A 55,935-nucleotide genomic window follows, 5' to 3' on the forward strand; every position below is an offset into this window, starting at 1 on the left:
GTGCGCAATCTGCTCAAGGAGAGCGGCTTTCCCGAAGCCGATGAAGCCGAAGACGGCGTCGTGGCACTGCACAAGCTGCGCAACAGCAAGTTTGATTTCGTGGTGACGGACATCAACATGCCCAACATGAACGGCTTCCAGCTGCTCACCGAAATCAAGCAGGACGACAAACTCAAGCACCTTCCCGTGCTGATGGTGACGGCCGAGGCACGCAAGGAGGACATCGTGGCAGCGGCCCAGGGCGGCGCGGCAGGCTACATCGTCAAGCCCTTCACCAAGGCCACGCTGGAAGAGAAAGTCAACCTGATCCTCAAAAAGCTGGGCCTGTAGGGCACGCGCCATGAGCAACCCGGATGTCCCCGACAGCGTCCACTACAAGGTGGGCGTTCTCACGCGCCAGCTGCATGACTCGCTCAACGAGCTGGGCTATGCGGACCGATTGCGCGGCAGCATGGGAGAGCTGCCGGACGCGCAAAGCCGCCTTTCCTACATTGCGCGGCTGACCGGAGAAGCCGCCGAGAAGGTTCTGAACCGCGTCGAATTGGCCAAGGTCCAGCAGGACCGGCTGGCCGAGCGTGTACGCGCCATGCGGGCACAGATGGTCGAGGACCCCGTGGCGGCCGTGGCCAAGGGCCGGGTGATGAACTTCCTGGAGGAAGTCGAGCAGGGCACGCAGCAGGCCGACGAGCACCTTACCGAGATCATGATGTCCCAGGACTTCCACGATCTCACGGGCCAGGTCATTGCCCGCGTGGTCTCGCTGGCCGCCGATCTGGAGGACCAGCTGGTGCAGTTGCTCATCCAGACCTCGCCCAACCCGCAGCAGACGGCGCTGGAGCCCCTGGAAAAGCCCAAGGAGCACCTCGCCGGCCCCGTGGTCGATCCCGAAAAGACGCCCGACGTGGTGACTTCGCAGTCCCAGGTGGACGATCTCCTGGCCAGCCTGGGATTCTGATCACCCCGGGGGGCGCCCGGCGCCTCCCCTCTCATTGCAGGGCAGCCTCTTTCGCTTGGGCGCAAGGGGCTGACTGCCATCTTCGCGGCGCCCTTGCACCATGCGGCTGCCGTTCCTCCCCTTGTGCAGACAGCACATAAGCGCCGCTTGAGCCCCGCTTATCGGGGCTTCGCCTGCCTGGCTTGTTCCGACAATGACGCAAATCCTTCCGTCATTGCGCCATGGACTCCAGCCAAGACAAAAGCCTTCCCGCCACCGAACGCAAACTGCAGAAAACGCGTTCTGACGGCCAGGGTGCGCGCTCTCGGGACCTGTCGCACCTGGCCATCCTGGGCACGGGCGCGCTGATGATGCTGATGGGCGCCGAGCCCCTGATCCAGCACCTGCGAATGGCACTGGCCCAGCAGTTGGCCTTCGACGCGCACACGGCCAAGACGCCGGCCCTGATGATGGAGCGCATGCTGTCCATGGGCAGCCTGGGTCTGAAGATTTCCCTGATCGTTGCCGCCGTGACCACGGGTGCGGCCCTGGTGTCGGGCATGCTGGCCGGCGGCTGGATCCTGAGCCTCAAGCCCATCCAACCCCAGTTCAACCGCCTCAATCCGCTGTCGGGCCTGACCAACCTGTTTTCCAAGCAGCAGATGGTGACCGTGGTGAAGATGGTGGTGATGACGGCCATCCTCTCCTTCGTGGCCTGGAAGTTCCTGAGCGGCCATCTCGCCGAGATCGCCGCCATCTCCTCCCAGCCCTCGGCCATGGCGCTGTCCATGACGGGGCAATGGCTGGCCAGCGGCGTGGCCCTGCTGCTGCTGGTGGTATTCCTGATGGCCGTGATCGACGTGCCGCTGCAGGCCTACCTGTTCAAGTCGCGCCTGAAGATGAGCCACGAGGAAGTCAAGCAGGAGCACAAGGAATCCGACGGCAACCCGCAGATCAAGAGCAAGATCCGCCAGAAGCAGCGCGAGATCGCCGACCGCGCCAGCGTCAACGCCGTGCCGCGCGCCGACTTCGTGGTCACCAACCCGACGCACTATGCCGTGGCCCTGCGCTACGACGAAAAGACCATGGCCGCCCCGCAGGTCATCTCCAAGGGCACGGACCTGGTGGCGCTGAAGATCCGCGAAGTCGCGGGCGCCCACAAGATCCCGGTGCTCGAATCCCCCATGCTGGCGCGTGCCCTGTACGCACACGCCGATCTGGACCAGGCCATTCCCGCCGCGCTGTACACGGCCGTGGCCCAGGTCCTGGCCTATGTCTACCGCCTGAAGGCCGCGCTGCGCGGCGAAGGCCCCATGCCTGGCGATCTCGGCGAACCCGTCGTGCCCGCCGAACTCGATCCGCACCAGGGCCGCCGCGCGCCAGGCGCCGCCGCGACCACTGAAGGTACTGCTCCATGACGACGAATCCGCTCCAATCCCTGCAATCGATGTGGTCGAGCGAGAACGCCAAGTTCGCTCAGGGCCTGATGGCGCCGCTGCTGGTGGTGGCCATCCTGGCGCTGATGGTGCTGCCCATTCCGCCGTGGCTGCTGGACACCTTCTTCACGCTGAACATCGCCGTGGCGCTGATGGTGATGATGGTGGCGGCCTACATGATCCGGCCGCTGGACTTCGCGGCCTTCCCGTCGGTGCTGCTGCTGACCACGCTGATGCGCCTGTCGCTGAACGTGGCCTCCACCCGCGTGGTGCTGCTGGAGGGCCACACAGGCCCGGGCGCGGCCGGCGCGGTGATCGAGGCCTTCGGCCACTTTCTGATCGGCGGCAACTTCGCCGTCGGCCTGATCGTGTTCGCCATCCTGGTGGTGATCAACTTCGTGGTGATCACCAAGGGTGCCGAGCGTATCGCCGAAGTCTCGGCCCGCTTCACCCTGGACGCCATGCCCGGCAAGCAGATGGCCGTGGACGCCGACCTGAACGCCGGCCTGATCGACGAAAAGGAAGCCAAGCGCCGCCGCGCCGAGGTGCAGGAAGAGGCCAACTTCTTCGGCTCCATGGACGGTGCCAGCAAGTTCGTGCGCGGCGACGCGGTCGCCGGCATTCTGATCCTGGTGATCAACATCATCGGCGGCTTCGCCATCGGCATGATCCAGCACGGCCTGTCGGCCGGCCAGGCCGCCGACAGCTACATCCTGCTGGCCGTGGGCGATGCGCTGGTCGCGCAGATCCCCGGCCTGCTGATCTCGGTGGCCGCGGCCATGGTGATCTCGCGCGTGGGCAAGGAAACCGACATGGGCCAGCAGATCGCGCAACAGCTGTTCATGTCGCCCAAGGTGCTGGGCATCACGGCCGGCGTGCTGGGCCTGCTGGGCGTCATTCCGGGCATGCCCCACGTCGTGTTCCTGTGCACGGGCGCGCTGCTGGGCTGGCTGGCCTGGATGCTCTCGCGCCGCCAGCAGGAACGCGCCTCCCAGCAGACCCAGGCGCCCGCACCCGTGGCCGCGCCCAGCGACGGCGAAGCCACCTGGGACGACCTGCAGCCCGTGGACCTGCTCGGCCTGGAACTGGGCTACCGCCTGATCACCCTGGTGGACAAGGGCCGCCAGGGCGACCTGCTGACCCGCATCAAGGGCGTGCGCCGCAAGTTCGCCCAGGAAGTGGGCTTTCTGCCCCCGGCCGTGCATGTGCGCGACAACCTGGAGCTCAAGCCCAGCGCCTACCGCATCACCCTGCGCGGCGTGATGGTGGGCGAGGGCGAGGCCTTCCCCGGCATGTTCCTGGCCATCAATCCGGGCGGCATCAGCACCCCGCTGATCGGCACCCAGACCACCGACCCGGCCTTCGGCCTGCCCGCCCACTGGATCGACGAACGCCAGAAGGAAGCGGCACAAATGGCAGGCTTTACCGTGGTTGATTCGGAAACCGTGATGGCCACCCATTTGTCACACTTGATGCAAGTGCATGCCGCCAAGCTGATCAGCCGTACCGAGACGCAGCAGTTGGTGGAGCATGTGGCCAAACTGGCTCCCAAGCTGATCGAAGAAGTCATTCCGAAAATGGTGTCCATCACGACGTTCCAGAAAGTGCTCCAGCTGCTGCTGGAAGACTCGGTGCACGTGCGTGACATCCGCACCATCATCGAGACGCTGGCCGAGCACTCCTCGACCACGCAGGACCCTGTCGAGCTGGCCCGCCGCGTGCGCATTGCGCTGTCGCCGTCCATCGTCCAGCAGATCTACGGCCCGACCCGTGAGCTGAACGTCATCGCCATCGAGCCCGGACTCGAACGCCTGCTGGTGCAGGCCCTGTCCAACCCCGGCTCCCCCTCACTGGATCCCGGCGTGGCCGAGATCCTCACCCAGAAGGCGGCCGACATGGCCAACCAGCAAGAAGAGCTGGGCCTGCCTGCCTGCCTGCTGGTTCCCGATTCCATCCGCAATTCCATTGCCCGCCTGGTGCGTCGCGTGGCGCCGCGTCTGCAGGTTCTCGCCCACAGCGAGATCCCCGAAACGCACACCATCCGCATCGGCTCGATTCTTAAAGGTGCATCCGCATGAACATCAAACGCTTCTACGCCCCCACCTCCCGCGAGGCCCTGGCCAAGGCGCGCATGGCTTTCGGAGCGGGCACCCTGATCCTGTCCAACCGCAACACGCCCGATGGCGTCGAGGTCATGGCCACGGCCGAGGACACGCTGGAACACAGCAAGGCCGCTGCCAGCAGCACGCCGCTGCAGCAGGCCATCGAGCGCCGCTCTGCAGAGGAAACCACGGGCCTGCGCCCGCAGGTGCAGGCCAAGCTGATCCAGGCGCAGACCCAGCCGCGCACGGCGCAGCCGGCACTGCAGGCCGCTCAGGCGGCTCCATCGCGTGCTTCCCAGGCAACGTCGTCGGCGATTGCGCAGGCCATCTCGCAGGCAGCCTCGCTGTCGGCAGACGGTGCCGAGCCGGCCGGCCTGCGCCAAAGCGTGCAGGAAGACACCGAACAGCTGGCCATGAGCACCCTGTCCTTCCAGGACTATGTGCGCGAACGCATGCTGCGCCGCCGCCACGAGGCCGGCGTTGACGAGCCGCTGCCCAGCTTTGCCCAGCGCCGCAGCCTGGGCGACGCCCTGCGCGAAGCACCGGCCGCCGCGCCCACGGCTGCACAGCAGCCGTTCAAGGCACAGCCCGCGCCTTCCGTGGCCCGCCACAACCCGCTGCGCGCCAGCGCCGAAGCCCCGCTGCGCGAGACCCTGCGCAGCGAGCCCGCACCGACCATGGCCTCCCAGGCACTGCGCGATGAGCTGCAGTCCGTGCGCGACCTGATCGAAGAGCGCTTCAACACCCTGACCTGGCTGGGCCAGACGCGCCAGAACCCCATCCACGCCAACCTCACGCACAAGCTGATCCGTGCGGGCTACTCCCCCGTGCTGGCCCGCGCCCTGGTCGAGCACATGCCCCAGGACCTGTCCGCCGGCGACGCCGTGCGCTGGCTGATGCAGGTGCTGGAACGCAATCTGCGCACCGACGCCGACCAGGCCCCGCTGTACGAGCAAGGCGGCGTCTTCGCCCTGGTGGGCTCCACCGGCGTGGGCAAGACCACGACCACGGCCAAGCTGGCTGCCCTGTGCGCCGCCAAGTACGGCGCCGCCAGCGTCGGCCTGATCACGCTGGACACCTACCGCGTCGGTGCCCACGACCAGTTGCGCTCCTACGGCCGCATGCTGGGCGTGGTGGCCCATCTGGCCCATGACCGCGCCGCACTGCAGGACCTGCTGGGCCTGCTGGCCAACAAGCAGCTGGTGCTGATCGACACCACGGGCGTGGCCCCGCGCGATCCGCGCAAGGACGAGATCCTCGACCTGCTGGACCTGCCCGGCATCCAGAAACTGCTGGCCGTGAACGCGGCCGGCCAGGGCGATGCGCTGGACGATGTGATGCAGGCCTTCAAGGCGCGCGGCTCCAGCCAGGCCATCCTCACCAAGGTGGACGAGGCCGTGAAGCTGGGCCCTTCGGTGGACACGCTGATCCGCCACCAGATGCAGCTGCGCGGCGTGACCAACGGCCAGCGCGTGCCCGAAGACTGGGAACGCGCCGATGCGCAGCAACTGGTGTCCGCCTCCATGCGCGCCGCCACCCGCTCGGCCTTCGATCCCAAGGCGCTGGACCTGGACTTCTTCTTCACCCCGTCCAGCCCCAGCACGGAAGGCGAGATCCACCATGCTTGAAACCTTCCCCCAGCTGCACCAGGGCCTGGGCCTGCACGGCCAGCCCGGCGCCGCCGCGCCCATGGGCCTGCGTGTGCTGGCCATGCTGCGCGACACGGCCAACGACCCGCAGGGCCAGGCCGAACAATCCCTGCTGTGGCCGGTCTGTGCCAGCCTGCAGCGCCTGGGCCTGCCCGTTCTGGTGCTGGACGCCAGCCAGGGCGAGTCCCCGGATGCACCGGGCCTGGCGCAGCTGCTGCAGCAAAGCGCCTGGCAGGCCCGTACCGGCCTGCACCCCGATCCCCGCCACAGCTCGGTGGCCGTGCTGCCGGCCCGCCAGGGCCTGGATCTGCTGCCCCAACAGGCGCGCCAGGCCGGCATGACGCCCATGCAATGGCTGCAGCGTCACGTGCGCGGCTACGCCATCGTCATGCTGTATGCCAATGCCGACACGCTGGCCAGCAACCTGGCCGGCCAGGCCGTGCACCCGCTGATGGTGCTGCCCGAACAAGGCACCCGCGTGCTGGGCTGCTACCGCCAGCTCAAGCAGTTGGCGGTGCATGCCGGCCTGCGCTGCCTGCTGGCGCCGCTGCTGCCCAGCGCTGATGACCTGGGCGTGACCAGCTACGATTGGCGCCGTGGACAGACCGGCGCCCGCAGCCAGGCCGAGGATGCGCAGCAGCTGCAATCCCAGATCGACGCGCTGATGCGCTGCGCGCAACGCCACTTGGGCCATGCGCCGGGACTGCTGCCCGTGCGCCTGCACCATGCACCGGACTTGCAGCGCCTGGCGCTGCAACTGCTCAACCATGCGGGCAGCGTGTTGCCACATGGCGGCCAGGATCTGGCCGCCGGCTTCGCGCCGCTGCCCGCATCCCATGCCTGGAGCCACTGACTGCCATGTACACCGCCAAAGGCCAACTCGACCGCGATGCACTGATCCGTCGGCATGTACCTCTGGTACGCCGGATCGCGCTGCACATGATCGCCAAGCTGCCTCCCAATGTGGAGCTTGATGATCTGATACAGGTCGGAATGATCGGCCTGGCCGAAGCCCTGTCCCGCTTCGAGAGCGAGCAGGGCGTGCAATTCGAGACCTTCGCCAGCCAGCGCATCCGTGGCGCCATGCTCGATGAGCTGCGCGAAGGCGACTGGATGAGCCGCAGCTCGCGCAAGAGCCAAAAGGACATCGAGCACGCGCTGCACCGCCTGGAGCAGCGCCTGGGGCGCACGCCGCTGGAATCCGAGATCGCCGACGAACTGGGCATGGACCTGGACGACTACCAGTCGCTGCTGGGCAAGGTGCGCGGCACGCAGCTGGTGTATCTGGAGGACATGTCGGGCGGCGACGAGGGCGAGGACTTCCTCGAACGCCACGTGGCCGACAGCGGCGCCGACCCCTTTGCGCTGCTGCGCGACCACCGCCTGCGCGTGGCCCTGGTCGAAGCCATCAAGGCCCTGCCCGAGCGCGAGCAGTACATCATGGGCATGTACTACGAGCACGACATGAACCTCAAGGAAATCGCCGCCGTGCTCGGCGTGACCGAATCGCGCGTGTGCCAGCTGCACAGCCAGGCGATTGCGCGTCTGCGTACGAAGATGCGGGCGCACTGAAAGCTCCCCCTGAGCCGCTGCGCGGCTTCCCCCTCTCTACCCGCTTCGCGGGGGAGGGGGACGACACCCTCGCGGCGGGGCGGCCCTTGCTCGGTGTCCCTCGCTTTGGGGCGCGCCGGTTTTTGGCGCTGCACATCTGATCAGCGCTCGCGGGTCGATGCTGCTTCAGCCCCCTTCCCCTTCCCTCTTCCTCTCCCACTCCCTTTTCTATGCGCTGCCGCGCATGGCTTGGACTTCGCGTTCGAAGATGCGCCAGAAGGCGGGTTCCTGCGTGGTGGCGAAGTTGATGCGCATGCAGGTGCTGGGCTGGCGGCCGGCGTGGAACATGGCGCCGGGGGCGATGAAGTAACCGGCGTCCAGCAGGCGCTGGGCCAAGGTTTCGGTGTCCACGCCGGTGTCCACCCAGCCGAACATGCCGGCCGGCTCGGCCGCGAAGCGCGCGCCGGCCTGCTGGGCCAGTGCCACGCTGCGCATGCGGGCCTGGGCCAGGTGCTGGCGCAGGCGCTCGGCATGGCGGCGCAGCTGGCCCTGGTCCATGCAGTGGGCCAGGGCGCGTTCCATCAGCGAGGGGGTGGTGAGCGTGGACAGCAGCTTGGTGTCCACCAGGCGCTCCACCAGGGCGGGCGGGGGCGCCAGGTAGCCCACGCGCCAGTTGGGCGCCAGCAGTTTGGCGAAGCCGCTCACATAGATGCTGTGGCTGAGGCGGTCCAGCACGGTCATGCGCGCGGCGTGGTCGGGCGCGATCTCGCCATAGGTATCGTCCTCCACCACGTAGAAGCCGAATCGCCGCGCCAGCTGCAGCACCTCGTGGGCGCTGGCCGGTGACAGGCTGTAGCCGGTGGGGTTGTGCAGCACGCTCACGCTGACGTAGAGCTTGGGTGCGCAGCTTTCGCAGTAGCGCTGCATCACGGCCAGGTCCGGCCCGTCGGGGCCGCGCGGCACGGGCAGCACGCGCATGCCCAGCGATGCCAGGCGCGCGAATTCCACGGCCCAGCCGGGCTCCTCCACCATCACCGGGTCGCCCGGCTGCAGCAGGGCGCGGCTGACCACGTCCAGCCCATGTGTGGCACCCATGGTGGTGATGATGTGCTGCGGCGCCGCCGCAATGCCCAGGCGCGCCAGGCGCCGCGACAGTGCCTCGCGCAGGCCGATGTCGCCCAGCGGGTCGCCGTAGCCCACGCAGGAGTCGTGCAGGGACTTGCCCGAGCAGGCCTTGCGCATGGCCGCCGCCAGGAAGCCGGCCTCCAGCCACTCGGCCGGCAGCACGCCCGCCCCGGGCTGCGGCCTGCCGCCCACGCTCTGGTGGAACATGCCGCGCACCAGCATGGAGGCATTGATGCGCGTGCCCTTGGGCACGCCAGGGGCCTCCTCGGCGGGGACGGCACGGGCCTGTTCGGGCTGCAGCAGCGGCGCATCCTGCACGAAGTCGCGCACGAAGAAGCCGCTTTGCGGCCGCGCCTCGACCAGGCCCTGGGCCTGCAGCAGGTCATAGGCGGCCACCACCGTGTGCGTGCTCACGCCCTGCTGGCGCGCGCATTCGCGCACCGAAGGCAGGCGTGCCCCCGCAGGCAGCAGGCGCATGCGGATGCGCTCGCCCAGGCGCTCGGCCAGCTGGGTGCTCAGGGTCTGCGGCGCCAGCCGCGAGAGGGGAACGGTCATACGGAAACGGGTGTGAACGGGTGCGAACGGCTGCAAACGGCTGTGAATGGGTCACCAGAAAGTCACTGTATCGGGATAGGCACCAATACAGAACATGCAATTGAGGGTCCAACTGTATTGGCACTGTACAGGTCTTGCACCTATATTTCATGCATTCGTGCTGCGGAGAAGGCCTGCCGTGCCCTCCTCCCCAACAGCCCCTGCCGCCTGTATGGAGACCTTCGGGGCCACCGCCTCATGCCACCGTCCGAACTCACCGCCTTGCTGCTGCTCGCCGCTTCCATGAGCTTCAGCCCCGGTCCCAACACCACGCTGTCCACGGCCCTGGCCGCCAACCACGGCCTGCGCCCGGCGCTGCGCTTCGTCCTGGCCGTGCCCGTGGGCTGGTGCGTGCTGCTGGTGCTGAGCACGGCCGGCGTGGGCGCGGCCATTGTCGCGGCGCCGCTGCTGCTGTGGCTGGTCAAGGCCGCCGGCATCGGCTACCTGCTGTGGATGGCCTGGCGCCTGAGCCGCAGCGCGCAGATGGCTTCGCTGCAATCGCCGCAGCAGCTGCAGGTGGGCTTCTGGCAGGGCGTGGGACTGCAATTCGTGAACATCAAGGCCTGGCTGCTGGCCCTGGCCATCGTGGCCGGCTGGCTGGCCGGGCGCGACGACCTGACCGAGCGCCTGACCGTGGTGCTGCCCGTCATGGCCGCCTATGCCTTTTTCAGCAATCTGCTGTATGCCTGCGTGGGCGCACTGCTGCGCCACTGGCTGGCCCAGGGACGCAGGCTGCTGTGGTTCAACCGTGCCATGGCGACCATGCTGGCGCTGACGGCGATGTGGATGGTGGCCGCATGAGGGTCCTCCACCCACGCCCAGGCAAAGGCCGTACTGGCCTGCCCAGCTATTGAAGGGAGGATGCGCAGACCCTTCACGCCCGCGACAAAATACCCTCATTGCCGGCGCAAGAGCGAGCGCACTATCCGCACTCCGCTCTTCACATGCGGCCGGCCCGTGCCCCACGACGGCATGGCAATCCATACCAGCCCGCCCGCATGGCGGGCACCGCAAAGACCTGGAACTGCTTTTTTTATGACGACCTGGACGCTGGCAGACCGTGCTGCCAAGATGAACCCCTCCGCCATCCGCGAAATCCTCAAGCTCACCGACCGTCCCGGCATCATCAGCATGGCGGGCGGCCTGCCCTCGCCGCTGGCCTTCCCGCTGGACGAGTTCACCCAGGCCTGCCAGACCGTGATGCAGCGCGATGGCGCCTCGGCCCTGCAGTACGCCACCAGCGAGGGCTTCGCCCCCCTGCGCCAGGCCGTGGCCGACTTCCTGCCCTGGGAAGTGGACCCCGACCAGGTGCTGATCACCACGGGCTCGCAGCAGGCGCTGGACCTGATCGGCAAGGTCTTCCTGGACCGTGGCAGCCGCATGCTGGTCGAAAAGCCCACCTACCTGGGCGCGCTGCAGGCCTTTGCACCGCAGGAACCGATTCCCGTGGGCGTGGACAGCGATGACGACGGCATCCTCGTCGAGGACTTCGCCGCCAAGGCCGGCACCGGCGCCGACAAGGCACGCCTGGCCTACGTGCTGCCCAACTTCCAGAACCCCACCGGCCGCACCATGGCCGAGGCACGCCGCCAGGCCCTGGTGGACAAGGCGCGCGAACTCAACATCCCGCTGATCGAGGACAACCCCTACGGCGACCTGTGGTTCGAGCAGGCCCCCGCCCTGCCGCTGGCCGCGCGCAACCCCGAAGGCGTGATCTACCTGGGCTCGTTTTCCAAGGTGCTGGCCCCCGGCCTGCGCATCGGCTTCCTGGTGGCGCCCAAGTCCGTCTACAACAAGCTGCTGCAGGCCAAGCAGGCGGCCGACCTGCACACGCCGGGCTTCAACCAGCGCGTGGTCTCCGAGGTCATCAAGGACGGCTTCCTGGACCGCCATGTGCCCACCATCCGCGCCATGTACAAGCGCCAGCGCGATGCCATGCTGGCCGCGCTGGAACGCGAAATGGCCGGCCTGGACGTTCAGTGGACCCGCCCCGTGGGCGGCATGTTCCTGTGGGTTCGCCTGCCCAAGGGCATGGATGCGCAAAAGCTGCTGCCCGCCGCCGTGGAACGCGGCACGGCCTTCGTGCCCGGCGCGCCGTTCTATGCGGACGAGCCCCAGGCCAACACGCTGCGCCTGTCCTACGTGACGGTGTCGGCCGAGCAGATCGACAAGGGCATCGCCGCCCTGGCCGACGCCATCCGCTCCACGATGTAAACCACCCCCTGAGCGGCTAGCGCCGCTTCCCCCTCTCTACCCGCTTCGCGGGGGAGGGGGACGACGCCCTCGGCTAGGCGCCCCCGCCGCGAGGCGGCTCTTGCTCGGCGTCCCTGGTGTTTGGGCCAGTTACCTGCTTGGGCCAGAGGGAAGCCGACACGCAGTCGAACCAAAGTCCGGCTTGCTGTCGGCTTTTCCATCCTCCCTTCCATCTGCCCATTGCCATGACACCTGCATACGTCTCCCGCCAGCGCCCCTTCATGACCGTGGATGTGTTCACGGCACGGCCCTACCTGGGCAATCCGCTGGCCGTCGTGCTCGACGCCACCGGGTTGACCGATGCGCAGATGCAGTCCTTCGCGGCCTGGACCAATCTGTCCGAGACCACCTTCGTGCTGCCTCCCACCGAGGCCGGTCGCGCCGCAGGCGCCGACTACCGCGTGCGCATCTTCACGCCGGGCGGCGAGCTGCCCTTTGCCGGCCATCCCACGCTGGGCAGCTGCCATGCCTGGCTGGCGCAGGGCGGCGTGCCACAGCAGGCCCAGCGCATCGTGCAGGAATGCGCCAAGGGGCTGATCGGCATCGAGCGCCAGGACGGGCGCCTGGCCTTTCAGGCACCGTCCACCGACATCAGCGACGTGGAGCCTGGCCTGCTGGAGGACGTGGCGGCCGCGCTGGGCGCAGAACGCGGCCAGATCCTGCGTGCGGCCTGGCTGGACAACGGCCCGCGCTGGATGGGCGTGCTCTTCGAACACCCCGACCAGGTGCTGTCGCTGGAGCCCGACCATGCAAGGCTCAAGGCGCTGAACACCAAGGTGGGCGCCTGCGCGTTGTACGAAAGCGCGCAAGATGCACCGGCACTGATCGGCCGCAGCAGCCGCGAGGCCCGCGCCTTTGCCACAGGACAGCGGCCAGCCGCAGCCGAGGCGGATGCCGCCCCCAGCCTGGAAGTGCGCGGCTTCGCCAGCCCCGTCGGCGTCACTGAAGACCCCGTCACCGGCAGCCTCAACGCCAGTCTGGCCCTGTGGCTGCGCGGCGAAGGCCTGCTGCGCGCGCCCTACATCGCCAGCCAGGGCTGCTGCGTGGGGCGCGACGGCCGCGTCCACGTCAGCGAGGACGCGCAGGGCGCGCTGTGGATAGGCGGCCATGTCGTGGAATGCGTGAGCGGCCAGGTACTGCTGTAGGGCCCGGCACGGCAGGCCTGTCGCCAAGGCGGCAGCCAGTCGCCCGCAGGACAAACGCCAGCGCCAGCGCTGGCCACAATCCGCGCCATGGGAACCCTCTATCTTGTGCGCCATGGCCAGGCCTCGTTTGGTGCCGAAGACTACGACCAGCTCAGCGAGCGCGGCACGGCGCAGTCGCAAAGGCTGGGTGCCTACTGGCGCGAACGCGGCCTGCGCTTCGACGCGGTCTACACGGGCACGCTGCGCCGCCATGCGCAGACGCTGGCCGGCATCGCCGACGGTCTGGGCAGCCTGCCTGCCGAGCAGCACCGCACCCAGGCGCTTGCAGGCCTCGATGAATACGACAGCGGCGCGCTGCTGCAGGCCATTCATCCGGCGCCCCTGCCCAAGCCCGACACACCCGAGCTGTACCGCCACCACTTCCGCCTGCTGTGCGATGCCCTGGCCCAGTGGATGGCCGGCACCATCAGCCCCAAAGGCATGCCCAGCTGGGATGATTTCTCGGGCGGCGTGCGCCAGGTGCTGGAGCGCGTGCGCCACGAGCATGCCGACGAAAACGTGCTGCTGGTCAGCAGTGGCGGCCCCATCTCCACGGCCGTGGGCCATGTGCTGGGCACCTCGCCCGAGGTCACCATTGCGCTGAACATGCGCATCCGCAACAGCGCCGTGACCGAGTTCACCACCAGCCCCAAGCGCCTGATGCTGCAGACCTTCAACACGCTCAACCACCTGGACACGGACGAGCACCGCAGCTGGATCACGCACGCCTGATACGGCACCGGCAAGGCTGTCACACAGCTATCGCGCCAAGGCATAGCAGCCAGAACACGGGCGCTCTGGGCCGGCCTGCGCTTTTGCGCCAAACTCGCCGGCCAGGAGACAAAAGACCCATGAACAAACGCCATTTCACGCGCAGCGCCCTGGCCTGCGCGGCCCTGCTGCTGGCCGCCATCACCAGCCAGGCCCAGCCCCTGTCGAACAAGCCCATCCGCATCGTCGTGCCCTTCGGCGCAGGCGGCGTGGCCGACGTCACCTCGCGCGTCGTCGCGCAAAAACTGGCCTCGCAACTGGGCCAGCCCGTCATCATCGACAACAAGCCCAGCGCAGGCGGTATCGTCGCGGCCGACACCGTGGCCAAGTCCGCGCCCGACGGGCACACGCTGTTCCTCATGTCCAACGGCAGTGCCGTCACCGTGGGGCTGTTCAACCAGCTGCCCTTCGACATGGTCAAGGACTTCACGCCGATATCCACTCTGGGCTACTTCGACATCGGCGTGCTCACCGCCAGCGACTCGCGCTTCAAGAACCTGGGCGAGCTGGTGGCCTGGGCCAAGGCCAACCCCGGCAAGCTCAACATCGGCAGCATCGCCATCGGCAGCACCCAGCATCTGGCAGCCGAACTGTTCAAGACCACCGCCGGCATCGACGCCCAGATCGTGCCCTTCAACGGCACCCCTGCCGTGGTCACGGCCCTGCGCGGAAAGCAGATCGACGCGGCCGTCGAAATCCTCACGCCCATCATGGGCCAGATCAACTCCAAGGCCGTCAACCTGCTGGCCATCACCGGCGACAAGCGCTCGGCCCTGCTGCCCGGCGTGCCCACGGCCCAGGAGTCAGGCGTCAAGGGCTTCGTCGCCTCCTCCTGGAACGCCCTGGCCGCCCCCGCCAAGACGCCCCCGGAAATCATCGCCCGCCTGAACAAGGAAATCGCCGCCGCCGTGAACTCCCCCGAAGTCACGCAGAAACTGCGCGAGATGAACGTGCAGGCCCAATCCAGCACGCCCGAGCAGACCGCGCAATTGCTGCAGTCGGAAATCAAGCGCTGGGGCGACGTGATCGTCCAGGCCAAGATCCCGAAACAGTAAAAAAGGCCGAGCGCAGCGAAGGCCCGCAACCACTCCCCGTATGTCAGCGCAGGTGGCCCCGCAGCGCAGCGAAGGGGTCGCGGACATTTGGGCGCATTTCTTTGCCTACTTTCTTGCTGCGCGGCAAGAAAGTAGGTCGGCCGCCGGGCCGAATCCCGGCCTCGAAAAACCACCACCCGGCAGGGTCCAAAAACGACCCCGCAACAAACCTACAACGGCTCCGGCGCCCGCCCCACAGTATCCGCAGGCAGCGCAACCATCTCGGACAACAACCGCACCAGCCCCCGAGCCGAAGCCTCCACCATCAAAGCCCCCCGCTCGGCCGTAGCCCCCGCAGCATTCCCCACCGCCCCGCAAACGTTGTAGTCCTCGATGGCCCAGCCCATCTTGGCGCTTCGCCCATTGCCCAGCAAGGCATGCAGCTGCGCCCTATCCTCCGAAGTGGAATGAAAGTCCCGCGCATGCTCCATGCGCACGGTCTCCGGCGCCAGGTGCAGCATCATCGACGTCTCGACCTCGCCGCCATGGATGCCGAAGCGGTGTTCATGCGCGCTGAACTGCGCATTGGCCGCATCGTCCACCAGTCCGAACCAGCTGCTGCTGTAGACCAGCAGGCCATGGCGCATGCGCAGCTCGCGCGCCACGATGTCCATCACGCTGACCTGTCCGCCATGACCGTTGAGCAGCAGCAGCCGGCGCACGCCGGCCCGCGCCACGCAGGCGCCCAGCTCGGTCCACAGCGCGATCACCGTGGCGGGCGACAGCGTCAGCGTGCCGGCAAAGGATTGGTGCTCCACGCTGAAGCCGATGTTCTGCGGGGGAAGGAACAGCGCGGGCAGCTCGGCCGGCAGCAGCGGCAGGGCCGCATCGATCACGCCCTGCAGCAGGCGGGCGTCGACGGACATCGGCAGGTGCGGGCCGTGCTGCTCCACGGCAGCCACGGGCAGCACCGCCACGGTGCGGGCAGCCAGGCCGCTGGCCTGGGCCTGCGCAAAGTCGCGTGCAGAGGCCTCGGCCCACCAGCGGGAAGGCCAGGCGCCGGGGGATATCTGTTCGGGCGGGGAGTCTTGCATGGCCCGATATTAGGGCCATCCATGGGCTGCCGGAGCCCTCCTCACTCGGCCTTGAAGTTGGATTCCTTGACGATGCGTTTCCAGCGCTCGTTGTCCGACTCGATCAGCCGCGCGAACTCCTCGGGCGTTCCCCGGCGCGGCACATAGCTGTAGCTGCGCAGCTTGGCCAGCACGTCGGGCATCTGCATGACCTTGTCCATCTGCTGCGCGAGCTGGGCCACGATGTCGCGGGGCGTGCCCTTGGGCGCGAGCAGGCCCGACCAGGAGCTGAAGCCCATGCCGTCCACGCCGGCCTCCTTGATGGTGGGCACCTGGGGAAAGACTTCGGCGCGCTGGGGCAGCAGCACGGCCAGGGCCTTGACCTTGCCCGTGCGGATCATCTCCACCGAGGTGAAGGAGTCGAACGAGAAATCCACCTCGCCCGCCACCACGGCCTGCATCTGCGGCGCCGTGCCCTTGTACTGGGCGTTGACGATGCCCGGCGCGCCAATCACCTTCTTGAACTGCTCGGTGATCAGCGAAATCATGCTGCTGCCCGAGGACACGCTCAACGGCTTGCCCTGTTTGGCCATGGCGACCAGCTCCTGTAGGCTGTTCACGGGCAGGTCCTTGCGTGCGATGAGGACGAAGCCCACGTCGCACAGATGGCTGATGGGCTCGAAGCTGGACAGCGCCTCGTAGCTGGTCTTGTAGAGCACGGGACTCAGGGTCTGCGCGCCGGCCGTGTTCATCAGCAGGGTGTAGCCGTCGGGCGTGGCGCGCGCGGCCAGTTCCGTGCCGATGACGCCGTTGGCACCGCCCTTGTTGTCCACCACGAAGGACTGGCCGGTCAGCTCCCCGAGCTTTTGCATGGCCAGCCGCGCCACCACGTCGGTGGTGCCACCGGCGGGAAAGGGCACGATCACGCGCACGGACTTGTCGGGATAGGCGGCTGCCGCGCGCGCGTGCTGCGGCAGTCCCCAGGCTGCGGCCGCTGCCGCGCCAGCGGCCAGGAAGTGGCGGCGAGATGTCTCCTGCATGGCTTGTCTCCTTGTGTTGCTCTATCCCGGATGGGTGGCTGGTCCATGATGGGCAACGGACATATCGCCTGTCCAATACCAAGCGCCTATGCAACGATATCTTTTGCCAATCGTCCTGCAGCCGGCCACAGGCGATCTCTCTGGACGGCCCGCTACCATCGCAGCCTGCAGCCGGGGGAACCAAAGACCATGCCCCTGGCTCCCACAGTCCGCCATGCCGCACCAACCACCTCTTCGCCACACTGCCCCCCAGCACCTCGCCTTCTGGCTCCTCGCCTTTTTCCTTGCCGCCGCCAGCCTGCTTGCCACCCCTGCCAGCGCGCAGTTGCGCCTGAAGACCGGCAGCGGGGCGGCCGCGGCCGTGGACACGCCACGCGTGCGGGCCGAGCTCGTGGCCCAGGCACCCGAAGGCGTTCAGCCCGGCCAGACGCTGTGGCTGGGCCTGCTGATCACCCACCAGCCCGAATGGCATACCTATTGGAAGAACGCCGGTGACTCCGGCCTGGCCACCGAGTTGAACTGGCAGCTGCCTGCAGGCCTGACGGCTGGCGAGATCCAGTGGCCCGTGCCCGAGGCGCTGCGCGTGGGCCCGCTGCTCAACTACGGCTATGAAGGCCAGGTGCTGCTGCCCGTGCCCGTGCAGGTGGCCGCCGACTTCAAGCCGCCCGCGTCCGGCATGCTGGACCTGCGCCTGCATGCGAATTGGCTGGTCTGCCGCGTGGAGTGCATTCCCGAGGAAGGCGATTTCCAGCTGCAGCTGCCCGTGCAGGGCAGCACGGCAGGCCAGGGACAGGCCTTCACCCAGGCCTGGGCGCTCAAGCCCCAGGCACTGTCTGCGCCAGCCCAGGCCAAGGTGGTGCCGGCCAGCCAGCCTGCCGCACAAGGCAGGACGCCCGACGAGCGCGTGCAGCTGCGCATCGAGGGTCTGCCGGAATCCCTGCAGGGCCGCACGCTGGACTTCTATCCCGAATCTTCCGACACCTTCCACCACGCGGCAGAACTGGGCAAGGACTGGCAGCAGCATTGGGACGGCGCGGCCTGGGTGGCCGAGCTGCCCCTGTCCGACATGCGCGGCGAGACCCCGGCAAAGCTGCCCGTGGTCCTGGCCCTGCCGCCCGCCGAGCGCGCCGCAGCGCTGGAGCAGGGCCAGCCCGTGGCCTGGCGCGCCGAGGCCCCGGTCGAGGGCCGCTGGACGGCTGCCGCCATGGCCAGCGTTTCCCCCGCACTGGCCGCTGCCCTGGCGGCCAACCAGGCCGCTGCGCCTGCTGCCAGCGCCACCAGCCTGTGGATGGCCCTGCTCGGTGGCCTGGTGGGTGGACTGATCCTGAACCTCATGCCCTGCGTCTTCCCGGTGCTGGCCATCAAGATCCTGGGCTTTGCACGCCATGGACAGGACCGCCGCGCCCAGCGCCTGGGCGGGCTGGCCTATACGGCGGGCGTGGTCCTGTCCTTCCTGGCCCTGGGTGGCCTGCTGCTGGCCCTGCGCGCGGCAGGCGAGCAGCTGGGCTGGGGCTTTCAGCTGCAGTCGCCGGCCATCGTGGCCCTGCTGGCAGCCCTGTTCACGCTGCTGGGGCTGAACCTGGCAGGCCTGTTCGAGTTCGGCTCCATGCTGCCCGGCCGCTGGGCTGCGGCCCATGCGCGTCATCCGGTGGCCGATGCGTTTCTGTCCGGCGTGCTGGCCGTGGCCATTGCCTCGCCCTGCACGGCGCCGTTCATGGGCGCCTCGCTGGGCTTTGCCATCGACATGCCGGCCCTGCAGGCGCTGACGGTGTTTGCCGCCCTGGGCCTGGGCATGGCCCTGCCCTATCTGCTGGCCAGCTTCGTTCCGGCCGTGGTGCGCTGGCTGCCGCGCCCGGGCGCCTGGATGGATACCTTCCGCCGCGCCATGGCCTTCCCCATGTTCGCCACCGTGGTCTGGCTGGTCTGGGTGCTGGGGCACCAGAGCGGCATCGACGCCGCCACCGCGCTGCTGGCCCTGCTGCTGGCCTTCAGCGCCCTGGTCTGGACGCTGACGCTCAAGGGCCGCACCCGGGCCGTGCTGGCCACGCTGGCCGTGGTGCTGGCAGGTGCGCTGCTGGCCACCACCGCGCCCCTGATCACCACGCCTGCCCAGGCGGAGGGCACGGGCACGGCGTCCGCTGCAGGCGAGCGCTGGCAGCCCTGGTCGGCCGCCCGCGTGGCCGAGCTGCAGGCGGCGGGCAAGCCCGTGTTCGTGGACTACACGGCCGCCTGGTGCGTGACCTGCCAGGTCAACAAGCGCACCACGCTCAACCATGAGGAGGTGCTGGCCGCCTTCGACAAGCACGGCGTGACCCTGCTGCGCGCCGACTGGACGCGGCGCGACCCGGCCATCACCGCTGCGCTGCAGCAACTGGGCCGCAGCGGCGTGCCCGTCTATGTGCTGCATGCGCCGGGCAAGCCCCCGGTGGTGCTCAGCGAGCTGCTATCGAAGAGCGAGGTACTGGGGGCGTTGGCCGCGCTTTGACGGCACGCCCTCCTGGGACAAACCCCGATTTTGGGTAGGTCCCAGGCCTACATTTGTTGCAGCGCACGCCGTCCTAGACTGGATGCATCCGGGGAATACCGCAATCCGAACGCTAGGCGCCGCGGCTGCCGCCCGACTCCGGAGACCCGCCCGCGCGGCAACTGCCCGCCCTGCACGACACAGGAGGTGGGCCATGCATGCACTGATCACCCATTCGCACCCTTCGGGGGTGCACCATCGTTCACGCGGCAAGGGATTGCTGCTGGCGCTGGGACTTGCCAGCCTGGCCGTGGCGGGGATCGTCCTGCCCTTTGTGTGGGACCTGCTGGGCTTCGTCAACGGATTGCCCAAGATGGGATGGCTGCAGTCCATCCTGGCGGTCTCGCCGGTGTTCAGCTGGCTGATGATGTTCGCCTGGGGCCTGGCCGTTCCCGTGGCGCTGATCTATGCGCTCTACCACCCGCAGACCCATCCCTGGGGCAATGCCGCCATGGTGGCGGGCGCCATGTTCATCGCCGTCACCTGGTACGTGCACATGCCCGCCGCATCGCAATGCACGGCGATGTATCCGCAGACCGGCATGGCCTGCTCGGTGCTGCAATGGGGCTTCAGCATGAGCCTGGGCGTGGCAACGGCGGCCTATGTGTTCCTGGTCTTCATGATTGCGCTGTCCTCGCTGGGGCTGCTGGCCGAATGCGTTGCGCGCAATGAGCCGCCCAGGCCCTGAATCCGCAGGGTTTTGGGCAAGGGTCCCGGCCGCCGATTTTTTGCCGCCGGGCCGCCCCAAGGCAAAAAGCGGCCCCCTCGGGGGGCAGCGGACCTTGCGCAGCAAAGGGAGCGTGGGGGCTTCTTTTATAATGGCGGTTGGGTGTCCAGACCGCATGGGGCGGCAGGACAGGTGTTGATAGCGCAGGTCGGGCCGCCTGCGCACCGGGGCCGCAAGGCCCCTTTGCTGCTTTGCACATGAACACCTACACGACCCCGCGGCCGTCCGGCCCGCGCACGCCCCTTTTCCTGTCTTTCGCCGATCGCGTCGGCGCCTTCCTGTCCCGCTGGTCCCATGCCGAGGCTGCGGGCGGCATCGTGCTGCTGCTGGCAGCGGCCGCCGCCCTGCTCTGGGCGAACTCCGGCTGGGCCGGCTCCTATGAGGCGCTGTGGCACACGCCGCTGAGCCTGGGCCTGGGCCCGTGGCAGCTGTCGCAATCCCTGCATTTCTGGGTCAATGACGCGCTGATGAGCGTGTTCTTTCTCGTGGTCGGCATGGAGATACGCCGCGAGATGCATTCCGGCGCACTGGCCCAGCCGCGCCAGGCGCTGCTGCCCGTGATGGCCGCGCTGGGCGGCGTGGTGGCGCCGGCCCTGATCTTCCTGGCCTTCAACGCCGCGCCGCCGCTGCGCAATGGCTGGGCCGTGCCCACGGCCACCGACATCGCCTTTGCCATGGGCGTGCTGGCCCTGCTGGGCCGGGGCCTGCCGCCCGCGCTGCGCGTGTTCCTGCTGGCGCTGGCCATCATCGACGACCTGGTGGCCGTGCTCATCATTGCGCTGTTCTATTCGGGCGGGCTGCAGTGGAGCCAGCTGCTGGTGGCCGCCGCCGGCCTGGCCGGCGTGTTCCTGCTGCAGTCGCTGGGCGTGCGCCGCGCCTGGGCCTATGTGCTGCCGGGCGCCGTGCTCTGGTGGGGCATCTGGCAGACCGGCGCCCATCCCACGCTGGCCGGCGTGGTGCTGGGCCTGGTGACACCCGTGCACGCACTGGCAGGCCGCGAAAGCGCCGCGCCCGTGGAGCGTGTGCAGGCGGACCTGCATCCCTGGGTGGCCTTTGGCGTGATGCCGCTGTTTGCGCTGGCCAATGCCGGCGTGCCGCTGCAGGGCGCGGGCACCACTGGCATTGATGTGGCGGGCACGTCGGCCGTGATGTGGGGCGTGGCCCTGGCCCTGGTGCTGGGCAAGCCGCTGGGCGTGCTGCTCAGCTGCTGGCTGGCCGTGCGCCTGCGGATGTGCGCACTGCCGCCAGGCATGGGCTGGAGCGACACGCTGCTGGCCGGCCTGCTGGCAGGCATTGGCTTCACCATGGCCATCTTCATCGCCACGCTGGCTTTTGACAGCGAGGCCCTGCTCAATGCCGCCAAGCTGGGGGTGCTGATGGCGTCGGCCACGGCCGCCGTGCTGGGCCTGGCCTGGGGCCTGGTGCTGCGCCGCCGCCATGCTGCGGCCGCGACAGTGCAGCCGGCCTGATCCGCATGCGCTGCGTACACTGCGGCGCATGAGTGATACAGCCACAGACTCCCGCCTGCGTGACATCCTCGTGCAGTGCCGCACCCTGGCCGTGGTCGGCCTGTCGCCGCAGCCCGACCGGCCCAGCCACCAGGCCTCGCAGTACATGCAGCGCCACGGCTACCGCATCGTTCCCGTGAACCCCGTGGTCGCACGCGAAGGCGGACGCATCCTGGGCGAGCCCGTCCATGCCAGCCTGGCCGACGCTGCGGCCGCGCTGGCCGCACAGGGCCTGCGCATCGACATGGTCGATTGCTTCCGAAAGAGCGAGGACATCCCGCCGCTGGCCGCCGAGGCCGTTGCCATCGGCGCGCGCTGCCTGTGGCTGCAATTGGGCGTGGTCAACGACAAAGCCCTGGAACTGGCCCGCGCTGCGGGCCTGTGGACCGTGCAGGACCGCTGCGTGAAGATCGAGCACCAGCGCCTGCTGGCCGATGCCCCAGCCGCTGCCCGGTAGCTCAGGAATTGCCCATGAAAAAGGCCGCAGCCCCTGAAAGGCTGCGGCCTGCAATTGGCGTGGACCAAGGCCCGGTCAGTCCGGTGCAGGTTACCTGCCTCCGTCCGGGTGTCTGCTTCAGCCCACATCCAGCATCATGCACGGTCTTTGTGACAGCCCTGTGATGCACATCACGGTCCGGCTCACTGCACAAGAAGCCGGATCCGCCCTCTCTTTCCGAAAATCCCCCGATTCCCCCCAAGCGCCGGGACGGCCTCAGCCGCGCCGCGTGAACAGGCGCATGTAGCGCGAAGGCAGGTCCTGCATGCGCATCATGATGGGCAGGTCTGCCGTGTTGAAGTCGCTGTCCCAGGCCGGCGCGCCCAGCACCTTGGCGCCCGTGCGCAGATAGCCCTGGATCAGCGCGGGCGGCTCCACGCTCATGCCGCTGGTGCTGACCGATGCCAGCTCCTCGGGCAGGGCCACGCGGGGACGCACCTGCAGCTCGGGCTCGGCCAGATGGGTCTGGCGCAGTTGCTGCCAGACGCGCGCCGGGCCTTCGCCGTGGGCCAGGCCCGGGTACTGCATGGGAATGCTGGCGCAGCCGACCATGGCGTCCAGCTGGTTGCGCTGCATGAATTCGGCCAGGGCGCCCCACAGCGCCAGGATCACGCCACCCTGGCGGTGCGACGCATGCACGCAGCTGCGGCCCAGCTCCACCATGCGCGGGCGCCAGGCGTGCAGCGGGGCGAGGTCGAATTCCTGGTCGGAGTACAAGCCGCCGGCGCGCAGCGCCTGGGTGGGGGTGAGCAGGCGGTAGGTGCCGATGACCACGCCCCGGTCGGCATCGCAGACCATGAGGTGCTCGCAGAAATCGTCGAAGGCGTCGATGTCGTGTCCGGCCAGCGGCGTCTGCAGCACGGCGCCCATCTCGGCGGCGAACACCGCGTGGCGCAGGCGCTGCACCTGTCGCACTTCGTCAAGGTGCCGGGCCCAGCGCACGTCCAGCCGCAGCGGTTTGTCTGCGGCCTGGGGTGGCTGGAGAAGCGCGGAAAGCGGGGGCTTGGCGACGTCGATCGCCGCGTTGCGAAGGGTGTCAAGAATGTCCATATGCCCGCCTTCCTCGTCATGTTGGACGCAGTCGGTGACCTGCCTGTGCCACTCGGTTTGCCTGCGTGCCGCCATTGTGGAAAGCCGCCATGAAAGTCCCGCGACGGTTGCGTTACAGCAACATGTCACACCGCACTGCAATGGTGCACTGCAGCAAATGCCTCTATGACAGGTGTTGCACGCAAGTTGGTGCACGCCACCACAGGGTTGGCATGTCGTCAAGAATGAAACAAATTGTGCGTTAATGACAGGGCCGCATGCCCGGCCATCGCGGCTTGCGGAGTCCTCAGTCTTCCCTTGCCGCGCCATGCTCCAGACCCTTCGCTCCAAGATTCTTGCCATCAGCACAGCCACCGTGGTCGGCGCCCTTGCCATCACGGGGGCCGCCACGTACCACATCGTCCGCGGCAGCACGTTCCAGACCATCGAACAGGATCTGGATGCCATCACCGCAGGCAACACCATGGCCATCGACCAGTGGGTGGCATCCAAGGCACGCGCCGTCAGCGCCGCCGCCGCCGTGATCGAGCATGGCGACCCGCAGGGCTTTGCCGCCCACATGGGTCAGGCCAGTGGCTTTCCCATCACCACGGTGGGCTGGCAGGACAAGACCTTCAAGTCCACCACCAGCACCCCGCCCGACTACGACCCCACGGCCCGGCCCTGGTACAAGAGCGCCGTGCAGGCCGGCAAGCTGACGCTGACCAAGCCCTATGGCGACTCCACCACGGGCGTGCCCTATGTGGCCTTCGTGGCGCCCATGCTGCGCGGCGGCGCGCTGCAGGGCGTGATCAGCGGCGCCGTGCCGCTGGAGGGCGTGCGCGAGGTGGTCTCGGCCATCCGCCCGACGCCCGGCAGCCTGGGCTTTGTGGTCAGCCGTGACGGCCAGGTGCTGGCGCATGCCGATGCCAAGCTGCTGCTCAAGCCCACCTCCGACCTGTCCGAGCTGCTGACGCCGGCCGCGCTGACCGCGCTGGCCAGCGCCACGGCGCCGCTGGAAGTGAACCTGGGCGGCAGCGCCAAGCTGCTCAAGGCCCGCCCCGTGCAGGGCACGGACTGGCTGCTGGTGGTGGCGCTGGACAAGGCCGAGGCCACGACCGGCCTGCAAAGCGTGCTCAAGACGCTGGCCATTGCCATCGTGCTGCTGGCCTGCCTGGCAACGGCCGTGGCGGCGGCGCTGACGGCACAGTCCTTCCGGCGCCTGTCGCAGGTGCGCGACGCCATGGACAAGATCGGCTCGGGCGGCGGCGACCTGACGCAGCGCCTGCCGGTGTCGGGCAATGACGAAGTGGCGCAGATCGCCTCGTCCTTCAACGGCTTCGTCGAGCAGATCGGCACCGTGCTCAAGGATGTGCGCAACGGCGTGGAGTCCATGAAGACCGCCACCGACGAGATCAAGCTGGGCAACCTGGACCTGTCCAACCGCACCGAGTCCTCGGCCAGCAGCCTGCAGGAGACCTCGGCCTCGCTGTCGCAGCTGACGGCCAATGTGCGCCAGTCGGCCGAGGCGGCCGCCATGGCCACGCGCCTGGCCCAGTCGGCCAGCAGCTCGGCCACCAAGGGTGGCGACGTGGTGGGCAGCGCCGTGAGCACCATGGACGACATCTCCAAGGCCTCGTCCAAGATCGGCGAGATCATCGGCGTCATCGACGCCATCGCCTTCCAGACCAACATCCTGGCGCTCAATGCCGCCGTCGAGGCAGCCCGCGCGGGTGAGCAGGGCCGGGGCTTTGCCGTGGTGGCGGCAGAAGTACGCAGCCTGGCCCACCGCAGCGCGGCGGCCGCCAAGGAGATCAAGACCCTGATCGACGCCTCCGGCGCCAGCGTGGCCATGGGCACGGACCGCGTGCGCGCGGCCGGCCAGACCATGGGCGAGATCGTGGAGGGCATCCAGCGCGTCTCCCAGATCATTGTCGAGATCAACGGCGCCATGACCGAGCAGAGCGTGGGCATCGGCCAGATCAACCAGGCCGTGGCCGACATGGACCGCGCCACGCAGCAGAACGCCGCGCTGGTGGAGGAGTCCACCGCCGCATCGTCCGTGCTCAACGAGCAGGCCCACCACCTGTCGCGCACGGTGGCCGGCTTCACGCTGGAAGGGCGTGCGCCTGCCCGGGATCAGTTGCTGCTCACCAACTGAGCCGCAGCAAGCGACGGGCTCAGGCCTGGGCCGGCGCTCCCAGGCGCTGGGACAGGCTGCGCGCCTGGGCCTGCAGCAGCAGGGCCGGCCGGCCTTGCAGGTCCAGGTCCAGCGTGGCCGAAGGGCCGATGGCGGCAATGGCCAGCACCAGCTGGCCAAAGCCGTCGAACACCGGCACGGCCAGCGCGCTCACGCCTGACAGCAGCTGGTTCTCGACCCGGCTCAGGCGGCTGGCGCGGATGGCGGCCAGCTCCTTTGCAAAGGCGGGCTCTTCCAGGCTGTGGCCTTCCGCGTCCAGCAGGGGCGCGATGCGCCCGGGCTCGCCAAAGGCCGCAAAGATCTTGCCCGTGGCCGTGTGGCGCAGCGATGCGGGCGTGCCGTGGCGCATGGCCACATAGACATGGGTGGGCCCCTCTTCCACGCGGATGATGGTCGGCCCCTGGCCGCTCCACATGGCAATCGACACCGTGCTGCCCACCTCCTGCGCCAGCGCGGGCAGCTCGGCAATCGCCAGGCGCACGGGATCGGCCTGCTGCAGGCTGATCAGCCCCATCTGTATGGCCAGCGGCCCCAGGCCGTAGTGGCCGCTGGCGCGGTCCTGCTCCATCAGGCCCAGCTTGCAGAAGCTCACCAGGTAGGGATGGGCCTTGGCCGCCGTCATGCCGGCCTCGCGCGCCAGATCCTTCAGCGCCATGCGCCGGCCCGTGCGCGCCAGCGCCTTGAGCAGCTGGCCGCCGACCTCCACGCTCTGGATGCCGCGCGGGCCGCGCGCGGGCTCGTCATCGGCGCTGTCGGAGGGGAAGACGGGGTCGTTCGGGGAGGAGGCGGCATCGGACATGGCAGGCATTGTGAAGGCTGGAACCCGAAGTTTGCGGCTCCGAGGGTTTTTCACTATGTCAAATGAATTGTTCAATGTTGAATTTTTCCCTAGCATTCATGCATTCGATAAAAACAAATGCATTTGTCCATCTCAAAAGCAGGATGCCCATGACCACCAAGACCTTTGCCTCCGCCGCCGACCTCGAAATCAAGCAGGTCAGCTTCGACAAGCTCTCCGAGCACGCCTATGCCTACACGGCCGAAGGCGACCCCAACACCGGCATCATCATTGGCGACGACGCCGTGATGGTGATCGACACCCAGGCCACGCCCGTCATGGCCCAGGACGTGATCCGCCGCATCCGCGAGATCACCGACAAGCCCATCAAGTACGTCACGCTGTCGCACTACCACGCGGTGCGCGTGCTGGGCGCCTCGGCCTTCTTCGCGGAAGGTGCCGAGCACATCATCGCCAGCCAGGACACCTATGACCTCATCGTGGAGCGCGGCGAGCAGGACAAGGCCAGCGAGATCGGCCGCTTCCCGCGCCTGTTCCAGAACGTGGAAAGCGTGCCCGACGGCATGACCTGGCCCACCCTCACCTTCACCGGCAAGATGACGCTGTGGCTGGGCAAGCTCGAGGTGCAGATCCTGCAGCTGGGCCGCGGCCACACCAAGGGCGACACCGTGGTCTGGCTGCCCCAGGACAAGGTGCTGTTCAGCGGCGACCTGGTGGAGTTCGGCGCCACGCCCTATGCGGGCGACGCCTACTTCCAGGACTGGCCGCACACGCTGGACGCCATCGCCGCCCTGCAGCCCGAAAAGCTCGTGCCCGGCCGGGGCGCCGCGCTGCAGACGCCGGCCGAGGTGCAGGCCGGCCTGGCCGGCACGCGCGACTTCATCAGCGACCTGTGGACCGAGGTCAAGGCCGGCGCCGATGCCCAGCAGGACCTGCGCAAGGTCTACGAGGCCGCCTTCGCCAAGCTGCAGCCCAAGTACGGCCAGTGGGTGATCTTCAACCACTGCATGCCCTTCGATGTGACCCGCGCCTATGACGAGGCATCGGGCCACGCCGACCCGCGCATCTGGACCGCCGAGCGCGACCGCCAGATGTGGCTGGCGCTCGAAGGCTGATGCACGGCGGCGTCCGGGCCTGAACACCGGCACGCCCGCCCATCGCACCCGTCCGTGAACCGGCGCCCTGGCGCGCCGGCGGGGATGGCTGCGCCCTTTTTTCCACACTGCCCACGCCAGAGGACGAACACCATGTCCCACCCCGCCATCTCCCTGCAAGCGCTGCGCGGCAGCGGCGCAGACATACAGTCCATCCACATTCCCTACGAGCGCCATGCCGACCAGGACGCCGGTGCGGACACGCCCGCCCGGCATCCCGTGGTCATCGTCGGCGCCGGCCCCGTAGGCCTGTCGCTGGCCATCGACCTGGCCCAGCGCGGCCAGCGCGTGGTGCTGCTGGACAACGACTGCCGGCTGTCCACGGGCTCGCGCGCCATCTGCTTTTCCAAGCGCACGCTGGAGATCTGGGACCGCCTGGGCGTGGGCCAGCCCATGGTGGACAAGGGCGTGTCCTGGAACCTGGGCAAGGTCTTCTTCAAGGACCAGCCGCTGTACCGCTTCGACCTGCTGCCCGAGGACGGCCACGAGCGCCCGGCCTTCATCAACCTGCAGCAGTACTACGCCGAGGCCTATCTGGTCGAGCGAGCCCTGCAGCTCCCGCTGATCGACCTGCGCTGGCACAGCAAGGTCACGGCACTGGAGCCGCAGGCCGAGGGCGCCCTGCTGACCGTGGAGACGCCTGACGGCAGCTACCGCATCGATGCGCAATGGGTTCTGGCCTGCGATGGCTCGCGCTCGCCGCTGCGTGGCCTGCTGGGCCAGGAAAGCCATGGCCGCATCTTCCGCGACCGCTTCCTGATCGCCGACGTGAAGATGCATGCCGAATTCCCCACCGAGCGCTGGTTCTGGTTCGACCCGCCCTTCCACCCGGGCCAGAGCGTGCTGCTGCACCGCCAGCCCGACGATGTCTGGCGCATCGACTTCCAGCTGGGCTGGGACGCCGATCCCGAGGAAGAGAAAAAGCCCGAGAACATCGTGCCGCGCATCCGCGCCCTGCTGGGCAAGGACGCGCCCTTCGAACTGGAATGGGCCAGCGTCTACACCTTCGCCTGCCTGCGCATGGACCGATTCGTCCATGGCCGCGTGGTCTTTGCGGGCGACAGCGCCCACGGCGTCTCGCCGTTTGGCGCACGCGGCGCCAACAGCGGCGTGCAGGATGCCGAGAACCTGGCCTGGAAGCTGGACCGCGTGCTGCGCGGCCAGGCCGATGCCTCGCTGATCGCCACCTACGGCGCCGAGCGCGAATACGCGGCCGACGAGAACATCCGCAACTCCACGCGCGCCACCGACTTCATCACGCCCAAGAGCGAGATCAGCCGCCTGTTCCGCGACGCCGTGCTGGACCTGGCGCGCGACCATGAATTCGCGCGCCGCATCGTCAACAGCGGGCGGCTGTCCGTGCCGGCCACGCTGCATGGCTCCGCGCTCAACACGCCTGACACCGACACCTTCGACGGAACGCAGCTGCCCGGCGCCGTGCTGGCCGATGCGCCCATGCGCCGGCCCGGCGCAGACGGCACGGCCTGGCTGCTGCGCGCACTGGGACCGGACTTCACGCTGCTGCACTTCGGCCCCACGCCGGCCTGGGCGCAGGCGCTGCCCGGCGTGCTCAACCTGTCCATCGCGGCCGAGGGAGAGGCCCATGCACCAGACGCCGACCTCATCGATGCGCGCGGCCTGGCGGCCAAACGCCTGGATGCACGCCCCGGCACCAGCTACCTGCTGCGGCCTGACCAGCATGTCTGCGCGCGCTGGCGCCGCCCCGACGAAGCCGGCGTGCGCGCCGCGCTGCAAAGAGCCTGCGGCGCCGCCGCCACGGCCTGAACCTCTTACGCCCCATCCACAGGAGACCGCCATGCTGCTGTCCACCCACCCCAACCTGCAGGCCTGCGACGATTTCTACGAAGCCCTGATCGCCACCCACCAGGGGCTCGATACCGCGCAAAGCCATGCCCTCAATGCCCGCCTCGTGCTGCTGCTGGCCAACCACATCGGCCACCAGGGCACCTTGCTGCATGCGCTCGAACTGGCCCGCGCCAGCGCAGGACTTGCCCCTGCCGGCGCGGACCCGGCCGAGCGCGGCGCCGTGACGCCGGTCGCCCCGGTGCACGCGGCCGCCTGAAGCCGCGCGCCGCCGCCCGTGCGGCGGCCTGCCATCCCCACAAAGGCGCCCGCCTCACACCTTGGACATCTCACAAGGGCGCCGCATACAACATGGAGACAAGGATGCAACGCAAGCAGTTTCTGGCCGCACTGGCCTGCTCGGGCCTGGCCCTGGCCGCAGGGCCTGCCGCCCTGGCACAGGACAAGCCCCTGGAATGGGTCGTGGGCTATGCGGCCGGCGGCGGCTCGGACGTGGTCGCCCGCGTCATCGCCGAGGCCATGGGCCGCAACATGGAGCGGGTCATCGTCATCAACAACAAGCCCGGCGCGGGCACCAACATCGCAGCCGAGTACAGCGCCCGCTCGCGCGACTACGGCAACCTCATGTTCACGGCCGACTTCGCCACGCTGGCGGCCAACCCCTTCCTGTTCAGCAAGCTCAACTACAACGCCGAGCGCGACTTCAAGCCCGTGGGCATGCTGGTGCGCTTTCCCATGCTGCTGGTGGTCAACAACGAGGTGCCCGCCACCAACCTCGCCGAATTCCTGGCCTGGGCCAAACAGCAAAAGACCGGCGTGAGCTGGGGCTCGGCCGGACTGGGCAGCCCCCACCACCTGGTGGGCGAACTGTTCCGCGAACAGGCGGGCATCAGCAACATGACCCATGTGCCCTACCGTGGCGCCGCCCCAGCCGTGCAGGACGTGGTCGGCGGCCAGATCCCTGCCATGTGGGCCGACAGCGCCACCATCATTCCCTTCCTGAGCGAGAAAAAGCTCAAGGCCATCGGCGTGGCCAGCCCCGCGCGCGTGGACGTTCTGCCCCAGATCGCCACGCTGCAGGAGCAGGGCCTGAAAGGTTTCGAGGGCTATGCCTGGCAGGGCATCGTCGTGCCCACGGGCAGCTCGGCCGAGGTGGTCAAGAAGTTCAGCCAGTCGCTGCAGCAGGCCCTGGCCGACACCCGCACCAAGGCACGCCTGGCCGCCATGGGCGTGGAACCCATGCCCGGCAGCGCCGACCAGATGGGCCAGTTCGTGCGCGCCGAGCGCAGCAAGTGGGGACGGGTGATCTCGGCCAACAACATCAAGCTGGATTGAGCGCCACGCTGCAGATGCAAAAAGGCTGCCGGTCCGGCAGCCTTTTTCGTTGTGGCGGGGGGTTGCGTCTCAGGCCACCGCCGCCGCCTGCGCACTGCGCCCCATCCCCAGATAGGTATCGATGATGCGCCGGTCGTGCAGCAGATCCCTGGCCGCGCCGCTGAGGGCCACGGCGCCCATCTCCAGCACGTAGGCACGGTCGGCCACCTTGAGGGCGGCGCGCGCGTTCTGCTCGACCAGCAGCACCGAGACGCCGTGGTCGCGCAGGCCGGCCACGACCTGCAGCACCTCGCGCACGATCAGCGGTGCCAGGCCCAGCGAGGGCTCGTCCAGCAGCAGCAGGCGCGGGCGTGCCATCAGCGCGCGGCCGATGGCCAGCATCTGGCGCTCGCCGCCCGACAGGGTGGAGGCCATCTGCGGGCGCCGCTCCCTCAGGCGCGGGAAGATGGCAAAGACCTCGTCCATGCGCTGCGCCTGGTCGCGCAGGCCTCGGCGCCAGCGCGAGAAGCCGCCCAGCAGCAGGTTGTCCTCCACCGACATCTCGCCGAACAGCTCGCGCTTTTCGGGCACCAGGGCCACGCCGTTGGCCACCATGACCTCGACGCCGGGGCGTGCGATGCGCTTGCCGTCCAGATGGATCTCGCCGCGCGAGGGCAGCAGGCCCATGGCGGCCGACAGCAGCGTGGTCTTGCCCGCGCCGTTGGGGCCGATGACGGTGACGATCTCGCCGCTGCGCACATCCAGATCCACCTGGTGCACGGCCTCCACGGGACCGTAGGACACGCTCAGGCCCTTGAGCTGCAAAAGGGTGTCGCTCATGCCGTCTCTCCGGTTGCCTCGTCGTCGTCGCCGCCGCCCAGGTAGGCATCCAGCACGCGCTGGTTGACCTGGATCTGGGCCGGCGTGCCTTCGGCGATCACGGTGCCGAACTCCAGCACCGTGATGCGGTCCGCAAGATTCATGACGAACTCCATGTCGTGCTCCACGACGAGAATGCCCAGCCCCTCGCCGCGCAGCTGGCGCAGCAGGTCGGCCAGGGCCTGTTTTTCCAGGTGGCGCAGGCCGGCGGCCGGCTCGTCCAGCAGCAGGGCCGCGGGCTGGCCGGCCAGGGCGCGAGCGATCTCCACGATGCGCTGCTGGCCCAGGGCCAGCGAGGCGGCCGGCACATCGGCGAAGGCGCCCAGGCCGCAGCGCTCGATCTGGCGGCGCGCCTCGGCCAGTACCGAGGCCTCCTCGGCCCGGTCCAGGCGCAGCATGGAGGCCAGCCAGCCCCGGTGCGCACGCCGGTGCGCGCCCACGGCCACGTTCTCCAGCACGCTGCGCTGGCCCAGCAGACGCACATGCTGGAAGGTGCGGCCCAGGCCCAGGGCGGCGAAGCGGCGCGAGGGCGCATCGTTCATGGCCTGGTCCATGAAGCGCACCTGGCCCTCGGTGGGCGAGTCCACGCCCGAGATCATGTTGAAGAAAGTGCTCTTGCCCGCGCCGTTGGGGCCGATCAGCGCATGCACCTCTCCGGCCTTGAGCGTCATGGCCACATCGTTGTTGGCCACCAGGCCGCCAAAGCGCTTGGTCACATGCTCGGCCGCCAGCAGCACCTGGCCCGCCGCGGGCAGCGCGCGCTGCGCCAGCGGCGCCGCGTCCGCCAGCTTCAGGTCGGACACGGGCCGGCGCACCCAGCGCGCCGTGAGCGCCTGCAGCGTGGGCCACAGGCCTTCTGCAAAGCGCTGCAGCACCAGCACCATCAGCAGGCCGAAGACGATGACCTCGAAATTGCCGCTGGTGCCCAGCAGGGCCGGCAATATGTCCTGCAGCTTTTGCTTGACCAGGGTGATCAGCGTGGCACCCAGCACGGCGCCCCACAGGTGGCCGGCGCCGCCGACCACGGCCATGAACAGGTACTCGATGCCCACGTTCAGGTTGAAGGGCGCCGGGCTCACGAAGCGCTGCATGTGGGCGTAGAGCCAGCCCGACAGCGTGGCCAGCAGGGCCGCCAGCACGAAGAGCTTGACGCGGTAGTGCGCCGTGTCGATGCCCATGGACTCGGCCATGACGCGGCCGCCGCGCAGCGCGCGGATGGCCCGGCCCTCGCGCGAGTCCAGCAGGTTGTGCAGCAGCCACAGCGCCACCAGCAGCACGGCCCAGATCACCACGCCCATGGCGCGCGGCGAGGCCAGCGAGACGCCGCCGATCACCAGCGGCGCAATGCCCGTGATGCCGGTCTGCCCGCCCAGGAACTCCATGTTGCCGAACAGGTAGTACAGGCTCAGCCCCCAGGCGATGGTGCACAGCGGCAGGTAGTGGCCCTGCAGCTTGACCGTGACCGCGCCCAGCAGCCAGGCCACGACGAAGGTGATGAGCAGTCCCAGCGCCAGGCCCACCCAGGGCAGGCCCGCCGCGCCCACCAGCCCGCCCAGCGCGGCCACCGAGGCAGGCGCCGTGCACACCCAGGCCGTGGCATAGGCGCCGATGCCCACGAAGGCCGCCTGGCCGAACGAGGTCATGCCGCCCACGCCAGTCAGCATCACCAGGCCTGCGGCCACCATGGCGAACAGGCCGATGTAGCTGAGGATGACGACGGTGAAATCAGGCAGAAAGCCCCAGGACGCGGCCAGCAGCGCAATGGCCGCCACCGTGAGCACGCGCGTGCTGATGCCGCCCGAAGCGGCCTTTGCAGGCGCCGTGGCCTGCGAGGAAACGGGGGCGCTCATTCTTCTTCCTCCACATGGTGGCTATTGCGCGATCGCCACCACAGCACCGGGATGATCAGCGTGAACACCAGCACCTCCTTGTAGGCACTGGCCCAGAACGACGAGAAGGCCTCAAGCAGCCCGACCAGCAGCGCGCCGGCCAGGGCCAGCGGGTAGCTGGCCAGCCCGCCCACGATGGCGGCCACGAAGCCCTTGAGGCCGATCAGAAAGCCGGTGTCGTAGTACACCGTGGTCAGCGGCGCGATCAGCAGGCCCGAGATGGCGCCGATCAGCGCGGCCAGCGCAAAGCTCACGTCGCCGGCCATGGCCGTGGGAATGCCCATGAGGCGTGCGCCCACGCGGTTGATGGCCGTGGCGCGCAGCGCCTTGCCGATCATGGAGCGCTCGAAGAACACGAACAGCAGGGCCACCAGCACCAGGGTCACGCCCACCACCACCAGGGACTGGCCCGAGATCGTGATGTCGCCCAGGCGCAGCTGCGTCTCGGAAAACGCGGGGGTGCGCGAGCCTTCGGCACCGAAGAACAGCAGCCCCAGGCCGACCAGCACGCCGTGCATGGCCACCGAGACGATGAGCAGCATCAGCACCGAGGCATGGGCCAGCGGCCGGTAGGCCAGGCGGTAAAGCAGCGGCCCCATGGGCGTGATCAGCACCAGGGTGGCCAGTGCCTGCAGCATCAGCGAGGACGGGCGCAGCCCCCAGGCCAGGGCCACGGCAATGGCCGGCAGCGCCAGGCACCACAGGAAGGTGGCGGGCCAGCTCACCTGGCTGCCCGCGCGCCAGCGCAGCAGGTCCACCACCAGCACGGCGGCCGCCAGGGCCAGCAGCAGCCACAGCGTGGTGGGCACGCGGCCGGCCTGCATCATGGCCAGGGTGAGCGCGCCGAAGGCGACGAACTCGCCCTGCGGAATGAAGATGATGCGGGTGACCGAGAACACCAGCACCAGGGCCAGCGCCATCAGGCCGTAGACGGCGCCGTTGACGATGCCGTCCTGCCCCAGCAGCAGGGCGATTTGCAGATCCATGATCGACTTTCGAGCAGGCGCGGCCGAGCGCCACAGCGGCCGCCGCCAGGTGCGGCAGCCGCTGCGGCCTCAGGCCCGCAGGTTCAGGGCTGGTACTTCCAGGTGCCGTTCTCGATCTTGACCATGACGGCCGCGCGCTGGTCCAGGCCCAGGTGGTCGGTGGGCGTCATGTTGAAGATGCCGTGGGCGCCGGCCACGTCCTTGGTCTGCTCCAGCGCATCGCGCAGGGCGGCGCGGAACTCGGCCGTGCCGGGCTGGGCCTTCTTGAGCGCGGCGGGAATCGCCGCTTCGAGCACGCGGCCCGCATCCCAGGAATGCGCGCCAAAGGTCGATGCCGTGCCCTTGCCGTTGGCGGCCTCGTAGGCCTCCACATAGGAGACGGCGGACTTCTTGACCGGGTTGCTGTCGGGCAACTGGTGGGCCACCAGCACGGGGCCGGCGGGCAGCAGCGTGCCTTCCACATCCTTGCCGCCCACGCGCAGGAAGTCGGCATTGGCCACGCCGTGGGTCTGGTAGATCTTGCCCTGGTAGCCGCGCTCCTTGAGCGACTTCTGCGGCAGCGCGGCCGGCGTGCCCGAGCCTGCGATCAGCACCGCATCGGGCTTGGCGGACATGAGCTTGAGCGTCTGGCCCGTGACCGAGGTATCGCTGCGCGAATAGGCCTCGGTGGCAGTGAGCTTGATGCCCTTGGCCTCGGCCACCTTGCGGAACTCCTGCAGCCAGCTTTCGCCATAGGCGTCGTTGAAGCCGATGTAGCCCACGGTCTTGATGCCGGCCTTGGCCATGTGCTCGCCGATGGCGGCGGCCATCATGGCGTCGTGCTGGGGTGTCTTGAAGACCCAGAACTTCTTGGCATCCATGGGCTCGACGATCTTGGCCGAGGCCGCCAGCGTGATCATGGGCGTCTTGGCCTCGGAGACCACGTCCACCATGGCCAGCGAGTTGGGCGTGATGCTGGAGCCCAGGATGACATCGACCTTGCTCTCACTGATCAGCTTGCGCGTGTTGGCCACGGCCGCCGTGGTGTCGGAGGCGTCGTCCAGGATGATGTAGTTGACCTTCTGGCCCGCCACCGTGCGCGGCATCAGTGCCACGGTGTTCTTTTCGGGAATGCCCAGGGAGGCCGCCGGTCCGGTGGCCGAGACCACCACGCCCACATTGATGTCGGCCAGGGCCGAGCCCCAGACCGTGGCCAGGGTCGCGGCCAGCAGGCCCAGTTTCGTCAAACGCTTCATGTCTGTCTCCTTGTGTTGGATGGGGCGTGGCACCTTCAGGCGCCACAATTTACCGTGGTAACTATTTTTTTGCCAGCGGTTTGATGCCCGGGTTTGCCTGGGGTCTGTACGGCCGGCAGGCCTCCGAGGAACAGGTCGGCCACCACGGGGGCCATGGCCTCGTGGTCCAGCGAGCCGTCGGGCCGCAGCCAGGTGAACATCCAGTTCATCATTCCGAACAGCAGCATGGCCAGCGCCTTGGACAGGCCCGCGCCATCGGCGTCCGGCCGCAGCTGGGCCACCGCCTGGGCAAAGGTTTCGACCACGGCGCGCTCCTTGCCCAGCACGCGCTGGCGGTCGTCGTCCTGCAGGAAGCGCACGTCCTCGGTCAGCACGCGGTGGGCATGGCGGGCATGGGCGTATTCCTGCACGAAGCGCTCGATCAGCATGCGCAGCCGCGGCTCGGGCGGCAGGCCCATGGCCTGCACCTCGTCCACCAGGGCCTGCAGCCGCGTCATGTGGCCATCGGTGATGTCCACCAGCAGCGCGTACTTGTCGCGGAAGTAGTGGTAGATGGTGGGCTTGGACAGGCCACAGGCCTGGGCCACCTCGTTCATCGAAGTGCCGGGGTAGCCGCTGCGCGCGAACAGCGCGGCGGCATGGCCCAGGATCAGTTCGCGCTGGTCGTCGTATCCGGAAGATCGGCCTCGGGCCATGGGACTCCTGTGCGCGCTCAGCGGCTGCGGTGGTCGATCACGCGGCGGGCCTTGCCCACCAGGGTGCGCTCTATGGAATCGGGTCGCAGCACCTCGACCTCGGCGCTCACGCCGACCAGGGTCTTGATGCGCTGCTGCACCCACAGTGCCAGCGCCTCGGTGTCGCCCTGCGTGCCCGGCTGCATCTCGCAGCGCACGGCCAGCCGGTCCAGGTTGCCGTCGCGCGTGACCACCAGCTGGTACTGGCCCGACAGCTGGGCGTTCTGCAGAACGATCTCCTCGATCTGCGTGGGAAACAGGTTCACGCCGCGGATGATGAGCATGTCGTCGCTGCGCCCCACGATCTTGCCCATGCGCCGGAAGCTGCGCGAGGTCGGCGCAAGAAGCCGCGTCAAATCCCGCGTGCGGTAGCGAATGATGGGCATGGCTTCCTTGGACAGCGACGTGAAGACCAGCTCGCCCTCGCTTCCGTCGGGCAGCACCTCGCCCGTGTCGGGGTCGATGATCTCGGGATAGAAATGGTCTTCCCAGATCACCGGCCCGTCCTTGCTCTCCACGCATTCGCTGGCCACGCCCGGGCCCATGACTTCGGACAGGCCGTAGATGTCCACGGCGTCCAGCCCCGCCTTGCCCTCGATCTCGCGGCGCATGGCCTCGGTCCAGGGCTCGGCGCCGAAGATGCCGATCTTGAGCGAGCTCTCGCGCGGGTCCAGGCCCTGGCGCTGCATCTCCTCCACGATCACCTGCATGTAGCTGGGCGTGACCATGATGATGTCGGGCCGGAAATCCTGGATCAGTTGCACCTGCTTTTCGGTCTGCCCGCCCGACATGGGCACCACGGTGCAGCCCGCGCGCTCGGCTCCGTAGTGGGCGCCCAGGCCGCCCGTGAAAAGGCCGTAGCCGTAGGCCACATGCACCATGTCGCCAGGCCGCCCGCCCGCCGCGCGGATGGAGCGCGCCACCAGGTTCGCCCAGTTGTCGATGTCATTCAACGTGTAGCCCACGACCGTGGGCTTGCCCGTGGTGCCCGAGGAGGCATGCACGCGCGCCACCTTCTGGCGCGGCACGGCGAACATGCCGAACGGGTAGTTCTCGCGCAGGTCCTTCTTGGTGGTGAAGGGAAAGCGGGCCAGGTCGGACAGCGTGCGCAGGTCGGAAGGGTGCACGCCCTTCTCATCGAAGGCGCGGCGGTAGTGCGGCACATGGTCGTAGGCATGCTGCAGCGACCAGCGCAGGCGCAGCAGCTGCAGCGAGGCGATCTCGTCGCGGCTGGCGGTTTCGATGGGGTCGAGTTCGCCGGGGGCGGGGCGCTGCAGGGACATGGCGGACCTCTTCAGGCGGGCTCTGTCAGGCCGGGCACGGTGGGCCGGCCCTTGAAGCTGTGCGAGCGGCCACGGAACAGCGCGATCACTTCCTGGCGCTGGTTGGTGACCTGCACGTCATAGACGCCGGTGCGGCCTGCGCGCGAGACTTCGCGGGCCTGGGCCGTGAGCACGTCGCCGGGCCGGCCGGGCGCGACGAAGTCCACGCTCAGGCCCGAGGCCACCGTCATCTCGTTGCGCGCATTGCAGGCATAGGCAAAGGCCGTGTCGGCCAGCGCCGTGATGAAGCCGCCGTGGCAGATGTCGAAGCCGTTGAGCATGTCGTCGCGCACGGCCATCTCCATGCGCGCCGCGCCGGGGGCGATGTCCGTGATGCGCAGGCCCAGGCCTTGCGCGGCGCGGTCGCGCGCCAGCATGCCGTCGCGCACCTGTTCGGCCAGGCGCTGCGCGGCTTCGTCCGGGGTATGGGTGTCTTGCATGGCGCCGCTCCTCAACGGTCCGAGAACACGGCAGCCCGCTTGCCCAGGAAGGCGGCCACGCCCTCCTGGTAGTCGTGGGCCGCGCCCAGCTGGCCCTGCTGGCGCGCCTCGCGCGTGAGCGCATGCTCGTAGTCCAGCAGTTGGGCCGAGTCCATGGCCTCCCGCGTGCGCGCCAGGGCCCGCACGGGCATGGCGGCCAGGCGCTGGGCCAGGGCCTGGGCTTCGCTGCGCAAATCGGCATCTTCCACGCAGCGCCAGATCAGGCCGATGCGTTCGGCCTCGGCCGCAGGCAGCTTGTCGCCCAGCAGGGCCAGCCCCAGGGCGCGCGCACGGCCCACCAGGCGCGGCAGCAGCCAGGTGCCGCCGCAGTCGGGCACCAGGCCGATCTTGGCAAAGGCCTGGATGAAGCTGGCCGAGCGTGCGGCCAGCACCAGGTCGCAGGCCAGCGCGATATTGGCGCCCGCGCCGGCAGCCACGCCGTTGACGGCGGCCACCACGGGCACGGGCATGGACTTGAGCCGCAGGCACAGCGGCTGGTAGCGGCGCTCGATCAGGTCGCCCAGGTTCTGGTCGGGCGCCGCCTCGGGGTCGGACAGGTCCTGGCCCGCGCAAAAGCCGCGCCCCGCGCCCGTGAGCACCACGCAGCGCACCGAGGCATCGCCGGCGGCCTGCTCCAGGGCCGAAAGCAGCTGCTCGTGCAGTTGCGCGTTGAAGCTGTTGAGCGCGTCGGGGCGGTTCAGCACCAGGGTGCGGACGGCGTCGTGCTGCTCAACCAGAACCAGCGATGGGGGCATGGAAGTCTCCGTGGCCTGTCTGCCGTCTTTATGCGGCAGATCAAACATAATTTACCGAATGGTCGGTAAATGTTAGTCGCCAGACCCTTTCCACCACAAGCGCCCAGGCACCGAGGAAACCCCTAGGCCCCATGAAAAATGACCCCCACGCTGCCCTTGCTGCGCAAGGTCCGCTGCCCCCCGAGGGGGCGTTTTTCATCTTGGGGCGGCCCGGCGATGAAAAAAGGCCCGCACGGGCCATTTTTGTCGAAGGTTCAGGGCTTGAAACCCGAGCGCTGCACCACCGGCGTCCACTGCGCGCGGTAGGCCTTGAGCATCTCGGCCGTCTGCGCGCTGCTGCTGGAGACCGGGGTCAGCCGGCTGGCCTCGAATTTCTGGCGCGTGTCGGGCTCCTTCATGATCTCCTGCACCATGCGCGACAGGCGCTCGGCAATGTCGGGCGCCATGCTCTGCGGCGCGAACAAGGTGTTCCAGCCCATGCCCGACAGGTTCAGGCCCGATTCCTTGAGCGTGGGGATGTCCGGCGCCATGGTGCTGCGGCGCTCGCCCGATACGGCCAGCACGCGGATCTTGCCGGCCTCGTGCTGGGGCAGCAGCACGTCGAAGGTGTCGATGGCCAGCGGCACCTGGCCACCCACCAGGTCGGTCAGCAGCGGGGCCGAGCCCTTGTAGCCCACGGTTTCGGTCCGGACCTTGGCGGCCTCGCCCAGCATCAGCGAGAAGAAGTGCGGCAGGCTGCCCGTGGCCGGCACGCCCACGTTGGCCTGCTGCGGATTGGCGCGCAGCCAGGCCAGCAGGTGCGACAGCTGCCTGACGGGCACGGCACTGGCCACGGCCACGCCGAATTCGTAGCGATTGACCTCGCTGACCGGGCGGAAGTCCTTGTCCGGGTCGTAGCCCGAGTCGGGGAACACCAGGGGCGTCACCAGCATCACGGCCGGGTTGGCCAGCAGCAGCGCGGGCTGGGAGGCCGGCGCGTTCTTCACATACTGGGCCGACAGGCGGCCGCCCGCGCCGGGCTTGTTCTCCACCACCACGGGCGAGCCCACGTGCGCCTGCAGCTTGTCGGCCACGATGCGCGCCACGCGGTCGGTGGCGCCGCCGGGCGGGTAGCCGACGACGATGCGCAGCGGCGCCTTGCCCGGAAACAGCGGCTCGGCCGCCGTGGCACTTCCAGCCAGCCAGCTGGCGGCCGAAACAGCCGGTGCCAGGGCCAGGATCTGGGTCAGGGTTCTTCGCTGCATCGCAAACTCTCTCCTTGCATGGACGGATTCCCGTGCGGAACGCACGCCGCACAATGTAGCGGCCTCAAAAAGCCCGTTGCCGCCGATATTGACCAGGGTTAACCCGAGGCAAGACGCCCTGCGCCGCTCGGGCATCGCGACAGCCTGGCGAAGCCGACTCGGCGACAATCGCCCACCATGAGCTTCGCCCCCCTGACCAACGACACCTTCCTGCGCGCCTGCCGGCGCCAGGCCACCGACTACACGCCGCTGTGGCTGATGCGCCAGGCGGGCCGCTATCTCCCCGAATACAAGGCCACGCGCGCCCGGGCCGGCAGCTTCATGGGTCTGGCCACCAACGTGGACTACGCCACCGAGGTCACGCTGCAGCCACTGGAGCGCTTCCCGCTGGATGCGGCCATCCTGTTCTCCGACATCCTGACCGTGCCCGACGCCATGGGCCTGGGCCTGTCCTTTGCCGAAGGCGAAGGCCCGCGCTTTGCCAAGGTGGTGCGCGACGAGGCCGCCGTGGCCGAGCTGGCCGTGCCCGACATGGACAAGCTGCGCTATGTGTTCGACGCCGTGACCAGCATCCGCCGCGCGCTCAATGGCCGCGTGCCGCTGATCGGCTTCTCGGGCAGCCCCTGGACCCTGGCCTGCTACATGGTCGAGGGCAAGGGCAGCGACGACTACCGCCTGGTCAAGAGCCTGATGTATGCGCGCCCCGACCTGATGCACCGCATCCTGTCCGTCAACGCCGACAGCGTGGCCGCCTACCTGAACGCCCAGATCGATGCGGGCGCCCAGGCCGTGATGGTGTTCGACAGCTGGGGCGGTGTGCTGGCCGACGGCGCCTTCCAGGAATTCAGCCTGGCCTATACCAAGCGCGTGCTGGCCGGACTCAAGCGCACGGGCGCCGATGGGCAGGACGTGCCGCGCATCGTCTTCACCAAGGGCGGCGGCATCTGGCTGCCCGACATGAAGGACCTGGACTGCGAGGTGCTGGGCCTGGACTGGACGGCCAACCTGGCCCGCGCCCGCGCCATCGTCGGCGGCGAGGTGGGCGGACCCGGCAAGGCGCTGCAGGGCAACATCGACCCCAATGTGCTGTTCGCACCGCCCGAGCGCGTGGCCGAGCAGGCGCGCGCCGTGCTCGACAGCTTCGGCGCCCCGCACACCGACAGGACCACCACGGGCCCCACGCACATCTTCAACCTGGGCCACGGCATCAGCCAGTTCACGCCGCCCGAGCATGTGGCGGCCCTGGTGGAGACCGTGCACAGCCATTCGCGCGCCCTGCGCCAGCGCTGAGCGAGCCGCCTCCCCGCCCCCCGCTTCTCCCGAACCCCAGGGCCGGACGCCAGCGCAGCGCCGGCCCCTGCCGGGGCCGCCAACGGCCCGGCAAGGCCCCGCTGTCCACAAGCCGGGTACCCGACAGCCGCTTGCTGCACAAGATGGCCACAGACCATCTTATGCACAGAAAAATCCGAGCGAGGCCCTAGGAGTTGCAGTTGTCATCCGCGCCTGCACGCCGGCGACATATCGATATAAGCCATTGTTTTTGAATAATTTTTTTGATAGCAACATTTTCAGCATGCACCGATTGGCAAGGCCGGATAAGCAGGTGCATGCCCATAGATCCGAATAATCCCCACAAAGTTATCCACAGAAATTGACGATATACCCAGAAACCCGCAGTCACCGGCCGGGGCGTCTGGTGTAGAACGCCGCACCCAGGCCCCAGGCAGCGCCAAAGGCTTATGCTTGGCGGCTTGGTTGCCGCAGGCCCTGCCGTGCGGCGCCCGCGTTTTCAGGCCCCGCTTTCCCCGCATTCGCATGTCCCTCCCCGCCCACACCGTCCATGTCGCCGTCCAGACGCCGGCGCACAGCGCCGTGGGCGAACTGCTGAGCTACACCTGCGACCAGCCCCTGGAGGCGGGCACCCTGGTGCGCGTGCCCCTGGGTCGCCGGGACCTGCTGGGCGTGGTCTGGGACGCCCCGCCCCGGCCCCCCGCCATGCCCGAAGGCGTGGAGCTGCGCCCCATCGCCGCCGTGCTGCAGGGCATTGCGCCGCTGCCGGCCGCCTGGCGCCGGCTGGTGGCCTTCGCCGCCTACTACTACCAGCGCAGCGTGGGCGAAATCGCCGTGACGGCCCTGCCCCCGCAACTGCGCGAGATGACGGCCGAGCAACTGGCGCGCCGGCTCAGGCCAACCAAGGCCGCGGTGAAGAGAGCGGCCAAGGCTGCAAAGGCGGAACAGGCGCCTGGCAGTGCGCCTGCATCAGCGCCTGCACCGGCCCCGGCCGCCGCAGACATTCCCCCCATCGTCCTCAGCGCCGAGCAGGCCGACGTCTTCACGCAGATCGCCGCCCATCCCGGCCCCTTTCTGCTCTTCGGCAGCACGGGCAGCGGCAAGACCGAGGTCTATCTGAGAGCCACCCAGGCCGCACTGGACGCCGACCCCGGCGCCCAGGTGCTGGTGATGGTGCCCGAGATCAACCTCACGCCCCAGCTGGAGCAGCGCTTCACGGAGCGCTTCGCGCCGCAGTACGGCGCCGACTGCGTGGTCAGCATGCACAGCGCAATGACCAACCCCCAGCGGCTCAAGAGCTGGCTGGCCGCGCACACCGGCGTGGCGCGCATCGTGCTGGGCACGCGCATGTCGGTCTTCGCCAGCCTGCCGGGCCTGTCGCTGATCGTGGTGGACGAGGAGCACGACGCCAGCTACAAGCAGCAGGAAGGCGCTCGCTACTCGGCGCGCGACCTGGCCATCTGGCGCGCGCGCGATACCGGCGCCAAGGTCATCCTGGGCAGTGCCACGCCGTCGCTGGAGAGCTGGCACGCCAGCCGCCCGCCCAATGCCGACGAGCCGCAGGGCGGCCGCTACCTGCGCCTGCACATGCCCAGCCGCATCGGCGCGGCCGCCCTGCCGCGCGTGCGCCTGGTGGACATGGGCCAGCAGCCGCGCAAGGCCGTGTTCTCGCCGCCGCTGATCGATGCCATCACCGAGCGCGTGCAGCGCGGCGAGCAAAGCCTGGTGCTGCTCAACCGCCGCGGCTTCGCGCCCGTGCTGTTCTGCGCCGACTGCGGCTGGAAAAGCGACTGCCCGCACTGCAGCGCCCACCAGGTCTTCCACAAGGCGGACCGCACGCTGCGCTGCCACCACTGCGGCTACACCCAGCGCGTGCCAATGGCCTGCCCCGGCTGCGGCAATCCCGACATCCTGCCGCTGGGCAAGGGCACGGAGCAGCTGGAGGAAGAACTGGCCCGCCTGCTGCGCAATGTGCAGCGTCCCGACCGCGAGCCCGCCCGCGTGGCGCGCATCGACGCCGACACCACGCGCGCCAAGGGCGCGCTGGAGGAGCAACTGGCCCAGGTGCATGCGGGCGACATCGACGTGCTGGTGGGCACCCAGATGGTGGCCAAGGGCCATGACTTCCGGCGCATCACCCTGGTGGCCGCCGTGCAGCCCGACAGTGCTCTTTTCTCCAGCGACTACCGAGCGCCCGAGCGCCTGTTCAGCCTGCTGATGCAGGCCGCCGGCCGCGCAGGACGCGACGCGCACTACGTGGCCGCCCAGGGCAGCCACCCGGAGATGTGGATACAGACCCACGACCCGTCCCACCCCGTCTACACCGCGCTGCGCTCACACGACTACCCGGCCTTCGCCGCGCGCCAGTTGCGCGAGCGGCGCGATGCGGGCATGCCGCCCTTCGCCTTCCAGGCCATCGTGCGGGCCGATGCGCGCACCCAGGAAGCCGCCCAGGCCTTCCTGGCCGCTGCGGCCGAGGCCGCCCGTCAGGCCGGCCTGCCCCATGTGGACGATGTCTTTCTCTACCCGCCCATTCCCATGTCCGTGCAGCGCGTGGCCAATGTGGAGCGCGCGCAGATGCTGATCGAGTCGGCCCAGCGGCCCGCCCTGCTGCGCTTTCTCTGGGCCTGGCAGGCGCACCTGCACTGGATCAGGGCACAGCCCGGGCACCGCGCCCTGGTGCGCTGGCTGGTGGACGTGGACCCGCTGGCCATCTGAGCGTGGCACGGCCTCTGGAACGGCCCCAAAAAACCTCAAGCCTTTCAGGCCTTGGGCGCAATCCCGTAAAGCGTTCACCGCTCCTTTTTCGGAAGCGCTTTTAGCGCATTCGCTGCGCGGCTCCCATCGGGATTTGCGCTGATGCAGGCGGGGCATGTTTATTGCATCGTGCCGCATTCAGCCCACAAGGCTGGATCATTCAATGCCTTTCCAGGAGCGATACATGCCGTTCACCCCCTTCCGTATGACCTTGATGGCCGTCGCGCTTGCGCTGGCAGGCTGCGCGTCCCAGCCCGGCGCCAGCCAGGCCCCCGCAGCCGCAGCGCCCGCCACGGCGACCGCCCCTGCACCCGCTCCCACCGCACAGGCCGGCAAGCCCAACGTGGTCGTCCTGGCCACGGGCGGCACCATTGCCGGTGCGGGCGCCAGCGCCGTCAACAGCGCCACCTACACGGCCGCCAAGGTGCCCGTGGACAAGCTGCTGGCCGGCCTGCCCGAGCTGAGCAACATCGCCAACGTGTCCGGCGAGCAGGTCTTCCAGATCGCCTCCGAGAGCTTCACCAACAAGGAACTGCTGACGCTGGCCCGCCGCGTCAACGAGCTGGCCAAGCAGCCCGGCGTGGACGGCATCGTCGTCACCCACGGCACGGACACGCTGGAGGAAACCGGCTACTTCCTGAACCTGGTGGTGCCCACCGACAAGCCCATCGTCATGGTCGGCTCCATGCGCCCCGGCACGGCCATCTCGGCCGACGGCGCGCTGAACCTGCTGGGCGCCGTGGCCACGGCCGCGTCCAAGGACTCGGCGGGCAAGGGCGTGCTGGTCAGCATGAACGACAACATCGACTCCGCGCGTGATGTCGCCAAGCTCACCAACATCAAGACCAATGCCTTCGCCAGCCAGTGGGGCCCGCTGGGCATGGTGGTCGAGGGCAAGACCTACTGGTTCCGCGCCCCCATCAAGCGCCACACCAGGGGCAGCGAGTTCAACATCGAGCAGATCACCGACCTGCCCGCCGTGGACATCGTCTATGGCTACGGCAACGTGCCCGCCACGGCCATCGACGCGCTGGGCAAGGCCGGCGTCAAGGCCATCGTGCATGCAGGCACGGGCAATGGCTCGGTGGCCGACCGCATCGTGCCCAAGCTCAACGAACTGCGCCAAAAGGGCGTGATCGTGGTGCGCAGCTCGCGCGTGCCGGCCGGCTTCGTGCTGCGCAATGCCGAGCAGCCCGATGACAAGTACGACTGGGTCGTCGCCCATGACCTGAACCCGCAGAAGGCGCGCCTGCTGGCCGCCGTGGCCCTGACCAAGACGCAGGACACGAAGCAGTTGCAGCGCATCTTCTGGGAGTACTGATAAAGCACCCCCTGAGGCGCTGGCGCGCCTTCCCCCTCTCTACCCGCTTCGCGGGGGAGGGGGACGACAGCCTCGCTGCGGGGCGGCCCTTGCTTGCTGTCCCTTGCTTTGGGCCGCGCCGGTTTTTGCAGCCTCGTCCCAAGCCCCGTTCGCGGGGCTTTTTCTATTGCCGCTTGCTAGTTCGATGTGAACAGCGGGGTGAGGGGGCCTTGGGCGATGTGACAGTGCGCTTGTTCCAGGGCCTGGGCGAAGGCGTCGGAGCGCAGGTAGGCGTATTCGACGGCGCGCTGGGCGCCTATGGCGTCGCCCTGGACGGGGGCGGTGGCGGGGTGGCACATCATGAGGCTGCCGGGCTGCAACTGGGCCAGCCATTGGGCCATGTGGCGGCCATAGCCTTCGGGCGTGGGCTGGTCGAAGGCGTAGACGCCGCCGAAGCCGTGGTTGAGCGGCACACCCTGGCGGCGCAGGCGGCGGGTGGTGGTCCAGCCGCCCAGCAGGGCGATGATGGCGGCCTTGGGGTCGCGCCAGAGCTGGCCGGCCGGGGTGGTGGAGCGGACCCAGGGCAGGTCGTCGGCGTTGTCGCCATAGCGCTGGCGCAATTCCTGCACCAGCGCGGCGCGCACGCCGGGGAGCTGGTGCACGTGCTGGTGGCCGTCGATGAAGTCGGGGGCCATGCCCAGCGCGTCCTCGAAGGCGTCGAGCTGGCGGCGCCAGGCGTCGCGCATGGCGGCGGCGCCGAGTGCGCCGGCATAGGCGCGCGCGATCACGGCACCGATGCCGGCGGCGGGCTGCAGGCCGTGGCCTTCGGTCATGTTGAAGTGCAGGCCCAGCGACAGGCGCGGGCGCAGCGCGGGCAGGCGCCTGGCGGCCTGCCTCCAGTGCGGCGAGGTGGTCATGCAGCTGGTGGCCGACAGCCGGCCCTGCAGCGTGAGCTGCTCCACGGCTTCATCGACCAGGGGGTGCAGCGCATAGTCGTCGGCGCACAGGACGACGGTTCTGGCCGAGGCCTTCTCCCCGTTGTTTCTGGCAGGTACGGTGTTCATGAGGATTCCTTGCGGCCGGGGGCCGCAAAGGCCCAGAACTTGGCGAAGACGAAGGTGCCCACCGCCACCAGCACCAGCACCAGGGCCAGGCTCCAGAAGTAGTGCCAGTGCAGCCAGTGCAGGGCCACCCAGTACAGCAGCTCGTTGGCCACGAAGGAGGCACAGGCCACGGCGAAGTACTTGCCGGCCACGGCCCAGCCTTGCGCCCCGGCCTGCACGAAGGTGAACAGCGCATGGCCGTTGTAGCTGACCACGAAGGCCACGAGAAAGGCCAGCACGTTGGCATGCAGCGGCGCCATGCCCACCCGTTGCACCAGCAGGGCGACAACGGCCAGGTGCGTGGCGGCCGCGCAGCCCCCTACCAGCACGAACTGCAGCGCCTGCGGCAGGCGGCGCAGCTGTGCGATCACGTCGTGCATGGCTAGTCCCGTGGCGCCAGCGGGCTGCGGTCTTCGTCGCGCGCCAGCAGGTAGGTGGGACGGCGCTTGACTTCGTCGTAGATGCGGCCGATGTACTCGCCCAGGATGCCGATGGACATCAGCTGCACGCCCGAGAACAGCATGATGCTGGCCGCCAGCGTGGGCCAGCCGTCCAGCGGGTTGCCGAAGATCAGCGTCTCCATGGTGATCCACAGGCCGTAGAGCAGGGCCGCCAGCGAGATGATCCCGCCCACCACGCTCCACACGCGCAGCGGCAAGGTGGTGAACGAGGTCAGACCCAGCAGGGCCAGCGAGCCCAGGCGCCGGAAATTGAAGCTGGACGCACCGGCCGTGCGGTCGGCCGGCACGAACGGCAGGGCCGCAGCCTTGAAGCCCACCCAGGCGTACAGGCCCTTCATGAAACGGTGGCTCTCCGGCAGGGCCTTGAGCGCATCGGCCACGCAGCGGTCCAGCCAGCGGAAGTCGCCGGCATTGGGCGGGATCTTCACCAGGTTGCCGGCATTCATGAGCCGGTAGAACAGGTTGGTGCCCACGCGCTTGGCGCCGCTTTCGGCGCCCCGGTCGGCGATCACGCCATAGACCATGTCGTAGCCGGACTGCCACAGCTCGCACATCTGGGGCAGCATCTCCAGCGGATGCTGGAAGTCGGCGTCGATCAGCACCACGGCGTTGCCGCGCGCATGGTCTATGCCGGCCGACAGCGCCGCCTCCTTGCCGAAGTTGCGCGACAGCGCCAGATAGCGCACGGGCAGTTCCTGGGCCATGCGCAGCGCGATCTCGTGCGTGGCGTCACGGCTGCCGTCGTTGACGACGATCAGCTCGTAGTCGGGCGTCAGCGTGCGCACCGTCGCGTCCAGGGCGCGCAGGAACGCCTCCAGGTTGCCCTCTTCATTGTGGGCTGGCACCACGCAGCTCAGCCGCAGCGGGGGGCGCGGCAGCATCCCCTTGGGAGCGGCCGGAGCAATGTCAGCATGCAATTCGGTCATAGGCCAGCATTGTCAGCGGGCTGGCTGCCCGCGCGCGGCAACACGTCAAAAACCGCATAGGCATAGGGACTGGGCCGAGGAAAACGCCATCCCGAGCGTTGCACCGTGAGCACACGCGCCTCCTGCGGCAGGCCCAGCTTCGCCAGCCAGGCCTGCGCCTGCTGCTCGCAATCGCGCGATTTCGCGGTCGGGCCGGGCTCGCTGGCCACCGGGCCGCGCGGGCACAGCAGCAGCCCGGGCTGCTGGCGCCAGTCCGACAGCGCCAGCACGCGCGCATATTCGCTGTCGGGCAGGCCGGGAATGGTGCGCAGATGCGGCTGGGCATAGAAAGACAGCATGGCGTTTTCCGCCCAGTCGCCGCCCACCCACTGCAGCGGCTGCTGCGGGTGGCGCTGGTTCCAGGACAGCACGATGGCCTGCGCCGCATCGGCCGCAGGGCGGTAGTAGTCGGAGCCGCTCTTGCGCGCATTGCCCCAGCCCGCGGCCAGCCCGATCACCAGCACCACGGCCATGCTCGGCCACCAGGCGCGGCGCAGCGCGGCCAGCGCGGACTGCGTCACGGCAGGCGCCTCGGCGTCCAGGTTGCGCAGCCACAGCAGCACGAAGGCATAGCCGATGGGAATGGCCCAGGGCGTGGACAGCTCCACCACGCCGGTGGCGCCAAAGCCCAGCGTCGCAAGCCAGGGCATGAGGGCCAGCCAGAACAGCGTGTCGCCGCGCCCCTGCCAGCACCAGCTGCGGCGCAGGAAACGCGCACTCCAGCGCAGCCAGCCGCCGCCTTGCTGGCGGGCCTGCATGAAGCCATACACCAGGCACACGGCCAACCAGGCCGGCAGCCAGTAGAAGATGGGCGCCAGCGCAAAGCGCAGCACATAGCCCCACACCACCTGCCCGCCGCCCTGGTCCATGGCATAGCCCAGCGTCACCCACTGGTGGTGGGCAATCCAGGCCACATGCGGCGCCAGCGCCAGGCCAAAGGCTGCCAGCGCCACGTAGGGCCGAGGAGTGAGCAGCCACTGGCGACCTTCACGCACCAGGAAGATGGGCAGCAGGAAACCGGCCAGGAACACACCGCTGTAGTACTTGCTGAGCATGCAGGCGGCCGAGACCACGCCCAGCGCCACGCTGAAGGCCACGCCGCGCGCGCCCTTTTCCTGCCAGCTGGCCAGCAGCAGGGCCGCCGCCCAGGGCCACAGGGACAGCAGCTGGCTGTTGGCGTTGAACTTGCCGGCCAGCGTCGTATACGGAAAGCACCACAGCAACAGGGCCGCGCCCAGCGGCGCCAGGCGCGCCAGCCCCAGGCGCCTGCCCAGCACGTAGACGCCCCAGATGCCCACGCCCACATTGGCATAGGACAGCAGGCGATAAAAGCCGTCGTTCTGCGGGAACACCATGAACCACAGGCCGACCACCCAGGCGAAGAACGGCGGATGCTTGTGCGTGCCCAGCTGCAGCGGCTGGGCCCAGGCATAGTTCTCCAGCATGTCGTGGTAGCCGTCCAGATTGCCATTGGCCAGCCAGGACACCAGGGCCCAGAGCAGGCAGGCCAGCGTCACCATCCAGAGCATGGCCGCGCCCGTGGGAACGCCTGCCGGGGCAGAGGGGGAGGATTTCATGCGATCCCGTCGAGGTGGTGAAAAAACATGGGCGGGATTGTAGTGAGCACCAGCATGCCCGTGCGGCCCGGGCCTGCCCCTCAGGTGTGCCCGGGGCCTGCTCAGGTCATCAGCGCCACGGCGCCCGAGAAGCTCAGGAAGGCCAACACCGTGGACACCAGGATGATGCGGGCCACGCGCCCGCCGTGCGCCCCGAAGCGCTCGGTCAGCAGCGAGACATTGCTGGCGCTGGGCAGCGCAGCCAGCAGCACCAGCGCCACAAAGGCCTCTTCGCCGAGCGGCAGGCCCAGCGCCATGGCCGCACGGGCCACGGCCCAGACCAGCAGCGGATGGATCAGCAGCTTGGCCAGCGCAATGGGCACGTAGTCGCGCGCGGCCACGCGCTCGTGGCTGTTCATCTGCGAGCGCGCCAGCACGGCGCCAATGGTGAACAGCGCCACGGGCGAGGCCGCGCCCGCCAGCATGGCCACGGTGCGGTCGATGGGGCCGGGCAGCGTCCAGCCTGCCGCCGAGGCCACGCCACCCAGCACGATGGCCCAGGGCATGGGATTGGCGGCCATGCCGGCAAACGCCCTGCGCAGCGCCACGGACACGCCATGCCCGCCCGGCAGCCCCAGGCGCGACAGCGCAATGCACAGCGAGGTGGTCACCACCATGTCGATGGCCATGGTGACGATGACCGGGCCCGCCGCACGCTCGCCCAGCAGCGCCACCAGCATGGGCACTCCCATGAAGCCGGTGTTGGGAAAGGCCGCCACCAGCGCGCCAAAGGCCGCATCGTTCCAGCCCACGCGCCGCACGGTCAGCGCCACGGTGGCACCCACCATCAGCAGCGCGCACAGCAGGTAGACCACGGAGACGCCCACATCCAGCAACTGTGCAATCGGCGTCTGCGCGCCAAAGCGGAACAGCATGCAGGGCAGCGCGAAATACAGCACGAAGGCATTGAGCCCCGGTATCGCCGCCTGCGGCAGCACGCCACGCCAGGTGGCCGCAAAGCCGCAGGCCACAAGCGCGAAGAAGGGAAAGGTGATCAGCAGGACGGACAGCACGCGGCGATTCTGGCAGCAAGCCGGTGCCGCTGCCGCGCGCCCGTGTCACCGCGCGGACGCCGGGCGAAAAAAAACCTGCCGGAATACGCATCCGGCAGGTCGGGCCTGAGCGCAACAAGCGCGTGCGCTTACAGCGCCAGGTCCTTCTCGACGTCCTGCACCTTGCGACGGGCCAGCGCCAGATTGGAGCGGCTCTTGTCCAGCACCAGGTAGAAGAACACACCTTCATGGGCGGCCACGGGCCGGATGATGTGGTACTGGTGCGTCAGGGTGATCAGGATGTCGTCGATGGCGTCATCGAGCTTGAGCATGCGCATGGTCTTGAGCTTGGCGCGCACCACCTCCGTGTTGCCGGCAGCGGCCAGCTCCATGTCGAGGCCGGAGCCCACGCTGCCCATGAGCATGCCGCTGGTGCTGTCCACCAGGGCCGCGCACAGGGCGCCATCGATGCCCAGCAGGCCGTTCAGAGAATCATGTATCGAAGCCATATGCCACCTTTTCAAATAGCAAGGGCAGGCTGTGCGATGGACCACCGCGCCCGCTCCTCGGGGGAAGAAAACCAAACTTCTGCAGCGGATGCCGCGGATCAGGAACGGGACAGTTCGGAGGCCACTTCGCCCGCCGCCCACAGCGCGCGGCCCAGCAGGGCGCTTTGATCGACCACCATGCACAGGATGGCCGGCTGGTTGCCGGCCACGGCCTGAAAGAGGACGGTGCCCAGCTCGGTCTCGAAGGTCAGCCGCCGGCAGGACTTGTGGCCTATCTCGGTGGCCACGGCCCTGGCCATGGCCATGAGCGAGCCCGCCATGGCCGACAGGCGCTCCGTCGGCAGTTCGCTCCTGACCCGCAGGGAGGTGATCTCGAAGCCGTCAGGCGTGCACAGCAAGGCGATGTGCACGCCCTCCAGGGGCGCCACCACGCGGTGGAGCACATCGCTGCCAGCTTCGATCAGAGAGGGAGGAATCCGGGGAAGCGTTGGTGTCTTCATACCTGACTTTGCAAGGAAAGCAAGGAAACGAGCACCCCCAGCGCATCCAGCAACTGCTGCCGGTCACGGGGGTCCGCCTGGATGACAGGCACTATACCGTGACCTCTGTCCGCCAAGGCGCTGCTGAATGCTTCCTGCTGTTGCTCGCTGGCATCACGGCAACTGACCACCACTACCAGGGGCCCGGATTCCAGAGAGGCGATCTCGGCCAGGCACTGCGCCGCGTAGTCCGGTGCGCGGGCGTCGCAGACATCCACCATCAGCAGCACGCCCACCGAGGCATTGAGCACCCAGCGGCGCACGAAGTCGAAGCGTTCCTGCCCCGGGCTGCCCACCAGCTGCAGCCGCTCTCCACCGCCCAGGTCGATCTCGCCGAACTCGGCACCCACCGTGGTGAATTCCTTGGAATGGGAGGCCAGGTCCAGATTGGGCACATCCGCCGCCGCCATCAACGCGCCGCACAGGCTGCGCAGGGCCGTGGTCTTGCCTATGCCCATGGGGCCCACCAGGCTCACCCGTACCAACCCGGCAGCAGGCTGCGCGTTCATCCACAGGCTCATGCCACTCCTCCGCGCCGGATCCAGCCGGCCAGCTTCTGCACCCACTGGCGCGGCAGGCCGGCCACCGCGTCGGGCGCCTGTGCGCGGCTGCGGCGCAGCGGCGGGAGATCGTTTTCGCGCGCGGGCCGCAGGCTGCACTCCAGCAGGCTGCGCAGCCGGGGATGGCGCAGCAGTTCGGCCACGGCGCGGGCCTGCATGCCGCTGTGCTCGCACAACAGGGCCACCTCCATGGGGCCACGGCACAGCATGGCCAGGGCACGCAGGCATTCGGAGTTGTTCCACGGCGCGGGCAGCGCCACCCAGGCCTTGAGCTGGAAGCGGTAGCGGCAGTCCACGCCCTGCTGCTGCAGATCGTCCAGCGCCTGCGCCAGCGTATGCGACGTCGCCACCTGCTGGCGCACCGTCCAGTCCATGAGGAAGACGGCCGCCCGGTCCAGCATGTCGATCAGGTCGGACAGCGTGAAATTCATGTCCAGATAGGTGGCCAGGCGCTGCTGCGTGCGCTCCAGGTGCTGTCCCTGGGGCACTCCACCCACGTAGACCACGCAGGGCATCCACCCTGCGGCCTCGGGCGCGGGCATGTTGCCATCTACGACCAGCACCTGGGCGCTGACCAGGGGCACCTGCCGCCAGCCGCGCAGCGACTTGCGGGACGCCACGGCGAACAATGCCTCAAAACGCTGCTTGAGCAGAGGAGACCACAGCTCGGCAGCCAGGCCGATCTCGTCTGTAGTGCGAGCCATCTTTGACACCTCACCGGATAGGAACTGAAATGGACAAACCAGATTCGCCCGTGACAGAACATCGGCGAAGACTGATATTTTGGATAGTTTTTACACATTACTCACTTGATTTAATGTGAACTTTTCTATTTAGACCAACGCCGCCACAGTGCGGACCAGAGTGGCCGCGAGATTTGTCGCCGAATTCCAAGGGTGCTTACACCTGGCCTGATGGCCACGATCCCCGAAGCGGTATGCTCCCGCTTCCCTCACTTTCACGCCTTTCCCCGCGCAACGCACCCATGTCCGCAGGACTCAATCTGGCCCAGCTCCAGGCCGTCCACTACACCGAAGGCCCCTGCCTGGTCCTGGCCGGCGCGGGCTCGGGCAAGACACGCGTGATCACGCACAAGATCGGGCGCCTGATCGAGATGGGCATGGCGCCGCGCCGCATCGCGGCCATCACCTTCACCAACAAGGCCGCAGCCGAAATGCGCGAGCGCGCGGCCGGCCTCATCGGCCGCCAGGCCAAGGACGTGCTGGTGTGCACCTTCCACGCCCTGGGCGTGCGCATGGTGCGCGAGGACGGCCATGTGCTGGGCCTCAAGCCCCAGTTCAGCATCCTGGACGCCGACGACGTGACGGGCATCCTCAAGGACTGCTCGGGCGGCACCACCGACCTGGCCACGGCGCGCCAGTGGCAGTGGACCATCAGCAACTGGAAGAATGCCGGCTGGGACAGCCGCAAGGCCCTGGCCATGGCCCAGGACGACAACGAGCGCAGCACGGCGCTGATCATGCAGCGCTACGAAGAGCGCCTGACCGCCTACCAGAGCGTGGATTTCGACGACCTGATCGGCATGCCCATGCGCCTGCTCAAGAACCACATCGAGGTGCGCGAGAAATGGCAGCGCCTGCTGGGCCATGTGCTGGTGGACGAATACCAGGACACCAACGCCACGCAGTACGAGCTGCTCAAGATGCTGGTGGGCAGCCGCGCCCACTTCACCGCCGTGGGCGACGACGACCAGAGCATCTACGGCTGGCGCGGCGCCACGCTGGACAACCTCAAGAAGCTGCCGGTGGAGTTCCCGCAGCTCAAGGTGATCAAGCTGGAGCAGAACTACCGCTCCACCTCGGCCATCCTGCGCGCGGCCAACAACGTCATCCAGCCCAACCCCAAGCTCTATCCGAAGACGCTGTTCTCGGAGCTGGGCGAGGGCGAGCCCGTGCGCATCGTGGACTGCGACACCGAGGAGCACGAGGCCGAGCGCGCCGTCGCCCGCATCCAGAGCCTGCGCGCGGCCAGCAACCCGCCGCCGGACTGGAAGGATTTCGCCATCCTCTACCGCGCCAATCACCAGGCCAAGCCCTTCGAGAAGGCCTTGCGCAAGGCCAGCATTCCCTACAAGGTCTCGGGCGGCACCAGCTTCTTCGACCGCGCCGAGATCAAGGACCTGTGTGCCTGGTTCCGGCTGTGGATCAACAACGACGACGACCCCGCCTTCCTGCGCGCCATCGGCACGCCCAGGCGCGGCATAGGCCACACCACGCTGGGCAAGCTGGGCGAGTTTTCCTCGCAGCACAAGCTCAGCATGTTCGGCGCCCTGTTCGCGCACATGCTGGAAGCGGCCCTGCCCAAGAAGGCGCATGACAGCCTGCTGGAGTTCGGCCGCTACATCAACGACCTCGAATACCGCGCCCGCCACACGCTGGGCGCCGAGCAGTCGCGCGGCTTCATGCTCGACTGGCTCAAGGAGATCGGCTACGAGCAGTACCTCTACGACAGCGAGGACAGCGAATCGGTCGCCGCCGCGCGCTGGAGCAACGTGCTGGAGTTCTGCGACTGGATGTCCCAGCGCGCCGGCGGCCAGATCGAGGATGCGGCGGGCACGACCACGCACACCGAGGTCAAGAGCCTGCTGGAAGTGGCGCGCAACATCGCCCTGCTGTCCACCATCAGCGAGCGCGAGAAGGAGCAGGACATGGTCATCCTGTCCACCCTGCATGCCTCCAAGGGCCTGGAATGGCCGCATGTGATGCTGGTGGGCGTGACCGAGGGCATGCTGCCCTTCAAGCTCGACGACGACAACGGCCGCCAGCAGAAGGTCAGCGACGAAACCGCCCAGCGCCTGCAGGAAGAGCGCCGCCTCATGTACGTGGGCATCACGCGCGCCCGGCGCTCGCTGGCCGTGAGCTGGACCAAGCGCCGCAAGAAGGGGCGCGAGATGGTCTCCACCCTGCCCAGCCGCTTCATCAAGGAAATGGGCCTGGACGCCGCCACCTCGCGCGAGGACCCGCGCGAGAAGCTGCGCCAGCTGCGCGCCGAGTTCGCCCTCAAGGCGCAGCAGTCCACGCCCGCCGACTCCTGACTCCAGAAAGACACCGCATGCGTTTTTACCGCCCCGTTCTCAGCCTGGCGCTGGTGGCCGTGACCACCGCCTGCTCCAGCACGGACCTGCAGACCGCCACCCGGCCCACCCTCCAGGCCGCGCCCAAGGCCGCCCGCGCTGCCGCCGCTCTGCCACACGCCCCATGCCCCGGCGACGAGGAGATGAAGGACAGCCAGTTGCAGGGTGAATGGACGGGAACCGTCGAAGGCCAGTCCCAGCCCGTGCGCCTGCAGCTGGGGCCGCACCCCCAGTGGAAGGGCAACGTCAAGGGCACGATCGCGCGCGGCGCAGACACCCGCCCCATGGTCGGCGACGTGGCCGATGACCACATCACGCTGGAAGAAAGCGCCGACGGCAAGCGCATCACCGCCACCTGGCTGGGCGATGTCGTCGAAGGCAGCTGCGCCCGCGAGATCCGCGGCAACTTCATCGAAGGCGACGATGCGGCGCCCCGGCCCTTCGTGCTGCGCAAGCTCGCGCCGTGACCGGCCCCCGAGCCTGCACACGAGCCCCCTGCTCCCTCTCCACTTATTACCCCTTACTCTTCGCTCCTTCCATCACCGGACTCAAGCCATGACGACTCCTACACACCTGGATCGCCGCAAGCGCCCAAGCCGCACGCCGACACCCCTGCAGTGGGCCCTGGCCATGGGACTGGGCGCCACGCCCTGGCTCGGCGCCCAGGCGCAGACCGCGCCCCGCCCCCTGTCCGAGGACGCCTGGCGCCAGTGCGCCGCCACCACGGACAACCAGTCTCGCCTGGCCTGCTTCGACACCTGGGCACAGCAGCAGCAGCCGCTGACCGCGCCGCCGGCCACCGGCTGGAGTGCTCCGGCCGCCAGCGCTGCAGCCGATCCTGGCGCCCTGCCCACGCCCGCCCCCGTGGTGACGGCCGACAGCGGCCAGGGCCTGGCGCTGCCCAC

At 68.7% G+C, this 55,935-nt stretch carries 50 protein-coding genes (2 of these 50 cut by a window edge); 27 read left to right on the plus strand and 23 right to left on the minus strand.

Features of this window, described 5'->3' with window-relative positions; translation table 11 throughout:
• The 7 genes from cheY to DA1_RS20450 form a co-directional block, all read left to right on the plus strand.
• Positions 1-330 carry the 3' portion of a chemotaxis response regulator CheY gene (cheY, locus tag DA1_RS20420; protein ID WP_012202534.1) on the plus strand. 57 nt of this gene lie to the left of the window's left edge, so the window shows 330 of its 387 coding nt (coding positions 58-387); the start codon falls outside the window, past its left edge; its stop codon occupies positions 328-330.
• 10 nt (positions 331-340) lie between these two features.
• Entirely contained in the window at positions 341-955 is a 615-nt protein-coding gene (locus tag DA1_RS20425) for a protein phosphatase CheZ (RefSeq protein WP_012202533.1), read from the plus strand.
• 221 nt (positions 956-1,176) lie between these two features.
• Entirely contained in the window at positions 1,177-2,352 is a 1,176-nt protein-coding gene (locus tag DA1_RS20430; RefSeq protein WP_034398019.1) for an EscU/YscU/HrcU family type III secretion system export apparatus switch protein, read from the plus strand.
• A complete protein-coding gene (gene flhA / locus DA1_RS20435; RefSeq protein WP_012202531.1) occupies positions 2,349-4,448 on the plus strand; it encodes a flagellar biosynthesis protein FlhA in 2,100 nt (699 codons plus the stop codon). The genes DA1_RS20430 and flhA overlap by 4 nt, the downstream gene beginning before the upstream one ends.
• The gene (gene flhF / locus DA1_RS20440) at positions 4,445-6,100 is read left to right on the plus strand and encodes a flagellar biosynthesis GTPase FlhF (protein WP_034398017.1); all 1,656 of its coding nucleotides are present in this window, start codon (positions 4,445-4,447) and stop codon (positions 6,098-6,100) included. Before flhA ends, flhF begins: the two co-directional genes overlap by 4 nt.
• The gene (locus tag DA1_RS20445; RefSeq protein WP_013800344.1) at positions 6,093-6,974 is read left to right on the plus strand and encodes a hypothetical protein; all 882 of its coding nucleotides are present in this window, start codon (positions 6,093-6,095) and stop codon (positions 6,972-6,974) included. Before flhF ends, DA1_RS20445 begins: the two co-directional genes overlap by 8 nt.
• Before the next feature lie 5 nt (positions 6,975-6,979).
• Positions 6,980-7,693: an RNA polymerase sigma factor FliA gene (locus tag DA1_RS20450; protein ID WP_012202528.1), complete on the plus strand. Its 714-nt coding sequence runs from the start codon at positions 6,980-6,982 to the stop codon at positions 7,691-7,693.
• A gap of 207 nt (positions 7,694-7,900) precedes the next feature.
• On the opposite strand, the gene DA1_RS20455 is transcribed toward DA1_RS20450, so the two are convergent.
• Positions 7,901-9,352, minus strand: a complete 1,452-nt coding sequence (locus tag DA1_RS20455) for an aminotransferase-like domain-containing protein (protein WP_034398015.1) — start codon at positions 9,350-9,352, stop codon at positions 7,901-7,903.
• A 237-nt stretch (positions 9,353-9,589) separates the two neighbouring features.
• Between DA1_RS20455 and DA1_RS20460 the strand changes: the two genes are divergently transcribed.
• From DA1_RS20460 to DA1_RS20480, 5 genes are all read left to right on the plus strand, one after another.
• Positions 9,590-10,192 carry a LysE family translocator gene (locus DA1_RS20460; protein ID WP_034398013.1) on the plus strand — a complete coding sequence of 201 codons (603 nt, stop codon included), beginning with the start codon at positions 9,590-9,592 and terminating at the stop codon, positions 10,190-10,192.
• Between the two features lie 234 nt (positions 10,193-10,426).
• A complete protein-coding gene (locus DA1_RS20465; protein WP_034398011.1) occupies positions 10,427-11,605 on the plus strand; it encodes an aminotransferase-like domain-containing protein in 1,179 nt (392 codons plus the stop codon).
• 224 nt (positions 11,606-11,829) lie between these two features.
• Positions 11,830-12,789, plus strand: a complete 960-nt coding sequence (locus DA1_RS20470; RefSeq protein WP_034398009.1) for a PhzF family phenazine biosynthesis protein — start codon at positions 11,830-11,832, stop codon at positions 12,787-12,789.
• A gap of 87 nt (positions 12,790-12,876) precedes the next feature.
• Positions 12,877-13,560 carry a histidine phosphatase family protein gene (locus DA1_RS20475; RefSeq protein ID WP_034398008.1) on the plus strand — a complete coding sequence of 228 codons (684 nt, stop codon included), beginning with the start codon at positions 12,877-12,879 and terminating at the stop codon, positions 13,558-13,560.
• A gap of 119 nt (positions 13,561-13,679) precedes the next feature.
• Positions 13,680-14,654 (plus strand): Bug family tripartite tricarboxylate transporter substrate binding protein, encoded by a 975-nt coding sequence (locus tag DA1_RS20480; protein ID WP_034398006.1) that lies wholly within the window; start codon positions 13,680-13,682, stop codon positions 14,652-14,654.
• A 209-nt stretch (positions 14,655-14,863) separates the two neighbouring features.
• Here the strand turns inward: DA1_RS20480 and DA1_RS20485 are convergent, their stop codons facing one another.
• Positions 14,864-15,727: a creatininase family protein gene (locus DA1_RS20485; RefSeq protein ID WP_034398005.1), complete on the minus strand. Its 864-nt coding sequence runs from the start codon at positions 15,725-15,727 to the stop codon at positions 14,864-14,866.
• A gap of 41 nt (positions 15,728-15,768) precedes the next feature.
• On the minus strand, positions 15,769-16,746 hold the full coding sequence (locus DA1_RS20490; RefSeq protein WP_034398003.1) for a Bug family tripartite tricarboxylate transporter substrate binding protein: 978 nt from the start codon (positions 16,744-16,746) through the stop codon (positions 15,769-15,771).
• Between the two features lie 214 nt (positions 16,747-16,960).
• Here DA1_RS20490 and DA1_RS20495 point away from each other — a divergent pair, with 214 nt between their 5' ends.
• The 4 genes from DA1_RS20495 to DA1_RS20510 all read left to right on the plus strand — a co-directional run bounded on the left by DA1_RS20495 (position 16,961) and on the right by DA1_RS20510 (position 21,962).
• Complete coding sequence (locus DA1_RS20495) at positions 16,961-19,231, plus strand: protein-disulfide reductase DsbD family protein (protein ID WP_034398001.1); 2,271 nt, start codon at positions 16,961-16,963, stop codon at positions 19,229-19,231.
• A 193-nt stretch (positions 19,232-19,424) separates the two neighbouring features.
• Positions 19,425-19,958, plus strand: coding sequence for a hypothetical protein (locus DA1_RS20500; RefSeq protein WP_013800334.1), 534 nt, complete (start codon positions 19,425-19,427; stop codon positions 19,956-19,958).
• A 236-nt stretch (positions 19,959-20,194) separates the two neighbouring features.
• Positions 20,195-21,466: a Na+/H+ antiporter NhaA gene (nhaA, locus tag DA1_RS20505; RefSeq protein ID WP_034397999.1), complete on the plus strand. Its 1,272-nt coding sequence runs from the start codon at positions 20,195-20,197 to the stop codon at positions 21,464-21,466.
• Between the two features lie 28 nt (positions 21,467-21,494).
• Entirely contained in the window at positions 21,495-21,962 is a 468-nt protein-coding gene (locus DA1_RS20510) for a CoA-binding protein (RefSeq protein WP_034397998.1), read from the plus strand.
• A gap of 255 nt (positions 21,963-22,217) precedes the next feature.
• Here DA1_RS20510 and DA1_RS20515 read toward each other — a convergent pair whose 3' ends face one another.
• Complete coding sequence (locus DA1_RS20515; protein ID WP_034399124.1) at positions 22,218-23,051, minus strand: GNAT family N-acetyltransferase; 834 nt, start codon at positions 23,049-23,051, stop codon at positions 22,218-22,220.
• A 307-nt stretch (positions 23,052-23,358) separates the two neighbouring features.
• Here DA1_RS20515 and DA1_RS20520 point away from each other — a divergent pair, with 307 nt between their 5' ends.
• Positions 23,359-25,191 (plus strand): methyl-accepting chemotaxis protein, encoded by a 1,833-nt coding sequence (locus DA1_RS20520; protein ID WP_034397996.1) that lies wholly within the window; start codon positions 23,359-23,361, stop codon positions 25,189-25,191.
• A gap of 19 nt (positions 25,192-25,210) precedes the next feature.
• Here the strand turns inward: DA1_RS20520 and DA1_RS20525 are convergent, their stop codons facing one another.
• A complete protein-coding gene (locus tag DA1_RS20525; RefSeq protein WP_174549409.1) occupies positions 25,211-26,029 on the minus strand; it encodes an IclR family transcriptional regulator in 819 nt (272 codons plus the stop codon).
• A gap of 149 nt (positions 26,030-26,178) precedes the next feature.
• Between DA1_RS20525 and DA1_RS20530 the strand changes: the two genes are divergently transcribed.
• The 4 genes from DA1_RS20530 (at position 26,179) to DA1_RS20545 (ending at position 30,342) form a co-directional block, all read left to right on the plus strand.
• Positions 26,179-27,144 (plus strand): MBL fold metallo-hydrolase, encoded by a 966-nt coding sequence (locus DA1_RS20530; RefSeq protein WP_034399123.1) that lies wholly within the window; start codon positions 26,179-26,181, stop codon positions 27,142-27,144.
• 132 nt (positions 27,145-27,276) lie between these two features.
• Positions 27,277-28,968: an FAD-dependent oxidoreductase gene (locus DA1_RS20535; RefSeq protein ID WP_034397993.1), complete on the plus strand. Its 1,692-nt coding sequence runs from the start codon at positions 27,277-27,279 to the stop codon at positions 28,966-28,968.
• 31 nt (positions 28,969-28,999) lie between these two features.
• Positions 29,000-29,266: a DUF2783 domain-containing protein gene (locus tag DA1_RS20540; RefSeq protein ID WP_013800326.1), complete on the plus strand. Its 267-nt coding sequence runs from the start codon at positions 29,000-29,002 to the stop codon at positions 29,264-29,266.
• A gap of 104 nt (positions 29,267-29,370) precedes the next feature.
• Complete coding sequence (locus tag DA1_RS20545; RefSeq protein WP_034397991.1) at positions 29,371-30,342, plus strand: Bug family tripartite tricarboxylate transporter substrate binding protein; 972 nt, start codon at positions 29,371-29,373, stop codon at positions 30,340-30,342.
• 69 nt (positions 30,343-30,411) lie between these two features.
• Here DA1_RS20545 and DA1_RS20550 read toward each other — a convergent pair whose 3' ends face one another.
• From DA1_RS20550 to DA1_RS20590, 9 genes are all read right to left on the minus strand, one after another.
• Positions 30,412-31,161 carry an ABC transporter ATP-binding protein gene (locus tag DA1_RS20550; RefSeq protein WP_034397990.1) on the minus strand — a complete coding sequence of 250 codons (750 nt, stop codon included), beginning with the start codon at positions 31,159-31,161 and terminating at the stop codon, positions 30,412-30,414.
• Positions 31,158-33,050 (minus strand): branched-chain amino acid ABC transporter ATP-binding protein/permease, encoded by a 1,893-nt coding sequence (locus DA1_RS20555; RefSeq protein ID WP_034397989.1) that lies wholly within the window; start codon positions 33,048-33,050, stop codon positions 31,158-31,160. The genes DA1_RS20550 and DA1_RS20555 overlap by 4 nt, the downstream gene beginning before the upstream one ends.
• Positions 33,047-34,075, minus strand: a complete 1,029-nt coding sequence (locus DA1_RS20560) for a branched-chain amino acid ABC transporter permease (RefSeq protein WP_034397987.1) — start codon at positions 34,073-34,075, stop codon at positions 33,047-33,049. The genes DA1_RS20555 and DA1_RS20560 overlap by 4 nt, the downstream gene beginning before the upstream one ends.
• 83 nt (positions 34,076-34,158) lie before the next feature.
• A complete protein-coding gene (locus DA1_RS20565) occupies positions 34,159-35,310 on the minus strand; it encodes an ABC transporter substrate-binding protein (RefSeq protein WP_013800322.1) in 1,152 nt (383 codons plus the stop codon).
• 35 nt (positions 35,311-35,345) lie between these two features.
• Positions 35,346-36,005, minus strand: coding sequence for a TetR/AcrR family transcriptional regulator (locus DA1_RS20570; RefSeq protein ID WP_034397985.1), 660 nt, complete (start codon positions 36,003-36,005; stop codon positions 35,346-35,348).
• A 17-nt stretch (positions 36,006-36,022) separates the two neighbouring features.
• Positions 36,023-37,327, minus strand: a complete 1,305-nt coding sequence (paaK, locus tag DA1_RS20575) for a phenylacetate--CoA ligase PaaK (protein ID WP_034397983.1) — start codon at positions 37,325-37,327, stop codon at positions 36,023-36,025.
• Between the two features lie 11 nt (positions 37,328-37,338).
• Positions 37,339-37,806, minus strand: a complete 468-nt coding sequence (paaI, locus tag DA1_RS20580; protein ID WP_034397981.1) for a hydroxyphenylacetyl-CoA thioesterase PaaI — start codon at positions 37,804-37,806, stop codon at positions 37,339-37,341.
• An 11-nt stretch (positions 37,807-37,817) separates the two neighbouring features.
• Positions 37,818-38,600 (minus strand): enoyl-CoA hydratase-related protein, encoded by a 783-nt coding sequence (locus tag DA1_RS20585; protein WP_013800319.1) that lies wholly within the window; start codon positions 38,598-38,600, stop codon positions 37,818-37,820.
• A 254-nt stretch (positions 38,601-38,854) separates the two neighbouring features.
• Positions 38,855-39,844, minus strand: a complete 990-nt coding sequence (locus tag DA1_RS20590; RefSeq protein WP_034397979.1) for a tripartite tricarboxylate transporter substrate-binding protein — start codon at positions 39,842-39,844, stop codon at positions 38,855-38,857.
• Between the two features lie 177 nt (positions 39,845-40,021).
• Between DA1_RS20590 and hemE the strand changes: the two genes are divergently transcribed.
• From hemE to DA1_RS20605, 3 genes are all read left to right on the plus strand, one after another.
• Positions 40,022-41,134, plus strand: coding sequence for a uroporphyrinogen decarboxylase (gene hemE / locus DA1_RS20595; RefSeq protein ID WP_034397977.1), 1,113 nt, complete (start codon positions 40,022-40,024; stop codon positions 41,132-41,134).
• Between the two features lie 525 nt (positions 41,135-41,659).
• Complete coding sequence (gene priA, locus DA1_RS20600; protein ID WP_034397975.1) at positions 41,660-43,852, plus strand: replication restart helicase PriA; 2,193 nt, start codon at positions 41,660-41,662, stop codon at positions 43,850-43,852.
• 223 nt (positions 43,853-44,075) lie between these two features.
• Positions 44,076-45,212, plus strand: a complete 1,137-nt coding sequence (locus DA1_RS20605; RefSeq protein ID WP_034399122.1) for an asparaginase — start codon at positions 44,076-44,078, stop codon at positions 45,210-45,212.
• A 176-nt stretch (positions 45,213-45,388) separates the two neighbouring features.
• On the opposite strand, the gene DA1_RS20610 is transcribed toward DA1_RS20605, so the two are convergent.
• The 9 genes from DA1_RS20610 to DA1_RS20650 form a co-directional block, all read right to left on the minus strand.
• Entirely contained in the window at positions 45,389-46,255 is an 867-nt protein-coding gene (locus DA1_RS20610) for a ChbG/HpnK family deacetylase (protein ID WP_034397973.1), read from the minus strand.
• Complete coding sequence (locus DA1_RS20615) at positions 46,252-46,674, minus strand: GtrA family protein (RefSeq protein ID WP_012202494.1); 423 nt, start codon at positions 46,672-46,674, stop codon at positions 46,252-46,254. The genes DA1_RS20610 and DA1_RS20615 overlap by 4 nt, the downstream gene beginning before the upstream one ends.
• Positions 46,675-46,676: 2 nt before the next feature.
• Entirely contained in the window at positions 46,677-47,681 is a 1,005-nt protein-coding gene (locus DA1_RS20620) for a glycosyltransferase family 2 protein (RefSeq protein ID WP_012202493.1), read from the minus strand.
• A complete protein-coding gene (locus DA1_RS20625) occupies positions 47,678-49,297 on the minus strand; it encodes a glycosyltransferase family 39 protein (protein WP_034397971.1) in 1,620 nt (539 codons plus the stop codon). The genes DA1_RS20620 and DA1_RS20625 overlap by 4 nt, the downstream gene beginning before the upstream one ends.
• Before the next feature lie 101 nt (positions 49,298-49,398).
• On the minus strand, positions 49,399-50,349 hold the full coding sequence (locus DA1_RS20630; protein ID WP_034397969.1) for an AEC family transporter: 951 nt from the start codon (positions 50,347-50,349) through the stop codon (positions 49,399-49,401).
• Between the two features lie 128 nt (positions 50,350-50,477).
• Entirely contained in the window at positions 50,478-50,837 is a 360-nt protein-coding gene (locus DA1_RS20635) for a hypothetical protein (protein ID WP_012202490.1), read from the minus strand.
• 98 nt (positions 50,838-50,935) lie between these two features.
• Positions 50,936-51,337, minus strand: a complete 402-nt coding sequence (locus DA1_RS20640; protein ID WP_012202489.1) for a roadblock/LC7 domain-containing protein — start codon at positions 51,335-51,337, stop codon at positions 50,936-50,938.
• Positions 51,334-51,897 (minus strand): GTP-binding protein, encoded by a 564-nt coding sequence (locus tag DA1_RS20645; RefSeq protein WP_034397966.1) that lies wholly within the window; start codon positions 51,895-51,897, stop codon positions 51,334-51,336. Before DA1_RS20645 ends, DA1_RS20640 begins: the two co-directional genes overlap by 4 nt.
• A complete protein-coding gene (locus DA1_RS20650) occupies positions 51,894-52,640 on the minus strand; it encodes a hypothetical protein (RefSeq protein WP_034397964.1) in 747 nt (248 codons plus the stop codon). The genes DA1_RS20645 and DA1_RS20650 overlap by 4 nt, the downstream gene beginning before the upstream one ends.
• 281 nt (positions 52,641-52,921) lie before the next feature.
• Between DA1_RS20650 and DA1_RS20655 the strand changes: the two genes are divergently transcribed.
• The 3 genes from DA1_RS20655 to DA1_RS20665 form a co-directional block, all read left to right on the plus strand.
• Entirely contained in the window at positions 52,922-54,991 is a 2,070-nt protein-coding gene (locus DA1_RS20655) for an ATP-dependent helicase (protein ID WP_013800309.1), read from the plus strand.
• A gap of 17 nt (positions 54,992-55,008) precedes the next feature.
• Positions 55,009-55,497, plus strand: a complete 489-nt coding sequence (locus tag DA1_RS20660; RefSeq protein ID WP_034397962.1) for a hypothetical protein — start codon at positions 55,009-55,011, stop codon at positions 55,495-55,497.
• Positions 55,498-55,585: 88 nt separating this feature from the next.
• Positions 55,586-55,935: the 5' end (the start) of a phospholipase A gene (locus DA1_RS20665; protein WP_012202484.1), read on the plus strand. The gene runs 871 nt beyond the window's last position; only the first 350 of its 1,221 coding nucleotides appear in the window; its start codon is at positions 55,586-55,588; the stop codon falls past the right edge of the window.

Origin of the sequence: Delftia acidovorans NBRC 14950 (assembly GCF_001598795.1) — a bacterium.
In the GTDB taxonomy this organism is placed as follows: domain Bacteria; phylum Pseudomonadota; class Gammaproteobacteria; order Burkholderiales; family Burkholderiaceae_C; genus Comamonas; species Comamonas acidovorans.

What these genes read in the sequence shown, in the direction of transcription:
- DA1_RS20425 (WP_012202533.1), top strand. Translation starts at nt 341, where the DNA reads ATGAGCAACCCGGATGTCCCCGACAGCGTCCACTACAAGGTGGGCGTT.
- DA1_RS20430 (WP_034398019.1), top strand. Translation starts at nt 1,177, where the DNA reads ATGGACTCCAGCCAAGACAAAAGCCTTCCCGCCACCGAACGCAAACTG.
- flhA (WP_012202531.1), top strand. Translation starts at nt 2,349, where the DNA reads ATGACGACGAATCCGCTCCAATCCCTGCAATCGATGTGGTCGAGCGAG.
- flhF (WP_034398017.1), top strand. Translation starts at nt 4,445, where the DNA reads ATGAACATCAAACGCTTCTACGCCCCCACCTCCCGCGAGGCCCTGGCC.
- DA1_RS20445 (WP_013800344.1), top strand. Translation starts at nt 6,093, where the DNA reads ATGCTTGAAACCTTCCCCCAGCTGCACCAGGGCCTGGGCCTGCACGGC.
- DA1_RS20450 (WP_012202528.1), top strand. Translation starts at nt 6,980, where the DNA reads ATGTACACCGCCAAAGGCCAACTCGACCGCGATGCACTGATCCGTCGG.
- DA1_RS20455 (WP_034398015.1), bottom strand. Translation starts at nt 9,352, where the DNA reads ATGACCGTTCCCCTCTCGCGGCTGGCGCCGCAGACCCTGAGCACCCAG.
- DA1_RS20460 (WP_034398013.1), top strand. Translation starts at nt 9,590, where the DNA reads ATGCCACCGTCCGAACTCACCGCCTTGCTGCTGCTCGCCGCTTCCATG.
- DA1_RS20465 (WP_034398011.1), top strand. Translation starts at nt 10,427, where the DNA reads ATGACGACCTGGACGCTGGCAGACCGTGCTGCCAAGATGAACCCCTCC.
- DA1_RS20470 (WP_034398009.1), top strand. Translation starts at nt 11,830, where the DNA reads ATGACACCTGCATACGTCTCCCGCCAGCGCCCCTTCATGACCGTGGAT.
- DA1_RS20475 (WP_034398008.1), top strand. Translation starts at nt 12,877, where the DNA reads ATGGGAACCCTCTATCTTGTGCGCCATGGCCAGGCCTCGTTTGGTGCC.
- DA1_RS20480 (WP_034398006.1), top strand. Translation starts at nt 13,680, where the DNA reads ATGAACAAACGCCATTTCACGCGCAGCGCCCTGGCCTGCGCGGCCCTG.
- DA1_RS20485 (WP_034398005.1), bottom strand. Translation starts at nt 15,727, where the DNA reads ATGCAAGACTCCCCGCCCGAACAGATATCCCCCGGCGCCTGGCCTTCC.
- DA1_RS20490 (WP_034398003.1), bottom strand. Translation starts at nt 16,746, where the DNA reads ATGCAGGAGACATCTCGCCGCCACTTCCTGGCCGCTGGCGCGGCAGCG.
- DA1_RS20495 (WP_034398001.1), top strand. Translation starts at nt 16,961, where the DNA reads ATGCCGCACCAACCACCTCTTCGCCACACTGCCCCCCAGCACCTCGCC.
- DA1_RS20500 (WP_013800334.1), top strand. Translation starts at nt 19,425, where the DNA reads ATGCATGCACTGATCACCCATTCGCACCCTTCGGGGGTGCACCATCGT.
- nhaA (WP_034397999.1), top strand. Translation starts at nt 20,195, where the DNA reads ATGAACACCTACACGACCCCGCGGCCGTCCGGCCCGCGCACGCCCCTT.
- DA1_RS20510 (WP_034397998.1), top strand. Translation starts at nt 21,495, where the DNA reads ATGAGTGATACAGCCACAGACTCCCGCCTGCGTGACATCCTCGTGCAG.
- DA1_RS20515 (WP_034399124.1), bottom strand. Translation starts at nt 23,051, where the DNA reads ATGGACATTCTTGACACCCTTCGCAACGCGGCGATCGACGTCGCCAAG.
- DA1_RS20520 (WP_034397996.1), top strand. Translation starts at nt 23,359, where the DNA reads ATGCTCCAGACCCTTCGCTCCAAGATTCTTGCCATCAGCACAGCCACC.
- DA1_RS20525 (WP_174549409.1), bottom strand. Translation starts at nt 26,029, where the DNA reads ATGTCCGATGCCGCCTCCTCCCCGAACGACCCCGTCTTCCCCTCCGAC.
- DA1_RS20530 (WP_034399123.1), top strand. Translation starts at nt 26,179, where the DNA reads ATGACCACCAAGACCTTTGCCTCCGCCGCCGACCTCGAAATCAAGCAG.
- DA1_RS20535 (WP_034397993.1), top strand. Translation starts at nt 27,277, where the DNA reads ATGTCCCACCCCGCCATCTCCCTGCAAGCGCTGCGCGGCAGCGGCGCA.
- DA1_RS20540 (WP_013800326.1), top strand. Translation starts at nt 29,000, where the DNA reads ATGCTGCTGTCCACCCACCCCAACCTGCAGGCCTGCGACGATTTCTAC.
- DA1_RS20545 (WP_034397991.1), top strand. Translation starts at nt 29,371, where the DNA reads ATGCAACGCAAGCAGTTTCTGGCCGCACTGGCCTGCTCGGGCCTGGCC.
- DA1_RS20550 (WP_034397990.1), bottom strand. Translation starts at nt 31,161, where the DNA reads ATGAGCGACACCCTTTTGCAGCTCAAGGGCCTGAGCGTGTCCTACGGT.
- DA1_RS20555 (WP_034397989.1), bottom strand. Translation starts at nt 33,050, where the DNA reads ATGAGCGCCCCCGTTTCCTCGCAGGCCACGGCGCCTGCAAAGGCCGCT.
- DA1_RS20560 (WP_034397987.1), bottom strand. Translation starts at nt 34,075, where the DNA reads ATGGATCTGCAAATCGCCCTGCTGCTGGGGCAGGACGGCATCGTCAAC.
- DA1_RS20565 (WP_013800322.1), bottom strand. Translation starts at nt 35,310, where the DNA reads ATGAAGCGTTTGACGAAACTGGGCCTGCTGGCCGCGACCCTGGCCACG.
- DA1_RS20570 (WP_034397985.1), bottom strand. Translation starts at nt 36,005, where the DNA reads ATGGCCCGAGGCCGATCTTCCGGATACGACGACCAGCGCGAACTGATC.
- paaK (WP_034397983.1), bottom strand. Translation starts at nt 37,327, where the DNA reads ATGTCCCTGCAGCGCCCCGCCCCCGGCGAACTCGACCCCATCGAAACC.
- paaI (WP_034397981.1), bottom strand. Translation starts at nt 37,806, where the DNA reads ATGCAAGACACCCATACCCCGGACGAAGCCGCGCAGCGCCTGGCCGAA.
- DA1_RS20585 (WP_013800319.1), bottom strand. Translation starts at nt 38,600, where the DNA reads ATGCCCCCATCGCTGGTTCTGGTTGAGCAGCACGACGCCGTCCGCACC.
- DA1_RS20590 (WP_034397979.1), bottom strand. Translation starts at nt 39,844, where the DNA reads ATGCAGCGAAGAACCCTGACCCAGATCCTGGCCCTGGCACCGGCTGTT.
- hemE (WP_034397977.1), top strand. Translation starts at nt 40,022, where the DNA reads ATGAGCTTCGCCCCCCTGACCAACGACACCTTCCTGCGCGCCTGCCGG.
- priA (WP_034397975.1), top strand. Translation starts at nt 41,660, where the DNA reads ATGTCCCTCCCCGCCCACACCGTCCATGTCGCCGTCCAGACGCCGGCG.
- DA1_RS20605 (WP_034399122.1), top strand. Translation starts at nt 44,076, where the DNA reads ATGCCGTTCACCCCCTTCCGTATGACCTTGATGGCCGTCGCGCTTGCG.
- DA1_RS20610 (WP_034397973.1), bottom strand. Translation starts at nt 46,255, where the DNA reads ATGAACACCGTACCTGCCAGAAACAACGGGGAGAAGGCCTCGGCCAGA.
- DA1_RS20615 (WP_012202494.1), bottom strand. Translation starts at nt 46,674, where the DNA reads ATGCACGACGTGATCGCACAGCTGCGCCGCCTGCCGCAGGCGCTGCAG.
- DA1_RS20620 (WP_012202493.1), bottom strand. Translation starts at nt 47,681, where the DNA reads ATGACCGAATTGCATGCTGACATTGCTCCGGCCGCTCCCAAGGGGATG.
- DA1_RS20625 (WP_034397971.1), bottom strand. Translation starts at nt 49,297, where the DNA reads ATGAAATCCTCCCCCTCTGCCCCGGCAGGCGTTCCCACGGGCGCGGCC.
- DA1_RS20635 (WP_012202490.1), bottom strand. Translation starts at nt 50,837, where the DNA reads ATGGCTTCGATACATGATTCTCTGAACGGCCTGCTGGGCATCGATGGC.
- DA1_RS20640 (WP_012202489.1), bottom strand. Translation starts at nt 51,337, where the DNA reads ATGAAGACACCAACGCTTCCCCGGATTCCTCCCTCTCTGATCGAAGCT.
- DA1_RS20645 (WP_034397966.1), bottom strand. Translation starts at nt 51,897, where the DNA reads ATGAGCCTGTGGATGAACGCGCAGCCTGCTGCCGGGTTGGTACGGGTG.
- DA1_RS20650 (WP_034397964.1), bottom strand. Translation starts at nt 52,640, where the DNA reads ATGGCTCGCACTACAGACGAGATCGGCCTGGCTGCCGAGCTGTGGTCT.
- DA1_RS20655 (WP_013800309.1), top strand. Translation starts at nt 52,922, where the DNA reads ATGTCCGCAGGACTCAATCTGGCCCAGCTCCAGGCCGTCCACTACACC.
- DA1_RS20660 (WP_034397962.1), top strand. Translation starts at nt 55,009, where the DNA reads ATGCGTTTTTACCGCCCCGTTCTCAGCCTGGCGCTGGTGGCCGTGACC.